The 57,063-nt window shown below is 64.3% G+C and carries 52 protein-coding genes (2 of these 52 running past the window's edge); 21 read left to right on the top strand and 31 right to left on the bottom strand.

Annotation, left to right across the window (positions count from 1 at the left end; genetic code table 11):
• Positions 1–242, top strand: partial view of a superoxide dismutase family protein gene (locus ASE75_RS13620; protein WP_443025351.1) — the 3' portion only. 277 nt of this gene lie to the left of the window's left edge; 242 of the gene's 519 nt are visible here — the last part of the coding sequence; its start codon lies off the left edge, out of view; its stop codon occupies positions 240–242.
• 217 nt (positions 243–459) lie between these two features.
• Here ASE75_RS13620 and ASE75_RS13615 read toward each other — a convergent pair whose 3' ends face one another.
• The gene (locus ASE75_RS13615) at positions 460–2,016 is read right to left on the bottom strand and encodes a spinster family MFS transporter (protein ID WP_055934450.1); all 1,557 of its coding nucleotides are present in this window, start codon (positions 2,014–2,016) and stop codon (positions 460–462) included.
• 68 nt (positions 2,017–2,084) lie between these two features.
• The gene (gene thpR, locus ASE75_RS13610) at positions 2,085–2,642 is read right to left on the bottom strand and encodes an RNA 2',3'-cyclic phosphodiesterase (protein ID WP_055934448.1); all 558 of its coding nucleotides are present in this window, start codon (positions 2,640–2,642) and stop codon (positions 2,085–2,087) included.
• A 121-nt stretch (positions 2,643–2,763) separates the two neighbouring features.
• Between thpR and ASE75_RS13605 the strand changes: the two genes are divergently transcribed.
• The 4 genes from ASE75_RS13605 (at position 2,764) to ASE75_RS13590 (ending at position 5,663) form a co-directional block, all read left to right on the top strand.
• Positions 2,764–3,513, top strand: a complete 750-nt coding sequence (locus tag ASE75_RS13605; RefSeq protein WP_055934585.1) for a Bax inhibitor-1/YccA family protein — start codon at positions 2,764–2,766, stop codon at positions 3,511–3,513.
• A gap of 84 nt (positions 3,514–3,597) precedes the next feature.
• A complete protein-coding gene (locus ASE75_RS13600) occupies positions 3,598–4,422 on the top strand; it encodes a transglutaminase-like domain-containing protein (RefSeq protein ID WP_055934446.1) in 825 nt (274 codons plus the stop codon).
• A gap of 40 nt (positions 4,423–4,462) precedes the next feature.
• Positions 4,463–4,711, top strand: coding sequence for a hypothetical protein (locus ASE75_RS13595; protein ID WP_055934444.1), 249 nt, complete (start codon positions 4,463–4,465; stop codon positions 4,709–4,711).
• Between the two features lie 409 nt (positions 4,712–5,120).
• Positions 5,121–5,663: a hypothetical protein gene (locus ASE75_RS13590; RefSeq protein ID WP_235512757.1), complete on the top strand. Its 543-nt coding sequence runs from the start codon at positions 5,121–5,123 to the stop codon at positions 5,661–5,663.
• Positions 5,664–5,686: 23 nt separating this feature from the next.
• Here the strand turns inward: ASE75_RS13590 and ASE75_RS13585 are convergent, their stop codons facing one another.
• Positions 5,687–6,424 carry an extensin-like domain-containing protein gene (locus ASE75_RS13585; RefSeq protein ID WP_055934439.1) on the bottom strand — a complete coding sequence of 246 codons (738 nt, stop codon included), beginning with the start codon at positions 6,422–6,424 and terminating at the stop codon, positions 5,687–5,689.
• Complete coding sequence (locus ASE75_RS13580; protein ID WP_055934438.1) at positions 6,421–7,194, bottom strand: NUDIX domain-containing protein; 774 nt, start codon at positions 7,192–7,194, stop codon at positions 6,421–6,423. Before ASE75_RS13580 ends, ASE75_RS13585 begins: the two co-directional genes overlap by 4 nt.
• A 149-nt stretch (positions 7,195–7,343) precedes the next feature.
• Here ASE75_RS13580 and ASE75_RS13575 point away from each other — a divergent pair, with 149 nt between their 5' ends.
• Positions 7,344–7,835, top strand: coding sequence for a hypothetical protein (locus ASE75_RS13575; RefSeq protein ID WP_055934582.1), 492 nt, complete (start codon positions 7,344–7,346; stop codon positions 7,833–7,835).
• 7 nt (positions 7,836–7,842) lie between these two features.
• Here ASE75_RS13575 and ASE75_RS13570 read toward each other — a convergent pair whose 3' ends face one another.
• A complete protein-coding gene (locus ASE75_RS13570) occupies positions 7,843–9,201 on the bottom strand; it encodes a methyl-accepting chemotaxis protein (RefSeq protein ID WP_055934436.1) in 1,359 nt (452 codons plus the stop codon).
• Positions 9,202–9,407: 206 nt separating this feature from the next.
• Between ASE75_RS13570 and ASE75_RS13565 the strand changes: the two genes are divergently transcribed.
• A complete protein-coding gene (locus ASE75_RS13565) occupies positions 9,408–9,758 on the top strand; it encodes an L-rhamnose mutarotase (protein WP_055934434.1) in 351 nt (116 codons plus the stop codon).
• Here ASE75_RS13565 and ASE75_RS13560 read toward each other — a convergent pair.
• The 3 genes from ASE75_RS13560 to ASE75_RS13550 all read right to left on the bottom strand — a co-directional run bounded on the left by ASE75_RS13560 (position 9,755) and on the right by ASE75_RS13550 (position 15,540).
• Positions 9,755–10,603 carry an IclR family transcriptional regulator gene (locus ASE75_RS13560; protein WP_055934432.1) on the bottom strand — a complete coding sequence of 283 codons (849 nt, stop codon included), beginning with the start codon at positions 10,601–10,603 and terminating at the stop codon, positions 9,755–9,757. The genes ASE75_RS13565 and ASE75_RS13560 overlap by 4 nt on opposite strands.
• A gap of 70 nt (positions 10,604–10,673) precedes the next feature.
• Entirely contained in the window at positions 10,674–12,620 is a 1,947-nt protein-coding gene (locus ASE75_RS13555) for an alpha-L-fucosidase (protein ID WP_055934430.1), read from the bottom strand.
• Positions 12,621–12,771: 151 nt separating this feature from the next.
• A complete protein-coding gene (locus tag ASE75_RS13550) occupies positions 12,772–15,540 on the bottom strand; it encodes a TonB-dependent receptor (protein ID WP_082463999.1) in 2,769 nt (922 codons plus the stop codon).
• 496 nt (positions 15,541–16,036) lie between these two features.
• Here ASE75_RS13550 and galA point away from each other — a divergent pair, with 496 nt between their 5' ends.
• Entirely contained in the window at positions 16,037–18,958 is a 2,922-nt protein-coding gene (gene galA / locus ASE75_RS13545; RefSeq protein WP_055934428.1) for a beta-galactosidase GalA, read from the top strand.
• 20 nt (positions 18,959–18,978) lie between these two features.
• Here the strand turns inward: galA and ASE75_RS13540 are convergent, their stop codons facing one another.
• Together ASE75_RS13540 and ASE75_RS16120 are read right to left on the bottom strand one after the other, a co-directional pair.
• On the bottom strand, positions 18,979–20,310 hold the full coding sequence (locus tag ASE75_RS13540) for an ABC1 kinase family protein (RefSeq protein ID WP_055934426.1): 1,332 nt from the start codon (positions 20,308–20,310) through the stop codon (positions 18,979–18,981).
• Between the two features lie 63 nt (positions 20,311–20,373).
• A complete protein-coding gene (locus ASE75_RS16120; RefSeq protein ID WP_055934424.1) occupies positions 20,374–21,429 on the bottom strand; it encodes a bifunctional transcriptional activator/DNA repair enzyme AdaA in 1,056 nt (351 codons plus the stop codon).
• Between the two features lie 204 nt (positions 21,430–21,633).
• On the opposite strand from ASE75_RS16120, the gene ASE75_RS13530 reads away from it, so the two are divergent.
• Positions 21,634–22,218 (top strand): CHAP domain-containing protein, encoded by a 585-nt coding sequence (locus ASE75_RS13530; protein ID WP_055934422.1) that lies wholly within the window; start codon positions 21,634–21,636, stop codon positions 22,216–22,218.
• 62 nt (positions 22,219–22,280) lie between these two features.
• Here the strand turns inward: ASE75_RS13530 and msrB are convergent, their stop codons facing one another.
• Complete coding sequence (msrB, locus tag ASE75_RS13525; protein ID WP_055934578.1) at positions 22,281–22,781, bottom strand: peptide-methionine (R)-S-oxide reductase MsrB; 501 nt, start codon at positions 22,779–22,781, stop codon at positions 22,281–22,283.
• Positions 22,782–22,889: 108 nt separating this feature from the next.
• Between msrB and ASE75_RS13520 the strand changes: the two genes are divergently transcribed.
• On the top strand, positions 22,890–23,165 hold the full coding sequence (locus ASE75_RS13520) for a hypothetical protein (RefSeq protein WP_055934420.1): 276 nt from the start codon (positions 22,890–22,892) through the stop codon (positions 23,163–23,165).
• A gap of 1 nt (position 23,166) precedes the next feature.
• On the opposite strand, the gene ASE75_RS13515 is transcribed toward ASE75_RS13520, so the two are convergent.
• The 3 genes from ASE75_RS13515 to ASE75_RS13505 are packed head-to-tail and all read right to left on the bottom strand — an operon-like array spanning position 23,167 to position 26,674.
• Entirely contained in the window at positions 23,167–24,420 is a 1,254-nt protein-coding gene (locus ASE75_RS13515) for a cytochrome P450 (protein WP_055934418.1), read from the bottom strand.
• Positions 24,421–24,473: 53 nt separating this feature from the next.
• Positions 24,474–25,733, bottom strand: a complete 1,260-nt coding sequence (locus ASE75_RS13510) for an ABC transporter permease (RefSeq protein ID WP_055934416.1) — start codon at positions 25,731–25,733, stop codon at positions 24,474–24,476.
• Complete coding sequence (locus tag ASE75_RS13505; protein ID WP_055934414.1) at positions 25,730–26,674, bottom strand: ABC transporter ATP-binding protein; 945 nt, start codon at positions 26,672–26,674, stop codon at positions 25,730–25,732. Before ASE75_RS13505 ends, ASE75_RS13510 begins: the two co-directional genes overlap by 4 nt.
• A gap of 52 nt (positions 26,675–26,726) precedes the next feature.
• Between ASE75_RS13505 and queG the strand changes: the two genes are divergently transcribed.
• Positions 26,727–27,785 (top strand): tRNA epoxyqueuosine(34) reductase QueG, encoded by a 1,059-nt coding sequence (gene queG / locus ASE75_RS13500; RefSeq protein WP_055934577.1) that lies wholly within the window; start codon positions 26,727–26,729, stop codon positions 27,783–27,785.
• Positions 27,786–27,796: 11 nt separating this feature from the next.
• On the opposite strand, the gene acs is transcribed toward queG, so the two are convergent.
• Complete coding sequence (gene acs / locus ASE75_RS13495) at positions 27,797–29,734, bottom strand: acetate--CoA ligase (RefSeq protein ID WP_055934412.1); 1,938 nt, start codon at positions 29,732–29,734, stop codon at positions 27,797–27,799.
• A gap of 214 nt (positions 29,735–29,948) precedes the next feature.
• On the opposite strand from acs, the gene ASE75_RS13490 reads away from it, so the two are divergent.
• Positions 29,949–31,268, top strand: a complete 1,320-nt coding sequence (locus ASE75_RS13490) for a dicarboxylate/amino acid:cation symporter (protein ID WP_055934576.1) — start codon at positions 29,949–29,951, stop codon at positions 31,266–31,268.
• Here ASE75_RS13490 and ASE75_RS13485 read toward each other — a convergent pair.
• Together ASE75_RS13485 and ASE75_RS13480 are read right to left on the bottom strand one after the other, a co-directional pair.
• Positions 31,214–31,960: a Crp/Fnr family transcriptional regulator gene (locus ASE75_RS13485; RefSeq protein WP_162233744.1), complete on the bottom strand. Its 747-nt coding sequence runs from the start codon at positions 31,958–31,960 to the stop codon at positions 31,214–31,216. The genes ASE75_RS13490 and ASE75_RS13485 overlap by 55 nt on opposite strands.
• 153 nt (positions 31,961–32,113) lie before the next feature.
• Positions 32,114–33,589, bottom strand: coding sequence for an NAD-dependent succinate-semialdehyde dehydrogenase (locus ASE75_RS13480; RefSeq protein WP_055934574.1), 1,476 nt, complete (start codon positions 33,587–33,589; stop codon positions 32,114–32,116).
• Positions 33,590–34,013: 424 nt separating this feature from the next.
• On the opposite strand from ASE75_RS13480, the gene ASE75_RS13475 reads away from it, so the two are divergent.
• Entirely contained in the window at positions 34,014–35,483 is a 1,470-nt protein-coding gene (locus ASE75_RS13475) for a NosD domain-containing protein (RefSeq protein WP_055934409.1), read from the top strand.
• Between the two features lie 63 nt (positions 35,484–35,546).
• Here ASE75_RS13475 and ASE75_RS13470 read toward each other — a convergent pair whose 3' ends face one another.
• The 3 genes from ASE75_RS13470 to ASE75_RS13460 are packed head-to-tail and all read right to left on the bottom strand — an operon-like array spanning position 35,547 to position 39,009.
• Positions 35,547–36,797 carry a DUF3526 domain-containing protein gene (locus ASE75_RS13470; RefSeq protein ID WP_055934407.1) on the bottom strand — a complete coding sequence of 417 codons (1,251 nt, stop codon included), beginning with the start codon at positions 36,795–36,797 and terminating at the stop codon, positions 35,547–35,549.
• Entirely contained in the window at positions 36,797–38,257 is a 1,461-nt protein-coding gene (locus ASE75_RS13465; protein WP_055934405.1) for an ABC transporter permease, read from the bottom strand. Before ASE75_RS13465 ends, ASE75_RS13470 begins: the two co-directional genes overlap by 1 nt.
• Positions 38,254–39,009: an ABC transporter ATP-binding protein gene (locus ASE75_RS13460; RefSeq protein ID WP_055934403.1), complete on the bottom strand. Its 756-nt coding sequence runs from the start codon at positions 39,007–39,009 to the stop codon at positions 38,254–38,256. Before ASE75_RS13460 ends, ASE75_RS13465 begins: the two co-directional genes overlap by 4 nt.
• 133 nt (positions 39,010–39,142) lie before the next feature.
• Here ASE75_RS13460 and ASE75_RS13455 point away from each other — a divergent pair, with 133 nt between their 5' ends.
• The 4 genes from ASE75_RS13455 (at position 39,143) to ASE75_RS13440 (ending at position 44,747) form a co-directional block, all read left to right on the top strand.
• Entirely contained in the window at positions 39,143–41,299 is a 2,157-nt protein-coding gene (locus ASE75_RS13455) for a TonB-dependent siderophore receptor (protein ID WP_055934401.1), read from the top strand.
• A 35-nt stretch (positions 41,300–41,334) separates the two neighbouring features.
• Positions 41,335–43,128 (top strand): M14 family metallopeptidase, encoded by a 1,794-nt coding sequence (locus ASE75_RS13450; protein ID WP_055934399.1) that lies wholly within the window; start codon positions 41,335–41,337, stop codon positions 43,126–43,128.
• A 58-nt stretch (positions 43,129–43,186) separates the two neighbouring features.
• Positions 43,187–43,816 (top strand): DUF1826 domain-containing protein, encoded by a 630-nt coding sequence (locus tag ASE75_RS13445; protein ID WP_162233743.1) that lies wholly within the window; start codon positions 43,187–43,189, stop codon positions 43,814–43,816.
• Positions 43,817–44,303: 487 nt separating this feature from the next.
• Positions 44,304–44,747 (top strand): DUF6641 family protein, encoded by a 444-nt coding sequence (locus tag ASE75_RS13440; protein ID WP_082463998.1) that lies wholly within the window; start codon positions 44,304–44,306, stop codon positions 44,745–44,747.
• Between the two features lie 501 nt (positions 44,748–45,248).
• Here ASE75_RS13440 and ASE75_RS15610 read toward each other — a convergent pair.
• Complete coding sequence (locus ASE75_RS15610; RefSeq protein WP_156340489.1) at positions 45,249–45,725, bottom strand: hypothetical protein; 477 nt, start codon at positions 45,723–45,725, stop codon at positions 45,249–45,251.
• Positions 45,722–46,003, bottom strand: coding sequence for a hypothetical protein (locus ASE75_RS13435; protein ID WP_055934394.1), 282 nt, complete (start codon positions 46,001–46,003; stop codon positions 45,722–45,724). Before ASE75_RS13435 ends, ASE75_RS15610 begins: the two co-directional genes overlap by 4 nt.
• A gap of 113 nt (positions 46,004–46,116) precedes the next feature.
• Here ASE75_RS13435 and ASE75_RS13430 point away from each other — a divergent pair, with 113 nt between their 5' ends.
• Entirely contained in the window at positions 46,117–46,356 is a 240-nt protein-coding gene (locus ASE75_RS13430) for a helix-turn-helix domain-containing protein (RefSeq protein ID WP_055934393.1), read from the top strand.
• A 101-nt stretch (positions 46,357–46,457) separates the two neighbouring features.
• On the opposite strand, the gene ASE75_RS13425 is transcribed toward ASE75_RS13430, so the two are convergent.
• From ASE75_RS13425 to ASE75_RS15960, 3 genes are all read right to left on the bottom strand, one after another.
• A complete protein-coding gene (locus ASE75_RS13425; protein ID WP_235512753.1) occupies positions 46,458–47,600 on the bottom strand; it encodes a hypothetical protein in 1,143 nt (380 codons plus the stop codon).
• Positions 47,573–48,247 (bottom strand): recombinase family protein, encoded by a 675-nt coding sequence (locus ASE75_RS13420; protein WP_055934389.1) that lies wholly within the window; start codon positions 48,245–48,247, stop codon positions 47,573–47,575. The genes ASE75_RS13425 and ASE75_RS13420 overlap by 28 nt, the downstream gene beginning before the upstream one ends.
• Positions 48,248–48,321: 74 nt before the next feature.
• Positions 48,322–48,480 (bottom strand): hypothetical protein, encoded by a 159-nt coding sequence (locus ASE75_RS15960; RefSeq protein WP_235512752.1) that lies wholly within the window; start codon positions 48,478–48,480, stop codon positions 48,322–48,324.
• 292 nt (positions 48,481–48,772) lie between these two features.
• On the opposite strand from ASE75_RS15960, the gene ASE75_RS15235 reads away from it, so the two are divergent.
• Positions 48,773–49,192: a very short patch repair endonuclease gene (locus ASE75_RS15235; RefSeq protein ID WP_082463984.1), complete on the top strand. Its 420-nt coding sequence runs from the start codon at positions 48,773–48,775 to the stop codon at positions 49,190–49,192.
• Positions 49,179–50,342, top strand: coding sequence for a DNA cytosine methyltransferase (locus ASE75_RS15230; RefSeq protein ID WP_082463983.1), 1,164 nt, complete (start codon positions 49,179–49,181; stop codon positions 50,340–50,342). Before ASE75_RS15235 ends, ASE75_RS15230 begins: the two co-directional genes overlap by 14 nt.
• Here the strand turns inward: ASE75_RS15230 and ASE75_RS15225 are convergent.
• The 4 genes from ASE75_RS15225 to ASE75_RS13395 all read right to left on the bottom strand — a co-directional run bounded on the left by ASE75_RS15225 (position 50,326) and on the right by ASE75_RS13395 (position 53,651).
• A complete protein-coding gene (locus ASE75_RS15225; RefSeq protein ID WP_082463982.1) occupies positions 50,326–50,973 on the bottom strand; it encodes an Eco29kI family restriction endonuclease in 648 nt (215 codons plus the stop codon). The two genes, ASE75_RS15230 and ASE75_RS15225, sit on opposite strands and share 17 nt — an antisense overlap.
• 632 nt (positions 50,974–51,605) lie before the next feature.
• Positions 51,606–51,872, bottom strand: a complete 267-nt coding sequence (locus ASE75_RS13405; protein WP_055934383.1) for a hypothetical protein — start codon at positions 51,870–51,872, stop codon at positions 51,606–51,608.
• Between the two features lie 192 nt (positions 51,873–52,064).
• Positions 52,065–52,511, bottom strand: coding sequence for a hypothetical protein (locus ASE75_RS15605; protein WP_162233742.1), 447 nt, complete (start codon positions 52,509–52,511; stop codon positions 52,065–52,067).
• A gap of 3 nt (positions 52,512–52,514) precedes the next feature.
• Entirely contained in the window at positions 52,515–53,651 is a 1,137-nt protein-coding gene (locus ASE75_RS13395; RefSeq protein ID WP_055934380.1) for an ImmA/IrrE family metallo-endopeptidase, read from the bottom strand.
• Positions 53,652–53,708: 57 nt separating this feature from the next.
• On the opposite strand from ASE75_RS13395, the gene ASE75_RS13390 reads away from it, so the two are divergent.
• The gene (locus ASE75_RS13390) at positions 53,709–54,167 is read left to right on the top strand and encodes a hypothetical protein (protein WP_156340483.1); all 459 of its coding nucleotides are present in this window, start codon (positions 53,709–53,711) and stop codon (positions 54,165–54,167) included.
• 843 nt (positions 54,168–55,010) lie between these two features.
• On the opposite strand, the gene ASE75_RS15600 is transcribed toward ASE75_RS13390, so the two are convergent.
• Both ASE75_RS15600 and ASE75_RS13380 read right to left on the bottom strand, forming a co-directional pair.
• Positions 55,011–55,511, bottom strand: a complete 501-nt coding sequence (locus tag ASE75_RS15600) for a rolling circle replication-associated protein (RefSeq protein ID WP_156340481.1) — start codon at positions 55,509–55,511, stop codon at positions 55,011–55,013.
• A 47-nt stretch (positions 55,512–55,558) separates the two neighbouring features.
• Positions 55,559–57,063, bottom strand: partial view of a DNA polymerase gene (locus ASE75_RS13380; RefSeq protein ID WP_082463981.1) — the 3' portion only. The gene runs 1,201 nt beyond the window's last position; the window shows 1,505 of its 2,706 coding nt (coding positions 1,202–2,706); its start codon lies beyond the right edge, outside the window — the gene reads right to left on this strand; it ends in the stop codon at positions 55,559–55,561.

Genomic DNA, 57,063 nt, shown 5'->3' with positions numbered 1-57,063 from the left:
CCGCGATGAAGCACGGGTCGATGAACCCGCAGGGGCCGCATGAGGGCGATATGCCGAACCTGATCGTCGGCACCGATGGCCGGGGCACGCTGGGCGTCACCATTCCGGGCGCGACGATGGCCGGATTGATGGATGCGGACGGCAGCGCGATCGTGATCCACGCCGGTCCGGACGATCTGATGACCGATCCGGCGGGCAACAGCGGTGGGCGGATTGCGTGTGGGGTGTTGACGGCGGGTTGAGGATGGGGGTGGCCTGAGGTTCGGGCTTGGGCCTATCTCCATCCGCACTACCCCGGCGAAGGCCGGGGCCCAAATGGGCCAGCCGTCGGAGGGCATTTGCCAACGCTTACCCAATTGGGTCCCGGTCTTCGCCGGAGTGGTTGCTAAATATCGGGGTTCGGTAGGACCTTCGCAAAGCGTGCTGTCGAAGCCGAATTGGGCAGCTGGGACCCTTGCGTCAAACCTCCCCGGCCGCTGCCGCCCGCGCTTCACGCGTCGCTTCGGCGGCCGGAACGAGGCGATAGGCGGCAATGGCGCAGGCGAGCGTCACGGGTACGCTGAGCAACAGCGACACCATGCCGGTCGAGAGGCTGCCGGTCACGGTCGACACCCGTCCGGCCAGATACGGCCCGAGCGCAAGGCCGATCAGGGTCGTGCCGATGAAGAAGGTGGCGGTCGCCGTACCGCGCATCCGGGGCAGGACCAGATCCTGCGTGGTGGCCGCCGCCGCGCCAAGCGCGCAACTGGCGGTCATCTGGGCCATGAAGATGCAGGGGTAGAACAGGCCGGTCGTGGTCGCGGTGAAGGCGAGTGCCAGGAAAGGCACAGGCACGATCGCGCCGAAGATCACGACCCACAGCCGCCCGGCGGGATTGGTCCGGTGCAGCCGGTCGCCGATGATGCCGCCCAGCGTCACACCCAGAAAGCCCGAGAGCGCGCCCGATGCGCCGATGAAGAACCCGGCATCGGCGGGTGACGCGCCCAGCGTCCGCAGCGCATAGGGCGCGGCCCAGAAGCTGGCGGCGTAGCTGAGGAAGGCGTTGAGGCCATAGGCGACGACGGTGAACAGGAAGGCGGGCGTGCCGACGATCAGCGCGAAGGTCGGCGGGTCGCGACGCCGCAGCGCGCTGGCCCAGGAGAAGACCGCATAGACGCCGATGCCGATCGCGATCCATTGCGGCTTCGGTTCGCCGGCCGCGATCAGCGTCAGGACGACGCCGATGGTGACGGCGAGCGCGGCGGCGTTGATCGCCAGCGCGCGGGGGCCACCCTTCGCCGCGCCGATCAGCGTCAGCGGCGGGATGATGGTGACCAGCTCGCCCAGGAACGCGCGGAACGGCGCGGGGTGCGGCGGGGCGGCGCCCAACCCTTCGGAAAGGCCGCGCGGCGGTTCGCGCAGGGTGGCGATCCACAGCGCGAGCAGGATGCCGGGGATGCCGACGGCCATGAACGCCGCCTGCCAGCCGACCAGTCCCAGCGGGCCGCCACCGGGATAGGCGAGGTTCCATTTCTGGACGATCAGTCCGCCGATGAACAGCGAACAGCCGCCGCCGACGAACAGCCCGGCCGAATAGATCGACAGCGCGGTGCCGCGCAGCCGCTTGGGAAACCAGTCCGAGATCAGCGAATAGGCGGCCGGGCTGGCCGTCGCCTCGCCGATGCCGACACCGATCCGCGCGGCGGTTAGTTGCGCGCCCGAGCGGGACAGACCGGACAGCGCGGTCATGCTGGACCAGAGCGCCAGACCGACGGTCATCAGCCGCACCCGGTGCCAGTTGTCCGCCAGCCGCCCGAGCGGAATGCCGAACAGCGCATAGAACACGCCAAACGCGGTGCCGTAGAGGAAGCCCAGATCCTCGTCCTGCAGGTGCAGGTCGCGCTTGATGTCCTCGGCCAGGATCGAGATGATCTGGCGATCGACGAAGTTCAGGATGTAGACCAGGAACAGGATCGACAGAACATACCAGGCATAGGGAGAGGCCCTGTCGCTGTGCACAATTGGCTCGTTAGCCACTGGTCCGTCTCCATACCGTTTCTTCCACGCTATCAGGGATGGCGCGCGAGGGAAGCGGTTTGTTGGGATCAGGCGCGGGGTGGCGGGTCGAGCGGCCAGCGGGCGATCGCGTCATAGGTCGCGCCTTCGCTGCCGAGGTGGCTTTCGTACAGGACCAGATGGGGCAGGGTGAAGGCGGGGCTGGCGAGCGCGGCGTGGTCGAGCAGCCAGCCGGCGATCTCGTGTTCGACCCCGGCCCCGCGCGCCAGCCGGGCGACCGTGATGTGGGGCAGGAAGGCGCGTGGGTCGGCGGGCAGACCGACGCGGCGGACCGCCTGTTCGACCTTGTGATGCAGGTGGGTGAGCGCATCGCGCGGGGCGATCCCGGCCCACAGCGAGTCGGTCCGGCCACGCTTCTCGAACCGGCCAACGCCCGCCAGCGCGACCTTGGGCGCGGGCGCGTGGATGGCGGCCAGCGCGACGGCCAGATCCTCGGCCACGGGGCGCTCGACCGGGCCGACATAGCGCAGGGTCAGGTGCAGATGGGCGTCGTCCTGCCACCGCGCGGTCGGGACGCCGGCCATTGTGGCCGATAGCGACAGACGGATGTCGGGCGGCGGGCGCAGGGCGACGAACAGGCGGTGCATGACTCGCCGGACTACACGGGCGTCTGCGGCGGGATGCAACCGGAATCGCTTGTAAAGCGTATGCATCGGTACGATATTTGAACGAACCGGCACGATGCCGGGCAAAGGAGCGATTTTCGAGATGGCAAACTGGTCTGACCCCCGGCCGAGCGCCGCGCCGTTCGGATCCAGCCGGGCAGGTACCCGCGATGCATCCTATGATGCCGGGCTGCGGTCGTACATGCTGTCGGTCTATAACTACATGACGTCGGGCGTGCTGCTGACCGGCATTGTCGCCCTGTTGTTCGCCTGGGGCGGGGCATCGTCGCCGGCCGCACAGATCATGCTGAACGGCGGCGCGCTGCGCTATGTCATCATGTTCGCGCCGCTGGCCTTCGTGTTCGGCATGAGCTTCGGCCAGAACCGGATGAGCACGGGCACGCTGCAACTGATGTTCTGGGGCTTCGCGGTCGTGATGGGCCTGTCGCTCTCGTCGATCTTCCTGGTGTACAGCGGTACGTCGATCGCCGGAGCGTTCTTTGCAACGGCGGCTGGTTTCGCAGCACTCAGCCTGTACGGCTACACAACGAAGCGCGACCTGTCGGCGTTCGGTACATTCCTGATCGTTGGCGTCGTCGGCCTGCTGGTCGCCAGCATCATCAACATCTTCGTCCAGTCGAGCATGCTGGGCTTCGCGATCAGCGCGATCGGCGTGCTGCTGTTCGCCGGCCTGACCGCCTATGACACGCAGCGGACCAAGGCGTTGTACGATCAGGTGGCGGGTACGGACATGATGGGCCGCGTGGTCATCATGTCGGCGCTGAGCCTGTACCTCGACTTCATCAACATGTTCCTGTTCATCCTGCGCCTGACCGGCGGCAACCGGAACTGAACCGATCGTCCGCACAGGCGGGCATGACGGCCCGGCAGGGAGACCTGCCGGGCCTTTTTTTATTGAAAGGGGCGACAGGGACCGATGCGGCTGAGGATCGACGTGCATCTGGATTACGGGTTCGCCCGGCCCGCCGACGTTCTGCTCCAGATCGAGGCGGCGGCAATGGCGGACCAGCGGATCGAGCATGAGGCGCTGACCGTGTGGTCGGACGATCCGATCCGTGCGGCGGTCGGCGATCACGGTATTGGCCAGCGGTGCTGGGCACGCGCGACCGGGCGGCTGGAGGTGCGGTACGAGGCGATCGTCAAGGTCGATCGGCCGACCGAAGATCTGGCGATGTTGCCGGCCACGCCGGTGCGGATGCTGCCCGGACCGGTCATCGAGTATCTGATGCCGAGCCGTTACTGCGAATCCGATCGGCTTGAGGGGTTCGTGCATCGCCGCTTCGCCGGTCTGCGTGGCGGTCCCCTGGTGGCGGCGCTCGCACGCTGGGTCCAGGAAGCGTTGCAGTATCGCGCCGGGGCCAGTGCGGGCACGACGACGGCGATGATGACCTTCGCCTCGCGCGCGGGCGTGTGCCGCGACTATGCGCACCTGCTGGTGGCGCTGGCGCGGGCGGGGGACATTCCGGCGCGCTGCGTGTCGGCCTATGCCCCCGGCGTCGACCCGCCCGACTTTCATGCGGTGGTGGAGGTGTGGCTGGACGGCGCGTGGCATCTGGTCGATCCCACCGGCATGGCCCGGCCGGGTGATATCGCGCGGGTCTGTGTCGGCCGCGATGCCACCGACATCGCGTTCATGACGGTGTTCGGCGAAGCGGTACTGTACCGTCAGATCGTGACCGTGACCGCCTTGGATAAGACTGCGCTGGATCAGGATATTGGCGCGGAACGGCCCACCGCCTGAAGTGTTGGTAGCGTAACAACCGGGGATGAGGAGATTCACCATGGCCAACGACACCACCATCGACCCACGCGCGCTGGACAGCCTGTCGGTCGCACCGTCCGAAGATGCCGATGCGAAGAACGCTGGCGGACAGGGTCCGGTCAACGAGCATGATGACGCGCTGGACGAGGCGTTGGACGAGACGATGGATGGCAGCGATCCGGTATCGTCGACTCAGCCGTCGCAGCAGGATCCGGCACCATCGTCGGGGTTTGACGAAAAGGCCGAGGCCGACCGTCGCGATCACTGATCCACGACGGTTCAACGCGGCATGAACGGGGCGGGGTGGCATTGGCCGTCCCGCCCCGTTTTTTGCGGATTGCCAGGGGCCAGACGCGCGGGCCTGGTCGTATCGTGGCCTTCATATTTTTCGGTTAGCCCGCGAAGGCGGCGATCCGGCGTCGGACAATACAGCACGGGCAGCCTGTGTCGGGGCACCGGATCCCTGCCCGTGCCGTCTGCTGTATCCGGACCACGCTTTCCGCCAATTCGCGTTCGGCTCGTCGCAAGTGATGTTGCAGCGCAGCGACGTTCGTGATCCCTTGGGGTTACGGAGTCGGACGATGCGGTACACGCGGCATTAACCATTCGCGCGCATCATGTGACCCTGAAGTCTTCCAACGGTTTTCGATCAACGGGGGCGGGTTATGGCATCAAGGATGAAGCCGGCAGAAGGCGCGATGACGCTGGCCGAAATGAAGGAGTTTGCCGGGTTCGAGGCGGCGACGCAGCGGTATATCCGCCGCGCGCTGGACATCGGTCTGGACCGCGACGACGCCATGCTGCGCTGGTCGCGCGATCTGGTCGAGGCGGCGAGCATCCGCGCCCATGCCCGCATCTATGAAAGCCTGCCCGATGTGCGGCTGCTGATCCCCGAGGCGAGCGGCCTGAACGCGGTGGAGCCGTTCCTGGCCCCGCTGGTGACGATCGCCGCGTTCGACCTGGGTCAGGGGCGGCTGACCAGCTTTTCCAGCTTCCGCTTCCTGTACGAGCGGCTGGTCGGGGCCGAGGTCCGGCCATGGCTGCCCTCGGCCTTCTGCGCGGCGGCGGCGTTGCCGCATTTGCATCCCGAACTGCGGCGCAAGCTGCTCCAGTCGATCAGCGAGGCCGCGGCGACGGCATCGGGCTGGTCGAGCCGCCAGCCGTCCTTCTTTCCCTATTGGGTCGAAAAGGTGGATAGCGCCGCGCCCATGGCGCACTGACCACCCGGCCGGCTGCTGATCCGTTAGCGGCAGGCACGCCAGCCGGTCGCGCCGCGACTGGCTTGGTCGAGATGGAAATGGTCGGCGTGGGCGGCGTTGTAGTCGGGGGACAGCGTCGTCGCGAACAGGTCGCACGCGCCGTTGCGGACGGTCCGCAGGAACGTGGCCCTGGGACCGGTGCCTTGCCAGTCGCGCGCCACGGTGATGCGTGTGCCGTCAGCCAGGCGGAAGCCGGCGATGTCGACCGCGTCGGCGGTCGAATGTTCGCTCCAGCTGCCGGCATCGCGGCCATAGATGCGCCGGCAACTGTAGCTGCCGAAATGGTCGATCGCGACGACCGGGCTGGCAAACAGGCGCTGGGCGGCGGGCTGCACCACGTCCCATTCCCATTTCGCGAGCGCGGCGGCGACCGGGCAGGCGACGCCTAGCCCTGCGGGCGCATAGGCGACCGTCCGCGCGCCACCGGGGGCGAACCGTACAGCATCGGCATAGCCGCACTGCCCATCGGTACGGGCCGGCAGCGCGGTATAGCGGACGCCGGCGGCGGCAAGGACCGCGCGACATTGTGGGAAGTCGCCGGTCAGCGCGGTCAGCTTGCGCCCCGTGAACAGGCCGGTCGGCGCGGACAGGTCGAGCGGTGTCCATGGCAGATCCTGCGGCCGACCGCGCAGCAGGGCATAGGCGATCAGCCCGGTAAGCAGCAGCAGGACGAGCAGCAGGGCGCGGACGATCGCGCGGCGTGTCGCGGCGGCGGCGGTCATCCGCGCATCGCGCGCGACAAGGTTTCCGCGCAGACCGGGTAGCCGGCATCATCGGGGATGCAGAGCAGCGTCTCGCCATCGACCACGCGCTCGAACGGGGTGATCGTGCGGGGCGGATATCGCCGGGCATCGGCGACGGCTTCGTCGAAACTGGCGAACTGCGCGAGGCGTTCGAGATTGCGGCGGGTCGGATAGATGATCGACACCCGGCCGGCATCGGCGGCGTCGAGCACCCCTTGCGCGCCTTGCCAGCACAATCGGGCATTTTCGGTCCGGTCGACACTGGCGGGCGGGGCACCGGCGGGCAGGCGCGCGAGATAGAAGCGCGTGTCGAAAATCCGCGCATGGGCGTGGGCCGGCCGCCAGCGCGCGAACGGAATCAACACCTGCGGCGTCAGTGTCAGTCCGGCCTCGGCCAGTGCTTCGCCGAACGGTTGCCCGCCGTGGAGCGCGGAGCGCAGCGCGGCCAGCCGGTCGGCATCGGGCATCGGATCAAGGCCGATCGGCAGTCCGGCCTCCTCGATGGTTTCCCGGATCGCGGCGATCCGTGCGGCGGCCTCGTCGGCGTCGTCTTCCTGTACCGGTCCGGCCAGCGCCGCCAGCGCATGATCGCCGGGATCGACCCGCCCGCCGGGAAAGACGAGCGCGCCGGGGGCGAACGCCATCGCCCTGGCGCGTTCGACCATCAGCAGGTCGGGCGCTGCGCCCGCCACCTCGCGGAAGGTGACCAGCGTGGCGGCCGGAATGGCGGGGGGAAGCAGGTCGATCATTGCCCCATGATGTAGTGCGTCGATGTCGCCGGGCCAGTGGTCTTGTGTCGTCGCCGTCCGGCCCGATCCCCGGCATCGCGACGGTTGTCGCGGCGGGCCGGTGTGGCCTATGGCGCGCGCCTGTTGCGGTGAATGAGGGACGCGGGCGGTTGAGTAACGGTTGGGACAGGCCGGCGGGCCGGGTGGCGGTGTCGGACTTCCCGACCGAACGGTCGCGGCAGCGCGCAGCGGAGCGCGAGCAGCGCGCGATCGTCCGGCAGGCGGAGGCCGCCGCGCGGATCGAGGCCCGGGCGGCGGAACGCGAGCAGGCGACGCAGCAACGCGAACAGGCGCGACTGGCGCGGCGCTCAGAGGAAATGACGCGTGCCGGCACGCGGCAAAGCAGCCGCACGGATCTGGACCCTTCGGCAGAGGATCGGCCCAAACGCCGGCAGTCGGGCGCGCTGCGCCGCACGGGCACGGTGCGCGAGGAGCGCGATACCCGCGGCTATCAGACGACGGTCGATGTCGACCGGCTGGTGATGCTGGCGCAGCGGGGCACATCGGTCGCCGGGCTGGCCGGTGCGTTCGGCATCACGGTGGAGGAGGTGACCGCGCTGTTGGCGACCGCCGCTGACACCGACGCCGACGCCGACGCCTGACACCCGATCAGGCGCGCAGGCGACGGACGTTGGAGGGGCGTTCGGCATCGCCATACGCGGTGTCGGGTGCGTGTACCGGTGACGAAGCCGGGGACTGCGATGCGCCGGCGGCGAGGTGGAAGCGGGCGACCTGCGCCGCGAGCACGCGGGCCTCGTCGGCCAGGTTGCGGGCGGCGGCGGCGGATTGTTCGACCATCGCCGCGTTCTGTTGCGTGACCGAGTCCATTTCGCCCACCGCGATGTTGACCTGTTGCAGGCCGGACGCCTGTTGCTGCGCGGCGCTGGCGATCTGCGCCACCAGGCCGTCGATTTCGGTGATCCGGCCGACGATCCGGAGCAGCGCGCCGCCGGTATCGTTGACCAGCGCCACGCCGGCCTCGACTTGGCGGGCCGACGCGGTGATCTTGGCCTTCACGTCCTTGGCGGCATCGGCCGAGCGTTGCGCCAGCGCGCGCACCTCGGAGGCGACGACCGCGAAACCGCGTCCCGCATCGCCGGCGCGCGCGGCCTCCACCCCGGCATTCAGCGCGAGCAGATTGGTCTGGAAGGCGATGCCGTCGATCACCGCGATGATGTCGCCGATCTCGGCCGAGGCGCGCTCGATCCCGGCCATCGCGTCGACCGCCTCGCGCACGATCCGCCCGCCATTGGCGGCATCGACGCCGGCCTCCGCGACGATGGTGTTGGCGCGCTCGGCGTGGCGCGCGGTTTCGCGGACCGTCGTCGTCACCTCGTGCATCGCGGCGGCGGTTTCCTCAAGGCTGGCGGCCTGCTGTTCGGTGCGATGCGACAGGTCGTCGGAGGCGTGGGCGATCTCGCCCGTACCGGTGCGGATGTTGGCCGCCGCATGGTTCACCGCAGACAGCGTTGTCGCGATCGCGTGAATCGCGGTGTTGAAATGGACGCGCATCGGTTCGTAGTCGCCCGCGAACGGCGTATCCAGCCGCGTGGACATGTCGCCCTCCGCGACCCGGGACAGGGCGGTGCCCATCGCCTGCACGACATGGTCCGTCGTCTCGCTTTCGCGCAGGGCGACGGCGGCATCGCGGAAGGTCTGCATCGCCTTGGTCATGCGGCCGACACAGTCGGCATGGTGGGTGCGCTCGATCTGGCTGGCCAGATCGCCATCGGCCAGCGCCTCCATCCGCACCACGGTCGCGACATAGGGGTCGGCGATGGCGCGGTTGGCGACGACGTTCATCGCCACCATCACCGCCAGTACCAGCGCGGCGACCAGCAACGCGGGACGGCCCGGGGGCATGCCGATGATCGCGGCGGCGGCACCACTGCCCATGGCGAGATTGGCGATCGTCAGAACCCGCAGCTTGGTGCGGATCGGTGCGGATTCCCGAAACCATTTGAGCATGGCCGTTGCTTTGCCTCCTGCGGACGCGTTGCGCGGCCGTAACGACAGGTGTTGCGCGTCGCGCGTAAACGAGCCGTGAAACAACGGAAACGGACACGAAACTATACGATATAACCATGGTGTGCAGAATGTGGGACCTGCGGTCTTGCCAACCATGCGGCTGGTCGATCAGGACAGGCGGCGAAACCGATGAAGGATCAGGATCCATGGCGCATCAGGATGTCCTGCTGCTCGACCTGCGTGACGATGCGGCGGCGATCGCGGCCTATCGCGACTGGCATCGGCCGGGTGGTCCGCCGGCGGCGGTGATCGCGTCGATCCGGCGCGCCGGGATCACCGACATGCAGATCTTTCTGGCCGGCAACCGGCTGGCCATGGTGATGACCGTCGATGACCGGTTCGACGCGGAGGCCAAGGCGGCGGCCGATCGCGCCGATCCGGCGGTCGTCCGCTGGGAAGCGCTGATGGACACGCTGCAACAGGCGTTGCCGTTTGCGCCGGCAGGCGTGAAGTGGGTGGCGGCCGAACGGATCTTTGCGCTGGCCGAGCAGCCCTAATCGGCGCGCGTCCGCCGCTTGCGGGGGGCGGCGGCGGTGGAGAGAGCGGGTGCGGCCGGCGCGGTGTCGCGGCCGTACCAGCCGAGCGCGGTCGACATGCGGGCGGCGACGCGCGACAGGTCGATCAGCGCATCCTCCAGCGAGACGTGCGGCGCGGCGTCGATCGCGGTCAGGAACGGGACGGTCAGCGCCGCGACCACCCCGCCATCGAAACCGAAGACCGGGCAACTGATGTCGGTCACGCCCTGCATCAGCGCGCTGGCGATCCGTTGATGGCCGCTGGCGCGCACCCTATCCAGCGTGGCGGCCAGCGCGGGGTCGATCGTGGCACCGGTCATCGCCAGCGTGCGGGCATCGGCAAAGGCGAGCAGGACGTGGCCCGAGCAACTGGCGGCGAGATCGACGGCGGTGCCGACGCGGACGGCAAATGCCGTCGGCCCCGGATTTTCCTGACGCAGGATGACCAGCCCGCGCGTGTCGTTCAGCACCACCAGATGACAGGACTGGGCGATCCGCAGCGCCAGGTCGTGCATCAGCGGTGCGGCGACCTGCGCCAGTTCCTGCGCGGGCGTGGCGCGGTGCGCGATTTCCAGCAGCTTGTAGGTCACGCGGTAACGGTCGTTGCCCGGATCCTTGAACAGCCAGCCGCGCCGGTCGAGCACGACCACCACGCGGAACAGTTCGCTGATCGACCGGCCGAGCCGGGTCGCGATTTCGCTGATCGTCAGGCCGCCGGGTTCGCCCGTCAGCAGTTCGATGACGTCGATCGCCTTTTCCAGCGCGGGGACGACATAGGTCGGCGGGGTCTTGGCGGCGGGACCGGGCGGGCTGCTGGCGAGGGACATGGCGAACCCTAGCGCGGGTTCGGCCGGGCAATCCAGCCGTCATCGCGCCTGCGGTGAGGGCTGGTCCCGATCATCGCGGGGTGGTGAACGCGCCGATGCCGGCGATGGCGAGCCGTTCGGCGGGGATGGCGGTGGCCGCGAACCGCAGGCGGAGGTAGCGGGCCTCGCGCGGGCCGGCGAATGGGATTCGCTGCGTCGCCAGTGCATAGGCGATATTGGCGAACTCGCCCTCGGCCGCCGGTTGCCAGCGCACGCCGTCGAGGCTGGTTTCCGCGACATAGCCGCGCGGCGGCGCGGTCTTCGCCATGACCGCGCGCGACGGCGTCAGGCTGAAACCGGCGAGGGTGCGCGTCGCGGCGAGGTCCAGCGTGACGCTGGCCGGACTGCCGGCGGCCGGTGCCGGCATGGTCCAGGCGGTGGCGGTATCGTCGTCGAGCAGCGCCTGTGCGCCGGGTGCCGTGGCGGTGACGATGCTCCAGGCGCGGGTGGACAGGATGGTCCGGTCGCCCGACCTGGCCGGCGCGACCGGCACCGGTGCGACCGAGCGGAACAGCGACACCTCGCTGATCGCCGGACAGGCGGGCGCGTCGAGGATGCGCAGGCGGATGCGGCGCGCGGTGACGGGCGTGCCCAAGCGGATGATCCGCTGTGCGCCGATACATTCATGGGTGGCCAGTTCCTGCCAGCGGCCACCCATTTCGGCGTCGACCGCAAAGCGGGTAACGCGGACGCCGAGCGGCAGATATTCGCGCAGGCGGATCAGGTCGAAGCTGCGCCCCGGCGGCAGGTCGAGGGTGAGCGTCGGCGTCGTGACTGTGTCGGGCGTCGACCAGTAGGTGTCGCGATTGCCGTCGAGCACGCGTCCGGGTGCGAAGGCGGGGCCGCGCGTCGCGCTGGCGCTGGCGACCGCGGCCTTCGCCAGATCGTTGGCGAAGCTGGCGCGGATTGCGTTGCCGAACGAGGTCAGCACCGCCATGTCCTGGTCAGGGATCCGGCCGCGCCGGTCGGGCGGCAGGTTCAGGTTCATGTTGGTGCCGCGCGCGACGGATTCGTCATAGAATTGAACGAGACGCTCGGGGCTTTTCACCTTCGAATCCTCGTCGGCATGATAGAACCAGCCAGGACGGATCGAGGTGTTGGTTTCCGCCGGCCACCATAATTCGGCACCGCGCACGCCGGAATTTCCCTCGGACTGGACATAGGGGTGGTTGGGCATGGTCGGCCAGCAGGGATCGCCCGCAACCCCGTCCTCGTTGCCGACCCAGCGAATGTCCGCGCCGAGCGGATCGAAGGTGCAGGCCATTGGCTGATGCTGGTGGACCAGCGCGATGGTGCGCGGCCAGTCGTAATATTTCGGGGCGTCGATCCGGCGCGTTTCGCGCGCGCCGCCATAATAGCCATCGCCGCCGTTCGCGCCGTCGAACCAGAATTCGAACAGCGTGCCGTAACGGGTGCAGAGTTCGACGATCTGCTTGCGGAAATAGTCGACATAGGCCGGACGGCCATAGTCCGCGTGGTTGCGGTCCCAGGGCGACAGGTAGATGGCAAAGGGGATGCCGCCGCGCTTGCAGGCCGCCGACATCTCGCCGACGATGTCGCCCTTGCCGCCCTTGTAGGGGGCGTTGCGGATGCAGTGTTCGGTCAGCATCGTCGGCCACAGGCAGAAGCCGTCATGATGCTTGGCGGTCAGGATGATGCCCTTCAGGCCGCCCGCCTTGGCCGCCGCGACGATCTGGTCCGCGTCGAAATCGGTCGGGTCGAACAGCTTGGGATCTTCGTCGCCATAGCCCCATTCCTTGTCGGTGAAGGTGTTCATGGCGAAATGGACGAAGGCGTATTGTTCGCGCATGTGCCAGGCGAGCTGGCGCGGGGAGGGGGTGGCCCCCCAGGGTTTTGGCGCGGCACCGCCCGCGGCGGCAGGCACGACGCGGCCCAGCGCGGCGCTGCCCATCGTGGAACCGGCCGTGCCGGCAACCAGTCCGGTGGCGATCAGCGATCGGCGGGAAAGATCGGGCATGGTCGGTCTCCAGCAACGGGGGGCAGAAAGGAAAAAAGCCGTCCGCAAGCGCGTGGCCTGCGGACGGTAGCACCGGATACGATGATGGGAAAACCGTGTCCGGGTAACGGAATCGTCCGGCCGGGCGCGCAGGGTGCGCGCCCGCCACGGGTCACATGCGGAAGGTGCCGCTGATCGAGAACACGCGTCCGTTCTTGTAGATCGACGTCGGCGCGTCCGGCGTCGAGCTGTACTGATAATAGGTTTCGTCGAGCAGGTTGCTGGCGCTGGCGGTCAGCGAGATACCGTCGGCGAGGGCGTAGGACACCGAGGCGTCGAGCTGGCGATAGGCATCGGTATAGTCCGACGAGGCCTGACGCCCGAAGCGGTAGAAATACTTCGATCGGCGATTGTAGCTGACGCGCGCCTGGATCGGGCCGTTTTCGTAATAGGGCACGATCGTGACGACGTTGCGCGACAGATAGGGCAGGCCGTTGGCGAACGGGGTCTCGGCATCGGCGAAGGTGTAGCTGCCCTGGATGCCGAAGCCGTAGGCCAGCGCGGTGTTGCCCGAAACCGAGAAGCCGGTAACCGAGGCCTTGCCGCCGTTGATCGGCCGCGAGATGGCGTAGGTCAGGGTGCGGCCGGTCACGGTGTTGGTGAAGGGTACGCCCTGACCATCCGGGCCGTTGTCGACCTCGTTGCCGATGTAGTTCGAGATGTCGCGGTAGAAGATTTCCGCCGACAGGAAGCTGCCCGGTGCGAAATACCATTCGGCCGACGCGCCGAAATTGGTCGCCGCATAGGGCTTCAGGTCGGGGTTGCCGCCGCTGCCCGAGCGGGTCGTGTCGTCCAGCGAGAGCGATCCGGCCAGATCGCCGTAGCGGGCGCGGGCGATGACCTTGGCGGCGGAACCGCGGAGCACCACGTCGTCGCTCACCTGGAAGATCAGATTGGCGGCGGGCAGGAAGCGGTTGTCGTCGTTGGTGACGCGGGTCGGCGCGAACACGCCATTGCTCTGGACGAAGAAGTTCGACTGATCGCGGGTGAAGACATAGCGCCCGCCGATGTTGCCGCGAAACTTGCCCAGTTCGAAATTGGCCTGGACGTAACCGGCGGCGATCTTTTCGTTGACCAGCCAGTAATCGCCCTTGGACAGGCCGCGATCATCGGTGAAATTGCCGTATTTCTGCAAGGCGGCGATGATGCCGTCGCGGTCCAGCGTGGCATAGGGCGTGCCGTTACCCGACGTGCCGAGACCGTTGTAGAGGTTGCCGTCGAGCACATACGGATTCAGGTCGTTCAGCGTGAAGTTCTGGTTCGTGAAGACCGCGTTGCTGAAGGTCGTGTTGCTGTTGTCGTGATCGGCATAGCGCGCGCCGAACAGCAGGGCGGTGACCGGACCCCAGTTCACCTCATGCTTGAAGTTCGCTTCGGCGAAGATTTCCTTGTCGAGCGTGAACCCCGACTGGAGCGGGATGCCGCCGATCTGACGACCGAAGAACTTGCGCCCGTCGGTCGCGGTGATGTTTTCGCCGCCGGCGGCGGTGAAATTGCTCAGCCACTTGGTCGCGTCGCTGGCCGGAAACTGCCAGTTGACCGTGGTGTTGCGGCCGTTGGCACCGGCGGTGAAGCCCTGCTGCGTGCGGAAATCGAGCAGATATTCCGGGCTCTTGCCACCCGATGCCCGGGTTGCGCCGAAGTTGCCGGTGATTTCCCAGCCCTCGGGCTTCCATTCGATCAGCGCGGCGATCGAATCGTTCTTGATGCGGGTGCGACGGAAGTTGGTATCAAGCTGGCCGGTCGCCCCGGTGCCCGAGGTGATGCCGGCGAAGGTGGCCGAGTCGACGACGCCGGGGCTGTTGCCGGTGCCGGGGACGAAGGTCGCCGCGGTCATCCGCGAGCCTTCGAAGCCGTAGGTATATTCGGAGTTCGACAGATTGTCGTAATTGCCGCGAATGACCAGCGCGGTGGCGGTGACCGTCAGATTGTCGGTCGGCCGGGCCTGTACCGCGCCCGAAAAGCCGATGCGCTCGCGCTCCTGACGGAAGAACTCGCGGGCCAGGAACGAGGCGTAGCGGGCGTTGCTGAACGCGTCGATCGTCGCCTTGTTCGGCAGCGTGCCGTTGATCGTCGGGCCGCTCGCCACGGTGCCGTTCGGGCCGTTATAGACGATGTTGCCGGCGGCATCGCGCGGATAGCGTTCGAGCAGCGCGGCACCGGTGCGATACCAGTAGGAGGCGACGCCGGCGCGGCTCAGCTGTTCCTTGTCGTAGTTGAACGCGCCCAGGAAGCCGATCGTCTCGTCGTCGTTGCGCCAGCTGTACAGCGCGGACCCGCGGATGCTGCCGCGCTTGGCCCGGTCGTTATATTCATAGCCGCCGTTCAGCGCGATCGTGTTCGGCTTGGTGTCCAGCGGCTTGCGGGTGACGATGTCGACGGTCGCGCCGATCGCGCCTTCCTGCAACCGGGCCTCGGGCGTCTTGTAGACGATGGCCTGGCTGATGATCGTCGGCGACAGCAGCGAATAGTTGAACGAACGGCTCGACCGGTCGGACGGGTTGCCGCCCCAGTCAGCCGATGCGACCGAATGGCCGTCGATGGTCAGGCGGTTGAGCGCCGGCTCGACACCGGCGATCGACAGCTGTTCGCCCTCGCCAAACTGGCGGTCGACGGTGACGCCGGGCAGGCGGGCGAGCGAGTCGGCGATGTTGCTGTCAGGCAGCTTGCCGACGTCCTCGGCCGAAATGACGTCGACGATCGAATCCGCGCGACGCTTGGTCTCGATCGAATCGGCGATGCCCTTGCGGATGCCGGTGACGACGATCTCGCCGTCATCGGGTTCGGCCTGTGCCTGTGCGGTTGTGCTGTCCTGCGCGAAGGCCGTGCCGGTCATGCCGGTGAGTGCGGTCGTCAGAAGCACGAAATGCCGGAGTTTCATCATCGCTTACCCCCCAATATCGGCCCGGCACGATGCCTGGCCCACGCCCCATCCCTGTGCCGGCGGACGGCTTTGCTGCCGCTTTGTCCGGGGTCCGGTTTGTATAACAGACATAACCAATTTAGATCCGAAGTTGCAATAAAATATTTCAATTCGGTTTCTTCTGTGGAAACGAAGTGGCGATACGCGTAAGGATATGTCGTATGTCCCTGTTATAGCGATCATATGCGTTGCATCGGAAGGACGCGGTGCGCGTGTGCTGCGCTTGAAAATCACTCGCAATCGACGGTTTTCCGGGGTTTGGTATGGTGTTCCATGTGGCGCGCGATCCGAATCGCGGCCGGATCAAGCTGCGTGGGGGCAATCGCGATCGGCGCTTGATTGGGGCCGCCATGGATTGCACACTGCACACCGATGACGACAAGACCAATGTAGTACAAATGCGCCGTGTCCGCCCGCCATCAGGGAGAACGGCGCGACGGGTGAGGGCAAGGCCATGACTTTCGATCGTCGCACGATGCTGCTGGGAAGTGCCGGCATGGGGGCCGCCCTGCTGGTTGAGGGGCCGACCATCGCCGCAGCGCCGTCAGGGTCGGGCGGATCGGGCGGGTCGGCGGGGGGCCTGCCGATGCCCGCTCCCACCGATCGCCTGCCCGATCCGCTGCCGGTGTCCGATCCATCGCGGATGCTGCTGGATCATGGCTGGCTGTTCCATGAGGGCGATATTCCTGTCCCGGAGCCGGTCGGCCACCACGCGACCTATCTGCGGGTCAAGGCGGGCAATGCCGGTGGTGCCGCGGCGATGGACTATGACGACAGCGACTGGCAGCCGGTGACGCTGCCGCATGACTGGGCGTCGGCGCAGCCCTTCGTGAAGACCGCCAATGTCTCGCAGGGGTTTCGTCCGCGCGGGATCGGCTGGTACCGGCGCACGCTGCGGCTTGACCCGGCCGATCGCGGCAAGGCGATCGAGCTGCAATTCGACGCGATCGCCACCAACGCGACGATCTGGGTCAACGGCAGCGTCGTCGCGCACAACTGGAGCGGGTATAGCAGCGTGTATGTCGACCTGACCCCGTTCGCGCGGTTCGGCGACGACCTGAACGTCATCGTTGTGCGCGCGGATGCGACCGCGATGGAGGGGTGGTGGTATGAGGGCGCGGGACTGTACCGCCATGTCTGGCTGGCACGGCGCGCGCCGGTGTCGATCGTGACCGACGGGGTGCATTGCGATCCGCGTCACGACGCGAGCGGCTGGCGGGTGCCGGTGGCGGTAACGTTGGCCAGCGTCGCACCGGGCGATGTGGCGGTGACGGTCGAGCTGCTGCTGATCGATCCGGACGGGCGGGAAGTCGGCGTCGCGAAAGGCGCGGTGACCGTGCCTGCTCTCGACCGCGCGGAGGCAGTGCTGGACCTGCGCGTCGACAACCCGCGTCGCTGGTCGGTCGAGCGGCCGGAGCTGTACACGGTCCATACCCGGATCTTGCGCGACGGTGCGGTGGTGGACGAGCGGCGGACGCCGATCGGCTTTCGCACGATCCGGTTCGATGCGACCCACGGGTTCTTCCTGAACGACGTGTCGGTCAAGCTGAAGGGCGTGTGCATTCATCAGGATCATGCCGGCGTCGGCGTGGCGGTGCCCGACGCGCTGCTCGCGTGGCGGCTGGAGCGGCTGAAGGCGATGGGCTGCAACGCGATCCGCTGTTCGCACAATGCACCCGCTGCCGAGCTGCTCGACCTGTGCGACCGGATGGGGTTTCTGGTCATGGACGAGAACCGCAATTTCAACCCCAGCCCCGATTACATGGCGCAGCTGGAATGGCTGGTCCGGCGCGATCGTAACCACCCGAGCGTCATCCTGTGGTCGGTGTTTAACGAGGAACCGATGCAGGGGACCGAGGCGGGGGTGGAAATGGTCCGGCGGATGCGCGCTACCGTTCGCCGGCTGGACGACAGCCGCCCGGTGACGGCGGCGATGAACGGGTCGTTCTATGACCCGGCCAACGTGTCACAGGTGGTCGATGTGATGGGGTTCAATTACTACCAGGCGGATTACGACAAGTTCCACGCGCTGAACCCGCACATGCCGATCACCAGTTCGGAAGATACCAGCGCGTTCGAGACTCGCGGCGCGTTCGCCACCGATGCCGCGCGCGGCGTATCGACGTCCTACGATACCGAGGCGGCAAGCTGGGGTGACACCCACCGGGCAACATGGAAGGCGGTCGTTGAACGCCCCTTCGTCGCCGGCACCTTCGTATGGACCGGGTTCGACTATCATGGCGAGCCGACGCCGTATGAATGGCCGTCGATCGCCAGCGTGTTCGGCATCATGGACCTGTGCGGTTTTCCCAAGACCGCGTTCGACATCCACCGCGCGCACTGGGTCGATGATGCGGCGGTGGTCAGCATCGCCCCGCACTGGACTTGGCCGGGTAAGGAGGGGCAGCCGATAACCGTCTTCGTCGCCTCGAACGCCGAGCGGGTGGTGTTGCGCCTGAACGGCAAGGTCGTCGGCGAGAAGCCGGTCGACCGGGTGATGGGGATGGAATGGCAGGTGCCCTATGTTCCGGGCCGGATCGAGGCGATCGCCTATCGTGGCACGCGCGACGTGGCGCGGGCGGTGCACGAGACGACCGGCGTGCCGGTCGCGCTGCGGCTTAGCCCTGCGCGCCGGGTGATGGCCGGCGATGGCGAGGATACGCAGCCGGTCACGATCGACGCGGTCGACGCGGCCGGGCGGCATGTGCCGACCGCGAACCTGATGACGCGCTTTACCGTGAGCGGTGCGACGATCATCGGTGTCGGCAATGGCGACCCCACCAGCCATGAACCGGAAAAGGGCAATGCCCGGTCGCTGTTCAACGGGCTGGCGCAGGTGATCGTCCAGGCCGAGGCGGGGGGGCGGGGCAAGGTGACGCTGCGCGCGACCGCCGATGGCTTGCGCCCCGCCACGTTGACGATCAACCGCGCGGCCGTTGCTCCGCGCGCGCAGGTGCCGGTGACGGTCGCCCCGATGGCGATTCCGCAGTGGCGGCGGTCTCCCCCGCTGACCACGCGTCCCGACCCAACGCTGGCCCCGGCGGATGGCGACAACAACAGTTGGGCGTTCGTCCGTAGTGGCGTGGCGACGCCGCCGGAAGGCGCGGCCGGCTGGCGGGTTTATCGCACCATGGTCACGCCGCGCCGCGGCGTTGCGCAGAAGGGCGGGGTGATCCGGTTCGATGGCATCGCCGGCCGCGCGACCCTGTGGGTTGACGGGCGCTGCGTCGGCACGAAGCCGGACCCGGCAACCGCGCCGCTGTCGGCACCGCTGCTACCGGCGAGCGGCCCGCGCACGATCGTGCTGATCGTCGAGGCACCGGCGGGAGCGCCCTCCGGCATCGTTGCGCCGGTATCGGTCCTGCCGATGCCGTGACCGGTCAGGCGCCGGATACATCAGGCGTCGGGCAGGTAGCGTTCGATCAGCCCGCGCACGTCGACGCGCGCCTTCAGCCGGCTGGCCAGCAGGGCGATGCCGCCGATCTTGCGTTGCAGGAACAGCGTGTCGATCGGCGGTAGCTGCCACGTCGCCCGGTCCTGCGCGATCGAGCGGCCTTCGATCCGCAGGGCGGCGGCCATGTCGGTGCGGGCGAAGTCGAACGGGCCTTCGCGGGTCAGCATCGAAACCGCCATGTCGAGAATCCGGGTGAGGGCCGCGTCGTGGGTGCGCGCCGTTTCCTCGCTGAAAAAGCCGATCGCGATTGCCGCCGACCGGGTTGCCGCAATGTCACCGGCCAGCCCGGCGCGCATCAGGCGGGCGTAGTTGTCGGCTACCCCTTGCGGTAGCGTACGGGTCGCGCCGAAATCGAGCAGGACGACGCGGTCGCCGGCGCGGTCGTAGCGATAATTGGCGAAGTTCGGATCGGTCTGCATCAGGCGGAACACGAACAGTTCGCGCAAAGTCAGGTCGATCAGCAATGTCACGACGCGGTCACGCTCGGCCTGCGGCGCGTCGACCAGCGATTCGATCGGCACACCCTCGACATGGTCCATCGCCAGCACGTCGGTGCCGCTGAGGTCGGCGTGGAAGGCAGGCACACGGTAATTCGCGTCGTCAGCCAGGAGCGTGCCGAACCGGGCGAGATACGCGCCTTCCCGCGTGTAATCCGCCTCCTCGTGCAACTGGCGCTTGGCCTCGTCCAGCAATGCCGTGATGTCGATCGTCGGCGGCAACAGGTTGGACAGGCGCAGCAGGGTCGCGACATTGTTCACGTCGCTGTCGATGCTGGTGCGGACGCCGGGATACTGGATCTTGACCGCCAGATCACGACCGTCGCGGGTGCGGGCGCGGTGGACCTGGCCGATCGAGGCGGCGGCAATCGGCCGGGTGGTGAAGGTCTCGAACTGGTTGCGCCATTCGCGGCCCCAATGCGCGGTCAGCACCGCGTTCAGCTGACGATCCGGCATCGGCTGGGCATCGGCGCGCAGGCGGGCGAGGATATCGGTCAGCTCGGGCGGCAGCATTTCGCCCGCGTCCATCGACACCAGTTGCCCCAGCTTCATCGCCGCGCCGCGCAGATGCGCGAGCTGTTCGGTGACGCGCAGCGCGTTGGACGGGGTCAGCAGCAGATTGCCAAGCCGTGGCCGGTTGCCACGCGCCAGTTCACGCGCGCCGCCGGCGATCATGCCGCCGGCGACGCCGGTCGCGATGCTGCCGAACCGGGCGAGGCGCGAGAGACGGCCGCTGGGAACGGCGCGGCCCTTCGGGATATCATCGTTGCTTGGCATGTCGGTCCCTGATCGGTGTCCGGCCGATATGGGGTGGCGGCACTGGCGTGGTAACCCGTGGCGTCAGGCGAAGTGGCGACGTTCGTGTTCGATCAGCCAGCGTTTGCGCCACAGGCCGCCGGCATAGCCGGTCAGTGTACCGTCAGCGCCGATGACCCGGTGGCAGGGGATGACGATCGCCAGCTGGTTCGCGCCGTTCGCCCGCGCGAGCGCCCGCACCGCGCTCGGACGGCCGATCGTGGTCGCCAGCGCGGAATAGGACCGGGTTTCGCCGGGCGGAATGGTTTGCAGCGCGGTCCAGACGCTGGCGGTGAAATCGGCGGCGGCGTGCGCTGCGATCGGGCCAGTGAACCGCGCGTCGGTGCCGTCGAAATAGGTGGACAGTTCGGCCGCGATCCGGTCGATCGGCGGCGTCCGTCCGAACACGATCGCGGCACCCGTGCGCTGGCGCAGGCGGGCCAGCCCCTCGGGCAGGGCCTTGCGGTCGAAAAACTCCAGCAGGTGGAGATGGGTGGCATCGGCGATCGCCAGCATTGCGCCAAGCGGCGTCTCGATCCAGTCGGCGGTCAGCAGCGGCGTGCCCCTCAAGGCAGCGGGGGCGTCGCCGATCAGCCGGATGACGGCGTCGCGAAAGCCGCTGCCCGAATCGTACCCCGCCTCGATCTGCGCGTCGATCACACTGGCCCCGCCGGCGATCCGGTCGACGCCGCGCCCCGCCCGCCGCAGCCGCGCGAGGTCGAGAAAGGTGGTGCCGATATGCCGCCGGAACGCGCGCCGCACGGTCGAGGGATCAAGGTCGAGCGCGATCAGATCCTCCTCCGACCAGACGCGGTCCGGTTCGGCATCGAGCCGCGCCATCAGCATCGCGACGACCGGCTCGCGTGCGCCGACCTGCGCGACCGGGCGACAGCGCAGGCACGGACGGAAACCGGCGGTGTAGCAGGCCGCGACGCTGTCGAAATAGCGGGTGTTTTCGAACAGCGGTTTGCGTGCCGGGCAGGACAGGCGACAGAAGATGCCGGTTGTTGTCACGCCGACAAAGGCATGGCCGTCATAGGCCGGGTCGCGCGCCAGCAGGGCAGCGTACAGGATGTCATCGGCGGGCAGGGTGGTGGTCATGGGACAGGGTCTAGCACCGCGCGGCGCGGCGTGCCGCCGCAAATCGGGCGGCTATTTACCCGGTGACGGGCAACATGAGCGCCGGATGAACCATGTCGTCGCCCCTGCAACACCGTTCGTCGGATAAGGTTCCCGGCGGACTATCCAAATAATTTTGCAGGCCCTAGCCCAAGATCATCAACCGTATCTGACCGGGGGGTCGCAATGACTTTCAAGACTGTTGCAGCGCGTTTTGCGCTGGTGTTGTCCTGCGCCATGATGATGGCCGCCCCGGCCGCCGCCCAGTTCTGGCAGTGCGCCCCCTATGCTCGCGAGATTTCGGGCATCCAGATCCGCGGCAACGCCAACACCTGGTGGGGTCAGGCCGCCGGTCGCTACGATCGCGGTCACGCCCCGAAGGTCGGCGCGGTCCTCGCCTTCGACGCCACCCACCGGATGCGCGTCGGCCATGTCGCGATGGTCAGCCGGATCGTCAGCGACCGTGAAGTCCTGCTGACTCACGCCAACTGGTCGAGGCGCGGCGGCATCGAGCGCAACGTGCGCGCGGTCGACGTGTCGGCGAACGGCGACTGGAGCATGGTCAAGGTCTGGTACGGTCCGCAGGGCGGCCTTGGCACCAGCGCCTATCCGACGCGCGGTTTCATCTATTCGGGTAGCGCGCCCAAGGCCGATACCTTCGACGGCGGCGAAGTTGCCCCGCTGGCCCCGGTTACGCTGGCAAGCACGACGCTGGCGCACGGCCCGACCAACGACAAGGGCATCTTCACGCTGGTCGGCGACATCAACTGATCGACTGAAGCCTTCCCCCGGTTGAAAAAAAGCCGCCCCGGCATGATCCGGGGCGGCTTTTTTCATGCCGGTTTGACCGCCCCCGGGCGGAACGTCATCGCCACGCCGTTCATGCAATATCGCTTGCCGGTCGGCTTGGGACCGTCGTCGAACACATGGCCCTGATGCCCGCCGCAGCGGCGGCAGTGGATCTCGGTCCGGGCCACGCCGAGCGTCCGGTCGGTCCGGCTCGCCACCGCATTCGGCAGCGGCGCCCAGAAGCTGGGCCAGCCGGTGCCGCTGTCGAATTTGGTCCTGGACGAGAACAGCGGCAGCGCGCAGCCGGCGCAGGCGAAGATGCCGGCGCGATGTTCGTCGTTCAGCGGACTGGAGAACGGGCGCTCGGTGTCCTCCTGCCGCAGCACGCGGTACGCGGCAGGTGACAGCCGCTTGCGCCACTCGGCATCGCTGAGCGTGACCGCGAAGCGTTCGGGCGGGGCGGCGGGTGCGTTGCTGCATCCGAAAAGGGCAAAGCCCGCAGCGCCCGTGGCGGCAACGGTCAGAAACTGGCGGCGGTCGTTCATCATCATCTCCATGGGGGCGATATAGGAACGTCCTAACCCAGATGCAGGATGCGGAACCGCACGCGGCACGACGCGCTGTCGTCATGCGCCTCTTGCGAAAGACCCTTCATGAGCCTGCAACAACTGGATCCCCCGCTGCCCGTCCATGTCCTCGACAAGGGGCCGGGCTATGCCTTTGCCGTCATCGACTATGGTCAGGAGCACAACCTGATCTGGGTGACCGCGATCAACGACACCGGCGAGATCTGGTGCGCGCCCAATCCGCGCGTGCGGATGCAGGCGAACTGGACGATGGGCCGGGCCAAACCGCCGGCGATCGCGACCGGCGAGGCGGGATCGTGCGCCAATACCGGCCCGGTGGTCGAGGTCGTCAAGCCCAACTGAGTCAGTAGCGGCTGATCTCGACCGGCAGCGACCGGTAGCCATGGACGAAACAGGCGGCGACCCGCTCCGGCTGGTCGACCACATTGACCCGCAGCCGCCGGGCGGCCATTTCCTCCAGCAATATGCCGATCTGCAATTCGGCCAGCCGCGCGCCGACGCAGCGGTGGATGCCGTGGCCGAACGCCAGGTGTCGCCGCGCATTGGGCCGGTCGACGACGATCCGGTCGGCGTCCTGGCGGAACACGCTCTCGTCACGATTGGCCGACAGATACCAGAGCGCCAGCTTGTCGCCCGCCTTGATCGACTGGCCCGCCAGCTCGTAATCCTGTGTCGCGGTGCGGCGCATATGCGCCAGCGGCGTCTGCCAGCGGATCAGCTCCTGCGTCGTGTTGGCGATCAGCGACGGATCGGCCTCCAGCTTTGCGCGCTCGTCGGGAAACCGGTCGAGGCCATAGGCAAGCGCGGACATGGTGTTGCGCGTGGTGTCGTTGCCGCCGACGATCAGCAGGATCAGATTGCCGAGAAATTCCATTTGATCCATTTCGCGCATCGCATCCGAATGGATCATCATCGAAATCAGGTCGGGCGTCTGGTCCTGGTTGATCTTGGCATCCCACAGGGTTTTGAAATAGCCGCCACATTCGTACATGTGGACAAGGCGTTGCTGGCGCAGCTCGGGCGTTTTCACCAGTTCGATGTCGCCGGCCCAGTCCGACCAGAAGGTCAGTTTGCGCCGGTCCTCCCACGGGAAGTCGAACAGAATGGCCAGCATCTGCGTCGTCAGTTCGATCGCGACGGTATCGACCCAGTCGAAGCGTTCGCCGATCGGCAGCGAGTCCAGCATCTCGGCGGTTCGCCTGCGGATATCGACCGCCATCCGCGTCATTTCCGACGGGGTAAAGGCGGGCGCGACGGTGCGGCGCTGCGCGGTATGCACCGGCCGGTCGCGGGCGATGAACATCGGCATGCGGACCTGGTTCGGTCCTTCGATGAAGTCGGCCAGGGTGATGCCGCCGACCTCGGAGGAAAAGATGTCGGGCAGCGATTCGACTTCGACGATCGGCTTGTACGACGACACCGACCAATAGGGACCGAAGCTGGAATGCGGGGTGTAGCGGACCGGGGCCTCGGCGCGCAGCCGGGCGAACGGAGCCTGCCAGATATCGTCGCGGTAGAACTCGGCCCGGCTGACGTCGAGCGGATCGGGCGCGGCGGCGGAATCCGTCTCGGGCATCGTGTCAGCCAGGGTCGCCATCGCGTCTCTCCATCTGTCGTTGCGACAAGGAGACGCGATCACTGACATTCATGTCAATAGGCTTGCGACGGCTTGTTTTTGCCGCGCTTGCGCCACCGGGTCAGCCATCCCGCCTTGGCGCTGCCCGATTGCAGGACGCCGCGCCGGAACAGCCGCGCGCCGACGGTGATGAAGATCGCGACCCACATCACCTGCCACGCCAGCGCCAGCGCGTGCGGCCAGAGGGCTGCCGAATTGGCCGCGCGGCCCGCCATCGCGAAGGGGGAGGATAGCGGGAACACCTCCGCCACCACCGCGAGCCAGCTGTCGGGGCGGGCAGCGCCGGCCGACGCCAGCCCGAACATCGCGACCTGCAGGATGGTGATCGGCAGCGACAGCATCTGGATCTCGCGCATCGTCGACGCCTGCGCCCCGACGCCAAGGAACACCGATCCCATCAGCAGATAGGCCATGCTGAAATAGACGAGGAACAGCAGCGCGAACGGCCCGGCCCCGACCGCCGGGGTCAGTTCGCTGAGGCCCGCCGCCATCGCCGGCGGCATCAGCGCGCCGACCTGCGTGACGATCGTGCCCCAGAAGCCGACGAACAGCAGGGCGACGCCGAACATGCCGAGCAGCTTGCCGAAGAAGACCGATTCCAGCGGCACGGCGGCGGCCAGCACCTCGATCACCTTGTTGTTGCGCTCCTCCGCCATGGTGCCGACGACCTGCCCGGCGAGGAACAGCGTCAGGAAGAAGATGCCGAACACCGCGAACATCGCGGTCTGGTTCTGCCCGCCCGACGATGCGCTGCGCCGGGTAATTGCGGTCTTGGTCGCGGTGACCGTCGGCGTCGCGGCCCCCAGTTTCCGGTCGGACAGCGTGGCTTGCGCCAGGACGCCCAGGTAATCGGCCGACCGCCGGTCGCCGCCGCTGTACAGGATCGTCGGCCGGTCGAGCGGGCCGTACAGGACCGCGCTGGCATCATAGGCCCTGGTATCGAACGCGGCGCGCGCCTGGGCGGCGGGATCGCCGGCCGGTGCGGTCGTCGTCAGGCCGGGCGGGCCGCCTTCCGGGCGGAACACGCCGCGCAGACGTTTGTCGGCCCGGCTGATCGCCGCATTGTCAGCGGGGTCGATGATGGCGATGATCCGCGCCTTGTCCTTCGCGCCGTCGGCCATGCTGGCCGCGGTGAACCCGCCGATCGCGCTGAACGATCCCATGATGGCGGGCGCGAACAGGAACAGCAGGAAGATGGGGGTGAAGACGGTGGCGATGAAGTCGCGGCGCGCGATCGTCATCGTCTGGCGGATCATCCGGCGGGTCTTGCTCATCGTGCCTGCTCCACCGCGTCGTGCGTGCCCTCAAGCGCCTGTTGCCCGACGATCCGCACGAACGCCTCGTGCAGGCCGGGGCGCTCGATCGACAGGCCGGCGATGCCGTGGCCGGCGTCGATCAGCCGGACCAGCAGGGGTTCGATCCCCTCGCGCGGCAGCTCGAACCGCCAGCCCTCGCCGTCGACCATCGCGTCGTGCGGCAGCAGGCGGGCGATGGCGGGGTCGCCCCGGACGGGCGTATAGTGCACCTGTTGCGGCAGGGTGCCGCGCGCGTCGTCAACCGTCCCCTCGAACCGGCGCTTGCCGCCGGCGATGATCGCCAGCCGGTCGCATAGCCGCTGGGCATGGGCCATGACATGGGTGGAAAACAGGATGGTCGCGCCGCGATCCCGCTCGGCCAGGATCAGCGCCTCCAGCCGTTCCTGATTGACCGGATCGAGGCCGGAGAACGGCTCGTCCAGCACGAGCAGGTCGGGCTGGTGGACGACCGACCCGAGCAGCTGGACGAGCTGGGCCATGCCCTTGGACAGCTTGCGGATCTTCTGGTCGGCGGCGTGGGCGAGGCCGGCGCTGTCCAGCAGCGTGGCGGCCCGCGCGCGGCCGGTCTTCCAGTCCAGCCCGCGCAGCGCGCCCATGAACGCGATCGCCTCGCGCGCCTTCATCGCCGGATACAGGCCGCGCTCCTCGGGCAGATAGCCGACCTGGTCGCTGGCATCGCGCGGGTTGTCGTTGCCCAGCAGGGTGCGGTGACCCTCGTCGGGTTCGATGATGCCAAGCAGCATCCTGAGCGTGGTCGTCTTGCCCGCGCCATTGGGGCCAAGCACGCCGTACACCGCGCCACGCGGCACGATCAGGTCGACCCCGTCGACCACCCGCCGCCCGCCGAACGTCTTGACCAGTCCGCTGGCGGTGATCGCCGCATTTGCCGTCACGCGCATGTTCCCCCCGATTATGCCGCTGTGGTAGCGGCCCTGTGTGGACGATGACAAGCTGGAACACCGCATCAAGGTGAAGGCGCGCGAACTGGGGTTCGCGGATGCGGGAATCGCGCGTGCCGACGCCGCGCCGCGCACCGCCGAACGCCTGCGCCAGTGGCTGGCCGAGGGGCGGCATGGCGACATGATCTGGATGGAGGCGCGCGAGGGGCAGCGCGCCAGCCCGGCGGGTCTGTGGCCCGAGGTGAAAAGCGTGATCGCGCTCGGCATGAGCTATGCCCCCGCGCACGACCCGCTGGCCTTGGCCGATGCGGGCGGGGTGGGGCGCATCTCGGTCTATGCGCAAGGGTCCGATTATCATGACGTGGTGAAGCGGCAGCTGAAGGCGCTGGGACGCTGGCTGGCGCAGGATGCGTGCCGGGGATACCCGGACTTCGACCTGAAGGTCTTTGTCGACACCGCGCCGGTCATGGAAAAGCCGCTGGCCGAGGCCGCCGGGTTGGGATGGCAGGGCAAGCACACCAATCTGGTCAGCCGCACCCATGGCAGCTGGCTGTTCCTCGGCGCGATCTACACGACGCTGGATCTGGCACCGGATGTGGCGGGGCGGGACCGGTGCGGATCGTGCGATGCCTGCCAGCGGGCATGCCCGACCGATGCGTTTCCGGCACCCTACCGGCTGGATGCGCGGCGCTGCATCTCGTATCTGACGATCGAGCATGCCGGGCCGATCCCGGTCGAGTTTCGCGAAGGCATCGGCAACCGCATTTATGGCTGCGACGATTGCCTCGCGGTGTGCCCGTGGAACAAGTTCGCGGTCGCCGCCGCCGCCAACATCGCCTTCCATCCGCGTGCCGAACTGGTCGCGCCCGAACTGGCCGATCTGCTCGCGCTGGACGATGCCGGCTTCCGGCAGGTGTTCGCGGGGTCGCCGATCAAGCGGATCGGTCGCGACCGGATGGTCCGCAACGCCGCGATCGCCGCCGGCAACAGTGGCGATCGCGGGCTTGCCCCGATACTGGCCGGGGCGCTTGAGCCGTTGCTGGGCGACCCGTCGCCGGTGGTGGCGGAGGCGGCCGACTGGGCCTTGCGGCGACTGCGCGCGCTGCCCTGACCAGCGCGCGCCTAGCCGACCCGGTTGGCGACCAGATCGTCGACCACCGCCGGATCGGCCAGCGTCGACGTGTCACCAAGGCTGGACACGTCGCCTTCGGCGATCTTGCGCAGGATGCGACGCATGATCTTGCCCGACCGCGTCTTGGGCAGGCCGGGCGCGAATTGCAGTGCGTCGGGCGTCGCGATCGGCCCGATTTCCTTGCGAACCCAGTCCTTCAGCGCCTTGGCCAGTTCGTCCGACCCGCTTTCGCCGTTGTTCAGCGTGACATAGGCGTAGATGCCCTGACCCTTGACCGCATGCGGCATGCCGACGACCGCCGCCTCGGCGACTTTGGCGTGGAGGACCAGCGCGCTTTCGACCTCGGCGGTGCCCATCCGGTGGCCCGACACGTTGATGACGTCGTCGACGCGGCCGGTGATCCAGTAATAGCCGTCCTCGTCGCGGCGGCATCCGTCGCCGGTGAAATAGGTGCCGGGATAGGTCGTGAAATAGGTCTGGAAGAACCGCGCATGGTCGTTCCACACCGTCCGCATCTGGCCCGGCCAACTTGCCGTGATGCACAGATTGCCCGATACCGCGCCCTCCAGCACCACGCCCTGGTCGTCGACCAGCTGCGGCCGCACGCCTGGCAGCGGCTTTGTCGCGGAGCCGGGTTTCAGCGGCGTCGCGCCGGGAATGGGGGCGATCATCGCCCCGCCGGTCTCGGTCTGCCACCAGGTGTCGATGATCGGGCAACGCTTCTCGCCGACGATGTCGTGATACCAGCGCCATGCCTCGGGGTTGATCGGTTCGCCGACCGTGCCCAGCACGCGCAGGCTCGACCGGTCGGTGGCGCGGACGGGCGCGTCGCCATCCTTCATCAGCGCGCGCAGGGCGGTGGGTGCGGTGAACAGCGTGTGGACCTTGTGCTTGTCGACCACCTGCCAGATGCGGCTGGCGTCGGGCCAATTCGGCACGCCCTCATACATCAGCGTCGTAGCGCCGTTGGCGAGCGGACCGTAGAGGATATAGCTGTGGCCGGTGACCCAGCCGATATCGGCCGCGCACCAGTACACGTCGCCGGGCCGGTAATCGAACACCAGGTTGTGCGTGAACGCCGCCCACAACAGATAGCCGCCGGTCGAATGGAGCACGCCCTTGGGGCTGCCGGTCGAGCCGGAGGTGTAGAGGATGAACAGCGGATCTTCCGCATTCATCGGTTCCGGCGGGCAGTCGGTGCCGACCTTCGCAGCCTCGTCGTGATACCACACGTCGCGCGGGTGCATCGCCACGTCGCCGCCGGTCGCATTGACGACGATCACGCGCTCGACGATCCCGGCGCGGTCGGCGGCGGCATCGACATTGGCCTTCAGCGGCATGGCGCGCCCGCCGCGACAGCCCTCGTCCGCGGTAATGACGATCCGGGAATCGCAATCGGTGATCCGCCCGGCGATGGCGTCGGGCGAAAAGCCACCGAACACGACCGAATGGATCGCGCCGATCCGCGCGCAGGCCAGCACCGCGAACGCGGCTTCCGGGATCATCGGCAGATAGATCGTGACCCGGTCGCCCTTCGCCACGCCGTTCGCCTTCAGCACATTGGCGAAGCGGCAGACCTCGGCATGCAGTTCGGCATAGGTGAACCGGCGCGATTCCGCGTCGGGGCTGTCCGGTTCCCAGATGATCGCGACGTCGTTCGCGCGGGTCGCCAGATGCCGGTCGATGCAGTTGACGCTGGCATTCAACGTGCCGTCGGCGAACCAGCGGATATGGAAATCCGCCTCGTCGAACGCCCAATCACCCGCCACCGTCGGTTCGGCGATCCAGTCGAGCCGCTTCGCCTGGTCGAGCCAGAAGCCTTTCGGATCCTCGACCGAGGCGGCGTACATCGCGTCATAGGCTGCGGCATCGACGCTGGCATGGTCGGCCCATGCGTCGCTGACCGGATATACTGGGGTATCGCTCATACCGCTCCTGGGACATCGTTGATTGTATCGTCGCGCATCAATGCGTCGTGGTGGCGACATTTTGAAGAATAAAGTTAAGAATCCGCAACGAAATCGGTCTGGCTCGCCCCGGACGATGGCCTGGGCTTTGTCGAACCAACAAATACTCTGTCGCGTACCCCCGTGCTTTCCGTTTAGGTGATGGACAATGCCATCCGCGATCCGAGGTTCCATGATGCGTTTCAAGATGTCCTTCGGGATGCAGGTGCTGATCGGCATGCTGGCCGGGCTGGTGCTGGGCTATATCGCCCGAACGACGGGTGGGGTGCCCGGGAGCGATTCCGGACTTGCCCGCGCGCTGACGATCGTCGGTGACATCTTCGTTCAGCTGCTGCGCGCGCTGGTCGTGCCGCTCGTGTTCACCGCGATCGTCGCGTCGATCGCGGCACTGCGCGACCTGGAGAACGCGGCCAAGCTGGTGGTCGGCACGCTCGTCTGGTTCGCGATCACCGCGCTGATCGCGGTGAGCATCGGCATCGTGCTGGGTGTCGTGATCGAGCCGGGCTTGCGCGCCGGCGTCGATGTGACCGCTGCCGTGCGGCCCGGCGTGTCGGGATCGTGGCTCGATTTCCTGCGCGGGCTGGTGCCGGCCAACATCCTTGGCCTGGCTGCGACGACCAAGCTGGTCGACGGGGTCGCCACCACCGCGTTGTCGTTCAACGTGCTTCAGATCATCGTCGTGGCCATCGCGATCGGCGTGGCGGCGGTGCAGGTGGGCGAGGCGGGGTCGCCGTTCCTGGCGTTCAACGCCTCGGCGTTGCAGATCTTCCGCCGGATCCTGCGTTGGGTCATCCGCCTGACGCCGATCGGCACCGCAGCGCTGCTGGGTCATGCGGTCGCCGAATATGGCTGGGCGTCGCTGTCGGCGCTGGGCGCGTTCGCCGGGGCTGTGTATCTTGGCCTCGGCCTTGTCCTGCTGGTCGTCTATCCGGCGTTGATGCTGCTGAACGGCATTTCGCCGCGCCGGTTCTTCGCCGCGGCGTGGCCGGCGATCCAGCTGGGCTTCGTGTCCCGCTCGTCGATCGCGACGCTGCCGGTGACCGAACAGGTGGTCGAACACGGGCTGGGCGTTCAGCGTCGCTATGCCGCCTTTGCGGTGCCGTTTGCGGCGACGACCAAGATGGACGGCTGCGCGGCGATCTATCCGGCCGTCTCCGCGCTGTTCGTGGCGCAATATTACGGCGTGTCGCTGGGCGTGACCGACTATCTGCTGATCGTCGCGGTGTCGGTGCTGGGGTCGGCCGCCACCGCCGGGCTGACCGGCGCGGTGGTCATGCTGACGCTGACGCTGACCACGCTCGGCTTGCCGCTGGAGGGGGCGGGGTTGCTGCTGGCGATCGACCCGATCCTCGACATGGGGCGCACCGCCGTCAACGTCGCGGGACAGGCGCTGGTGCCGCTGATCGTCGCCAAGCGGAACGGGCTGGTCGGCGAACCCGGTCAGGCGGCGATCGGCTCCGGTGCCGGCAGCCAGTCGGTCGCCACCGTTTCGTAACGGTCGACGAACCCGACCATCGCGGTCAGCGCCGCTTCGTTGGGCAGGCGCACCCGCCGGCCTTCTCGCACGATCATGCCGCGCGTCTCCATCGTGCGGAACGTGCGATTGACGTGGATACTGGTCAGCCCCAGCGCGTCGCCGATCTCGCTTTGCGTCAGCGGCAGGTCGATCGTGTCGACCGCGCCGTCGCGCGACAGCCGCAACCGGGCGAGCATGTCGAGCAGCAGCGTCGCCAGCCGCTCGACCGCGTTGGTGCGCCCAAGCGAGGTCAGCCGGTCGCTCATCGCCACATCCTCCGCCGCCGCCACCGCATAGAGCAGCGCGGCCAGCCGTGGCTGCGCCTTGAACAGCCGCCCCAGCGCAACCTTGGGCACCGGCGTCACCTCCACAGGCGACAAGGCGGTCAGCGTGGTCGAGGCGCGTGCCCAGGCGATGCTCGACGTGCCGACCAGATCGCCGGGATAGTGCAGGCGCAGGATCTGTCGCGCGCCCGACACCAGATCGCGCGAGGCATGAAGCCAGCCATCCTCGACGATGTAGAGATACTGGTTCGGCGCATTCTCGTCGATCAGGCGGTCACCGGTCGCGAACCGTTGATGACCGTCCCCGGCCTCAAGGATGGCGGCGCGTTCGCCGGTAGTCAGGTCGGTATAACGTTCCAGTCTGGCGATAAGGGCATTACGGGGCATGGACGTCCTTTGGGCTTTCGCCGCATCGGCGTACGCCTTGCGCGGGTGTCCGTCCATCGCCGCGATGACGGGATAGCGCGTCGGTTCGGTACAGCGTGCTTGCTAAGCATCGGGCTTTGACACGCGGACCGCCCGTCCGGGTCGCTTCCCGCGCTATCCGCCGAACCCCTTCAGTCCGGCCCAGTGGAACGCCTTGGTTTCCAGATATTCCTCGATCCCCTCGCGCCCGCCTTCGCGGCCAAGGCCCGACGCCTTGACGCCGCCGAACGGGGCCATCTCCATCGCGATGGATCCGGTATTCAGCCCGACCATGCCGAACTCCAGCGCCTCGCCGATCCGCCACGCACGGTGCAGGTCGTCGGTGTAGAAATAGCTGGCGAGGCCAAATGGCGTCGCATTGGCGAGGGCCAGCGCCTCCTCCTCGGTGCCGAAGCGAAAGACGGGCGCGACCGGTCCGAACGTCTCCTCGCGCGCCAGCCGCATGTCGGGGGTCGCGCCGGTCAGCAGCACGGGGCGGGCAAACCGCGCATCGCCGGCAACGCCGGGCGGGGCGGCGGCGATGCGGGCACCATGCGCCAGCGCGTCCGCGACATGGCCTGCGACCTTCTCGGTGGCGGCGGCGTTGATGAGCGGGCCGATCGTGGTAGCCGCATCGCGGCCGTCGCCGACCTTCAGCGCGGCGACTGCTTCGCCCAGCACCGCCACGAAGCGGTCGTGGATGCCGTCCTGTACCAGCAGGCGATTGGCGCAGACGCAGGTCTGGCCGGCATTGCGGAACTTGCTGGCCATCGCGCCGGCTACCGCCAGGTCGATGTCGGCATCGTCGAACACGATGAACGGCGCGTTGCCGCCAAGCTCCAGACTCAGCCGCTTCAGCGTGTCGGCCGATTGCCGCATCAGCAGCGACCCGACCCGCGTCGATCCGGTGAAGGACAGTTTGCGCACCACCGGGCTGGCGGTCAGCGCCGCGCCGATCCCCTCTGGCATACCGGTCACGATATTCAGCACGCCCGCCGGGAAGCCCGCGCGCATCGCCAGTTCGCCAAGCGCCAGCGCGGTGAACGGCGTCAGTTCGGACGGCTTGACGACGACGGTGCAGCCCGCCGCCAGTGCCGGCGCGACCTTGCGGGTAATCATCGCCGCCGGGAAGTTCCACGGCGTGATCGCCGCGCACACGCCAACCGGTTCCTTGCCGACCAGAATCCGGCGATCGGGCGTCGGGGCGGGGACGCTGTATCCCGATACCCGTCGCCCTTCGGCCGCGAACCATTTCACGAACGACGCGGCATAGCGGATCTCGCCCTCCGCCTCGGCCAGCGGCTTGCCCTGCTCGGTGGTCATGATCCGCGCCAGGTCGGCGGCGTTGGCGAGGATCAGGTCGTGCCAGCGTTCCAGCAGACCGGCGCGGTCGTCGGCGGTGCGCCGTCGCCAGTCCGGCAGCGCGTCGGCCGCCGCCGCGATCGCCGCTTCGGTCTCGCGCTCGCCACAGGCGGGAATCGTGCCGACGACCACGCCGGTCGCGGGATCGCTGACGTCGATTTCGCCGCCATCGGTGGCGGCGATCCAGTCGCCGCCGATCAGCGCGCGTTCGACGAACAGGCTGGCGTCCTTCAGGTCGGGGATGCCCATCAGCCGCGCACCGGGCCGGCGTGTGCGACAGATCGATCGTTGGGGACCGGTCGGGTTTCTGCGGTCGTCGCCATGACGGGTCATCCTTCCATTGCCGTTGCCGGGGCCATTGCTCAGGGCTTTATCGGCGATCAACGTCGCAGGGCACGAAATCGACCAGCCTGCGCCATTGTTCCCGACGGGCGGCGAAGGCGCGTCCGGTTTCGGCCCGAGCATCGGTATTTCGGACACGGCGGTCGCATTTTCGACGGCGAGCGGGCGCGTGGTCGGCCCCTCGATGCCCGCCACGACGAAGGCCTGGTCAGCGCCGCCCCCCGGATCCTGCCGAACGTTGGACTGAAGACTTTGTCGGGGGGCGGTACATATCGCAACCGGCAGAACCCTCCCTCACCTCGGCACCATCCGGCGTAACGTCTGAGGCTACTTGGCGTTCGCGGGCAGCGACGCGCGGTTGCCCCGTAAAACCCGCGACATCATGGATTTGGTGGCGGGCAACGACTATCTGCAGTCATGCCGCACGGTGCGCGGCGTGCGACGGGTTTTCTCCATGCGAATCTACATCACTGACCTGTCCGGCCTGGTCGAAGGTCCGGTCAATCTTGCCCAAGCGCAGATCAATGCCGCTATCATCAACACCGCGATCAGGGATGGCGTTGTGCTGTACATGCGCTCAGGAAGCTATGTCTCCGTGGGTGGGCAATTGCGGTGGTTGCAGAAATCTCGAACAGGGATTGTCTGGGACGGCGCGGGATCCCGGCCCTACCTGCACATGCATCCGGCCTGGTTTAATTCTGTACGCCCGGCATCGACATATGGTTCGATCACGAACAACGCGCGTGCCGCGCTTTTGCGGATTGACGGGACGGCTGCGGTCGACAGTCAGGACGTCAGATTTGAGGGCATCGGGATCGTGTCGGATCCGGTTGGTGGTCGCTATCTTGCCGGGATCAGCGCGGTCGGTGTCCGTGATTTCCGTATGCTTGGTTGTGAGGTGACCGGCATACCCAATGGGTTCGGCATCACGGCGGGATCGTTGGTTGGCGATTCACAGATATGCGAGAATCATATTCATAATTTCTACGACAATTCGCTCAAGACGATTGATGGTGCCGAGTGGCGCGGGCGTGTCCAGTCAACCGGTATCGAACTGGATAACAACCGGTATCCGGGGGTCAACAGCGCCAATGTGCTGATAAAATCAAACAAGATCGAGAAGATCATGAAAGGGCGTGATTTTGCGTCTCTGGCGATCAACGGCCCCGCTACTCCTGGCAAGCCAACCGCCATGCAAACCGATGGAATCAACATCGGCAACGACCAGACATTTGGTACCCGTGTTATTGGAAACATTATCGACACGGTCAGCGAAGGGATCGACAATTTCGGGTCGAAGGGCGTCATATCGGACAATATCATTCGTAATGCGTGGGATCATGGAATAAAACTTGTTCATGGAGCGCAGGGTAATGTTCTGCGCAACAATATTGTTGATAATGCAGGATTGACCGGCATTACCATGGGCGATGGCGGTGTTCGGTCGGTGCGCGACAATGTCGTTACCGGAGGTACGGTTTCCGGTGTCGGCTACAATGGAGTGTGGATGAATCTTGGTGCAATGGCGGCGATAAGATTCGGCGCATCGGCACCTGCCCCCAACCGGTTCCAGGCGGTGCACAACACCATCAATGGGACCAAGATCATTCTGACCCGAAAAACCAAATTCGGTTGGTTTGGTGACAAGGATGGTGATCTTGATGCGCGCAACATGGGCAACGATATCGTTATGGTGGGCGAACCTTTTGAAAAAAAAGTGAGAATAGATAGGTCGGAAAACGGTTTCTATAATGGGGCCGTAAAGCTTGCCGGTTCCGATCGGTACGTTACGGATACATAATTTATTAAATTGTCGAATAAATGCATTTATTGGCAAATCGAAAAACTTTTGATTATCTGAAGATTATTTTGCGAACCGCGGCGCGCGGTTGAAGTCGGGGATGCCGAACGGGCGGTCTTCGAAGACATACCCGTAATAGAACGCGCGCAGCCGGCGGTGGAACGCGCGGATGCGGTCCTGATAGGCGAGTTGCGCGATCAGATCAGTGTGGCCCAGCCGGGTAAGCAGCGCCTGCACGCCGACCGACGGCAGCACCCAACCAAGCGCGCGGGCCGCGGCGTCGCGCGTCTCCAGCCCCGTGCGATAGGCACGGACCGCGCCCGCGACACTTTCATCGCCGTTCTGGTGGAAGGCGAGGTACCATTTGTAATGGAAGGCGGTCCCAAGCGGCGCCGATCCCGCCCATTCGGGATGATTGGCATAGAAGCGCCGCATGGTGCGATCGCGTGGAATATCCCAGGCCCCGTTGACCGCCTCGCGCTGCGCCATCGCGATTTCCGCCCCTTGGTTGAGCGGAATCGCGGCGTTGATCGCGACATTGGCCAGCGTGGGCACGATCAGGACGAGGATAAGGCACGCCCCGGCCAGCGTCGCGGCATTGGCGACCGACGTCCAGCGCAGGCGGGTGACGGCGGCGGCCAGCGCGATCCAGAACAGCAGATAGGCGGCAATGACGATCGCCACGATCAGGCCCTGTACCACCGCGACGCCCGACACCGTCGCCGCGATCAGGAACGGCACGCCGAGCGCCGCCCACAGCAACGCCCATCGCAGCAGCGTCCGGCGACGCCACAGCCTTTGTCCCCCATCGGGCAGGGCATCGAGCATCCGCAGCCGCCCCGCCTCGCGCTCGCCCGAGCGCAAATCGTGGAACAGCGCGATCACGAACAACGGGCCGAGAAACACCAGGACGAAGGCGAAATCGAACCGCCCGGGCAAGGCCAGTTCGGGATTGAAGGTGTCGCCGTCATAGATCTGCGCCTCCAGTCCCAGCGCCCGGACCCGCAGGATGTAGGGCGACACGTCGCGCATGCCGAGCGCCGCGAAGGCGAGCGGGGCGGGGGCGTCCCATGTCGGGTGGAAACTGTAATAGGCGGCGCTGCCGGCGTCCTTCGTCCGGTCGACATAGGCCGCGACGGCGGCGATATCCTCGGCCTGTGCCGCCGGAATCGCGGCGATGGCGGCGCGCTGTCGCGAGATTTCGGCCATGCCGGCGACCAGCGCCGCCACCGAGAGCAGCGCCAGCAGGGCCAGCGCGCCGACCGTCAGCCGCTGGCGCAGCAGGAGCCGGAGTTCATGGCGGACCAGGTTCATCACCGCGCTCCCAGCCGCTGCGACGCGAACGCCAGCGCAGCGGCCGCCGCCGCCAGCCAGCCGAGAATGACGACAAGACCGGGCAAGGCACCGGCGGCAAGATCGCGACCGGCGGGCGGGTCGAACCGGAATGTCGGCATCGCCTGCCAGTGCTGCGCCGTAACCCGCTTGCGCCGGTCGGCCCCGGCATCGGTGGCGCTGTCGTCGTCGTAGCGGACATGTTCCATCTGCATCCGGTTCAGCCGCTGGACCAGCGCATAGCGATACGCCTCCGCCTGTTCGAGGAAGCGGCGATGCCCGGCGAAGTCGGTGCCCGCCGCGGCCATCGACAGCGATCGCAGCGCGATGGTCGGGCTGAGCAGTCCGACCCTGTCGACCAGCGCGGTCTGCCGCGCCTGCGCCGCATAGCTGGCGGTCGCATGGCGGCCATACAGTGCCGCTGTCAGCCGTTCCCCCTCGATCCCGAGCGCGCCCTTGTAGTTGATCGGCAGATCCTCGACCCGGGCGACGCCGTAGCGCGCGAGCAGCGCCTGCTTGAACTGCGCGAAATGCGGGTCGTCGGGGTTGTGGGTGTCGCCCAGGGTGCGCAGGTCGCGGGCGACCGCCACTTCGGTCTGCAACCGGTTGGTCAGCGGGATCGCGGCGCTGGCGATGTCGGGGGCGACACGCGGCAGCAGGACGACCGCGACGGCCCAGATCGCCACGAGCGCGAGCAGCGCATCACGGCTGCGCCGGACGATGGCCGACACGAGCAGGATCACGATCGCCCACAGCGCGAGATAGGCGGCATAGCCAAGCGCGATCGTCAGGATGGACAGCGTCATCGCGCCGGGCTGGCCGGCAATGGCGACCAGGCCGATCATCGCGGGCAACCCGGCAAGCAACGCCGCCACGCCGAGCGCCATCAGCTTGCCGCCGACGATCTGCCGGCGGGTCGCGCCCTGCAACATCAGTACGCGCAACGTGCCACGTTCGGTTTCGCGGGCAAGCGCGCCATAGCCCAGGAACACCAGCAGCAACGGCACCACCACCTGTACGACGAACGCCGGGGTCAGCTGGCCGAACCGGACCAGCAGCGAGCTTTGCCGCACATCGCCGAAATTGGCGCTGTTCTGGCGATGTCCCTCCAGGAACATGCTGTTGCCGGTGAACGCATCCACGCCGGGATCGAACGCGGCAAGCGGCCCCAGCGGTCGGAAGATGAACGTGCCATAATGCACGACGCGGTGGGGATGGCGGTCGGGCTGGCCTTTGAACGCGGCCTCCGCCGCCGCGGCATGGCGCGCGCGCAGATCTGCGATCCCGCGCTGGTGCGCCCATGCACTCACCACCGCGGCCAGCGTCAGCAGCACGACCAGCACGAAGGCGATCACGGCGACGCGGTTGCGCGCCATCAGCCGCAATTCGTCGCGGGCGATCAACAACTGGGGCAACAGGTGGGGCAACCGGGCGGGACTCATGCCGCGGATCCGCCATCGCCGTGCTGGAACCGGGCATGGAGCGCGCGCACGTCGAACCGGTCGGGTCCATCGGCGGCAACTTCGTGCGCGACCCGGCCCGCCTCCAGAAAGGCGATGCGATCGGCGACATCGGCGGCGGACAGCAGGTCGTGCGTCACCATCAAGACCGCCGTGCCGCGCGCGCGCACCTGCACCAGCAACCGGTTGAAATCGGCGGTTGCGCGCGGATCCAGACCCGACGTCGGTTCATCGAGCAGCAGCACGGGAACCTGGCGCAGCAGCGCGACCGCGATCGCGACCTTTTGCCGCATACCCTTTGAAAAACCGCCAAGCCGACGATCCCATGCCGGATCCTGCAGACCGGCGGCCGCCAGCGCCCCGGTAATGGCATCCCGGCGCTTTCGTTCGCCCGACAGGGCCAGCAGGTAATCGGCATTCTCGACCGCCGTCAGATGCTCGTAGAGTGCCACATTCTCCGGCAGATAGGCGATGTGGCGGCGCGCGCCGTCGGGGTTCGTCGCCGGATCGGTCCCGCACACCGCGATCCTGCCCGACCGTGCCCGGGTGAAGCCGAGCAGCGCCGAGAGGGTCGTCGACTTGCCCGCCCCGTTCCCGCCCAGCAGCGCGGTGATGCTGCCCGCCGGCACCCGCAACGACAGCCCGTTCAGGACGGCGGTCGGGCCATAGGACAGGGTCAGGTCCGCGATCAGGATCGGATCGGTCGGCGGTATCGGCTGGTCGTTGGTCGTCATGGGCGAACCCAATGGCGTCATTCGATCAATGTAACAAGATATCATTGACGATGTTACATCATAACCTTCATAGGCGGCGCAGCGGGAGGCGACCTGTTGCCCCCGGATCCAGTCCACCAAAGGGGTTCCTGTCTTGCGTCTTTCTACGCGCGCCGTCTTGCTGACTGCGACCGTCCCGTTCGCCGTGACCCTGTCGTGTGCCCCGGCCATCGGCCAGACCAAAGAGAACACGCAGCCCGAGGGCGCGCGCGCGGAGATCACCGTGACCGGCGTCCGCCAGTCCTATCGCGGCAATTTCGCCGTGCGCGAGATCCCGCAGGCGATCGCGACGATCGACGACACGGTGATCGAGGAAAATGCCATCACCCGACTGACCGACGCGCTCGATCTCAACGCATCGGTCGTGCGGCAGAATACGCTGGGCGGCCTGTGGGACAGTTTCGCGGTGCGCGGGTTCACCGGGGACGAGAACCTGCCGAGCGGCTATCTGGTCAACGGGTTCAACGCCGGGCGGGGTTTCAGTGGACAGCGCGATGTCGCCGGGATCGAACGGGTCGAGGTGCTGAAAGGCCCCGCCGCCGCCGTGCTCGGGCGCGGCGAACCGGGCGGGTCGATCAACCTGGTGACCAAGCAGGCCGAGATCGGCCGCAGCTTCGGCACCGCGTCGCTGCAATATCGCAGCTTCGATATCGTCCGGGCGGAGGGCGATGCCAACCTGTCGCTGACCGGCACGCTGTCGGCGCGACTGATCGGCTACGCCGAGAGCGGCGACAGTTTCCGCGATACGACCGAACAGAAGCGCTGGGGTTTCCTGCCCTCGATCGGGCTGAAGATCGGCGACGCCACCCGCCTGACCTATGACTTCGAATGGACCCGCGTCGAGGTGCCGTTCGATCGCGGTATTGTCGTGCTGAACGGTAATTTCGACACGGTCCCGCGCTCGCGCTTTCTGGGCGAACCGAGCGATGGCGACACGGTCGCGCGCGCCACCGGGCATCAGCTGCGCGTGCAGCGCGACTTCAGCCCGTCGTGGAGCCTGTCGGTCGGGGCCAGCCACCGCGACACGCGGCTGACCGGGGCTTCGTCGGACGCGGAAACGGTACGATCGCGCCAGAAGCTGTACGTCGATGGCCGGTCGTTGTCGCGCCAGCGTCGCACGCGGCGCTATACGTCCGAACACAGCGTCCTGCGCGCCGAACTGGCCGGCGACTTCACCACCGGCGCGCTGCGCCACCGCGTCCTGATCGGTGGCGATTTCGACTATTTCGATACCGACCAGCTGTTCACGCGGTTTCGGGGACCGGTGGTGACGCCCACCACGACCGATCGGGCGGGCTATGTCCTGGATATCCAGAATCCCGTCTATGGTCGCTTTCCGGTACCGGTCACCGCGCCGATCACCAACCGGCTGGACGTGCAGCGCACGATGGGTGCCTATGTTCAGGACCAGATCAGCCTGACCGACCGGTTGCAGGTCCGTATCGGCGGGCGGTACGACGACTTCCTGCTGCGGGTCGACAACCGGCTGACCAACGTACTGGGCCGGCGCAAGCGCAGCCGTTTCAGCCCGCAGGCCGGTGTCGTCTATGAACTCGGCGCGCCGCTGTCGCTCTATGCGGCGTATGGCGAGGGCTATCGCGCCAACATCGGGGCGGATGCGACCGGCAACGTGTTCGAGCCGGAGACGAGCAAGTCGATCGAGGCGGGCGTCAAGCTGACCGCGATGGGCGGGCGGCTGACCGGAACACTCGCGGCCTACAGCCTCGACAAGTCCAACGTGCTGGCCACCGACACGCTCAATCCCGGCTTCGCGGTCGCGATCGGCAAGGCGCGCAGCCGCGGGATCGAGGCGGATCTGAACGGCCGGCTGCCCGGTGGTTTCGAAATCCTGTTGAGCTATGCCTATACCGATGCCGAGGCGCGGTCGCAGGTGCTAGACCCCAATTTTTCGTTCCAGATCAGGCCGGGCGACCCGCTCATCAACATTCCGAAGCACAATGTGAACATGCAGGTTGCGAAACGCTTCATGCTGGGCGCGCGTGACGCGATGGTCGGCGCGGGCGTCCAGCATCTGGGTGCGCGCAGTGGGGAGACGGGAACCAACTTCACCCTGCCGTCGCACACCCTGTTCCGCGTATTCGGCCAGGCCGATCTGATCGAGGGCGTGCAGCTGTTCGGCTCGGTCGCCAATCTGTTCGATGCGGACTGGTACGCCAACAGCTATTCGCCGGTCTGGGTGCAGCCGGGCGCCCCGCGCACCGCCACGATCGGCCTGCGCGCCAGTTTCTGAAGCCAGTTTCCAAAGCCAATTTCAAGAGAGCCTCCATGCGTCCTGCCCTGTTGGCGGCCATCGCCATCCTGATCCCGTCCGCCGCCATCGGCCAGTCCGGTGCGCCGCTGCCCGGATTGCCGGCGGCAATCCTGCCGCCCGTGCTGCCCTGGTCGGGTGCGAGCGAGCGACTGATCGTGCGGGCGACCGATCCATGGATCACTCCGGCGGAACGCAGCGGGTTCGCGACGACGCCGCCCTATGCCGAAACCCGCGCATGGCTGGAACGGCTCGCCGCCGCATCGCCGCTGATCCGGATCGAGACGTTCGGCCGCACCGCGCAAGGGCGCGATATGCTGATGGTCCGCGCCAGCAAGGGCAGGGCGGGAAAACCCGTCGTGCTGATCCAGGCCGGCATTCATGCGGGCGAGATCGACGGCAAGGATGCCGGGCTGATGCTGCTGCGCGACATCGCGCTCAGGGGCAAGGACGCGCTGCTCGATACGGTCGATCTGGTGTTCGTCCCCGTCTACAACATCGACGGGCACGAGATGGCGAGCCGCTGGAACTTCCCGGCGCTGCGCGGACCGCTGGAGAAGGGCTATGTCGCCAACGCGCGCGGCATCAACCTGAACCGCGATTATGCCAAGGCCGATGCGCCGGAAACGCGCGCGATGATCGCGCTGCTGCGGCGGCTCGATCCGATCCTGTATGTCGATTGCCATGTCAGCGACGGGTTCGACATGCAGTACGACATCACCTTCACCTATGCCGGCTGGGGCCGCTATGCCTATCACCGCGCCACCGCCGACTGGCTGACCGATCGGTTCGGGCCGGGCGTGACGACCACGCTGGAACGCGCCGGGCATATCCCGACGATCTACCCCAGCCCGATCGACCCCCGCGCGCCCGAGAAGGGCATCCGCCAGGCCCCCGAAGGCCCGCGCTATTCGACCGGCTATGGCGACTTCATCGGTGTCCCGACCGTGCTGGTCGAGAATCATATGCTCAAACCCTATCGCCAGCGGGTGCTGGGCACCTATGTCCTGCTGGAGGCCGCGCTGGCGCTCGCGGGCACCGACACCGCGCGGATCGTCGCGGCAAAGGCTGCCGACCGCGCCAGCCGCCCCGCCACCATGCTGACGCGCTGGAAGCCCGCGGCGGAACCGGTCGGCTGGATCGAGCGGTTCCGGGGCGTCGCGTTCGACACCTATCGCTCGCCGGCGAGCGGGCGGACGGAGCAACGCTGGACCGGGCAGCCCATCACCTTGCGCATGCCGATCATCGGACAGGAGCCGGTCGAGACGGTCAGGCTGCCGACCGCGTGGTGGATACCGGCGGAACAGGCCGGGGTGATCGACCGGCTGCGTCTGCACGGCATCCGCTTCGATACGACCGCCGCCCCGCGCACGCTGGCGCTCGACCGCATCCGCGTGACCGACCCGGTGGTGCAGCGTGCACAGGACGGGCGACTGCCGGTCAAGGCGACCTTCACGCACGAACGCGTCACCGAAACGCTGCCCGCCGGCACGGTCCGCGTACCGTCCGACCAACCGCTCGGCCTGCTCGCCGCCGCCTTGCTGGAGCCGGAAGCGCCGGACTCGTTCCTCGCATGGGGATTCTTTCCCGAACTGCTCGCATCGCCGCCGGGGACAGAGGCCTTTGTCGCCGCCCCGCTGGCCGAGGCGCTGCTGGCGCAGGACGCCGCGGTGCGGGCGGAGTTCACCGAAAAGCTGGCATTTGATCCTGCCTTCGCGGCCGACCCGGACGCCCGCCTGCGCTGGCTGGCGGACCGTCTGCCCGGTCGCCCGCTGCCACACCGAACCTACCCGATCCGGCGGGAACACTAGGCCGGATTGGCCCGCCGCATCTTCGACGGAGAGCATCATGCCGGATTCCGGATCAGCCTTGCCCACGCTTGCCCTGCCGGAACATGTCCGCATCGGGGAGGGGCGGGCGATCCTGTCCGCCGTGCGCCGGGCGGACGTCAATCTGGCGGTCTGGTCCCGGGGGGCGGGCCGTGTGCCGGTCGGGTCGCTCGCCTTGTCGGCGGTGGACGATGTGGCCCTGGCATCCCCGGTCGCGGTGTTGGCCGACGCGGTCGAACGGGCGCTGACGGACGCGGGTTATGCCGGGGCCGTCATGTCCATGCTCGCCACCGACATCACGATGCTCGGTGACCTGCTTGCGCAGATGCTCGATTGCGATAGGCTGGCGATCCGGCTGGAGGTCGTTGACACCGATGCCTGTCGCCGGTTTCAAGCCGATTATGTGACGGCCCGACTGATCTGCACCTATGCCGGACCCGCGACCCAGTGGCTGGCCAATGTCGACGCCGCCGCGTTGCTGGGCGGAGCGGTCACCGATGACCTGCCGATCCGTCAGCTCGCCACGGGCGACGTCGCGATCTTCAAGGGGCGGGAATGGTCACCCGACCAGGCCATCGTCCATCGGTCTCCGCCAGTCGCCGGCACCGGCCGGCAGCGCCTCGTGCTGGTGATCGACACGGCCCCCGGCACACCGATCCCGCACGCCTGACTGGCCCGCTGTCTGCGGGGAAAGGGCCACCAATCCCGGGGTCGGCAGCCTCGATTGCCAGCCAGACACCCACGGGCGGCCACCGCTCTGCGCGGATACTCGCCAAAACCAAGAACGGCCGGGGGGGCGCATGGCCCGTCCGGCTTCTTTGCAACGCCGATGACTGCGAACGTCGCGAATGAAAGAAGACCGTCTCCCGCAAGGCCCGGTTTTGACCGGAAGTGGTGCCGCTTACAGGACTCGAACCTGTGACCCCCGCATTACGAAGACTCGGATCAACGACTAACCCACCGAAATACCGTCGTTCTTCATCCCAGTTTGACCCCGTATGACACTCACAATGCTCACAATCTGTCTCGTGGAGTTCCGACGAAACGACGGAATGACAACCCGCTGAGCGGGCTTCACAATCGGCGTACAGACAACCTCGTTGTCTCATGCTCCCGTCGAACGGACGATCATCATATCAACCAAGGGAGATATGATGATGACGGTACTTTCCTCACTGACAATGGTGGCATCGGATCGAGCAGCAATGAGGGTCAAGGGAATTGGATCGATGCGGCAGAAGCTGATCGATCGAATTGGCGACCAGATCGAATTGGCAAAGGCTGCCGAGACCGGTCAGTCATTCCAGCGGGTCAAATATCGCCGTAGCCGTGACATCGAGAGCGAACAGGTTTCAGAGACGGTCGTGAAAACTCGTGTTCGTCCGTGGTGGACCGAGGATCAGGACGGTTCGATCCTGCTGTGGGTCAAGTACGGCAACACCAACCTTGAGCTGGCAAAGGGCAAACCGGCTATTCGGATCGCCAGTCGGGAGCAGCTCGTCCCGGCGCTCGAAACCGTCCGGGAGGCAGTGCGGGCAGGGGAGTTGGACAAGCAGATTGAAGGCGCTGTTGCCGCGTTCAAAACGCGGTTCCGGAAGTGAGGTGAGAGGGAGGGAGCAGGAAAACACCGTTCCACATTTTCCAAGTTAGCGCGTCACCCACTTCAGCGTGGCCTGTTTGGCTAATATGAGTGGAGCGCTCCCCCCTTTCCATATGGCTATGTCTTTCAGCGCCGCTCTCAGCAGTCGCCGACCTCGCTGCTTTGTGCATAAAAATGTCATTGGTCACTACTGCCGGACGTAAGCCAAATGATAACGCCGGCCAGAAGCGCGACGCCCGCAACGCAGGCTACGGTTAGCTCTAAGGGTGTCGCGCCGTTTGTCGCATTGTCCGATGAGCGCAATCCACCCCAGCTTATTGCAGCGAACGCGACCGCAGCGAAACTGGCCAGGACGACGAACATTGCATTCTCCTTAACGGTATTTGTACCCGGCGGTGGCCATTTGTAAAACGTGTTCGAAGGGCTAAACGGCAAAAAGACCTCTTGGTGCGCGAATTACCTTATCAAATGGCCTATCGTCGCTAACTCACTACACCCGCTATCATTTCAGATAACGGGCTGGATCATACAACTGATCCGCAGCTACCACGTCATCCTCCGAACTCTGACCGTCGCATGGCTCCTGATCGGCAGTCCCTATTACATGAGGAATCCAGCAGGCCTTTTGGATCAACGGAAGAGCGTTATATTTAGCCTCCTGCTGCGCTGTTGGCCTGACGCTCTCTTGTATATCCAAATCGGCAATGTTTGCCGAATTTGGGGATTTTTCCGTTTCTGATTGATCTGCACGCGAATTGTCAACGCTTGTGTTCGACATCCTCTCGAGCTCATCAGCCTGCGCATCTAGACGATCAGCCTCTGCCTCCATTGCCTTCGCTTTTGCTTCGCTTACTGATTGAACCGCTGCTGCAGCTTCCCGTTGTCGATTGTGGTTGGTCACGGCGCTCAACGCCGTTCCAATTAGTACGCACGCAACGACAAAGCCGAAACCGGCTTGCATTTGAGATTTCGGACTCATTCCACGGTTTCCGGCACGTAGAATTCCTCACGCCACATACGAATCTCGTCGACCAGTTCAACGTGGCGATCATGGATTGAGATGAAGGTTGCGGTGATACCGAGTCCGATAATCGATCCAATTGCGATGGTGAGCGCACCGATGACGTAGAACGCCATGTAGGGAGATTGCGGTCCTATTAGTTCGTTGATTTCGAGTCCGGCAAAAACGCATCCGATGATCAGAAATGCGAGAATGGCGAACACGATGTACCGATAAAGATCGACGATAAATCGCATCGAGGTCCCTATTCTATTAGCTACCGGACGATCCCGGCCAAACCACGCTACCCCGTTTTGGGGTAATCGCAACCAGTCGCCATCCCTCGATCTTCCGAGATTTAGGGTGGCGATTGGCGAAGGGTATTCACGACAAGCGATACCTACGTGTCGTCGAGGCGCTGAAGGCGGAGCGTGAGCAGCTAGGACTCAGCCAGATCGCTTTGGGAATACGGCTCGGCCATCGCCAGCAGTTCGTGTCGAAATATGAGGCTGGCGAGCGTCGGCTGGATTTCATCGAACTCGTTGATGTAGCGGTAGCGCTCGACCTGAATTGGAAAACGTTGGTCGAGGGTAGTTTATCCGAAGCCTGAGACTGCTCTAAAGTGTCGCGGGTTCGGAATTATTCGAGAAAAAACATTTGCTTACAGGTCAAATACCGACCTGCGAAGATATGACCGAATCGGCCTTATTGTTATCGCATGCTTTGCAGAACATCGACATTCATCTCGGCGGTCAGGTGCTTAGCATAGAAGCGATCGATCATTTCGACGCTAGTGCGTGCGTTCCTGGCAAGGGTGAGCAGGCACATGTCCTTCCCCTTGATCAGACGGAACATGATCGCTGAATGACGCAGGGAATATAGCGTTCGGGTGTCGCCTGACGTCGACTCATACAGACCGGCAGAGCGTAAGACGGTACGGAGCTGACGACCGAGATTCCGTATGACGAACGTACGGTTCTTGTACTTCGGCATAAACACGAAATCGTCCGGATTGCCGAACCCTGCGGCCTTGCCGGCTTTCAGCAGCGTTTCATAAATTGGGACAGCGTTCGGCATCGAGACAACCGGCGTGTTCACGGTCTTGCTAAAATCCGTCGTTATACGGAGGTACTGGGTTTCCTTCGTTCGAACGATCTCGACGTGACGATGGCGTAGCTGCTTCGCATCCGACGGGCGCAGGAACGTGTTGACCGAAAACGTGCAGAACCGACGCAGCTCGTCGGTTATTTGGTATCCGTACACCTTCGTCCCGGCATCCTCGTGTCGTTTGCACTCCTTCAGCAGCGCCTGATATTCCTTGAGCGAAAACCAGCCACGAACCTTCTGCTTCAGGCTGACTTTCGGCATCAACGGAACGTGATCGATCGCACCGGCACGGGCGGCGGCTTGCAGCGTCTTGCTGACGAGGACGAGGATCATCTTGATCGTTGCCGATGATAGGTCCTTATCCCGGAGCTCCTCGACGAACTCGTCAAGTGCGACGGTCTTGATCCGACGAACGTCGAGGTCGCCGAGAGGCTCGTCGCAGTGACACCGTAGAATGCGACGTTGATCGAGCGCGAGGCGAGGGTTCTTGTCCCCACGAGCAACTCGGCGTTCGTCGGCGGCAATCACGTCCTCAGCAAAACGACGAAACGAGTTATCGCCTCGTACAGCCTTCATGGTGGGCGTCAGTTTGTCCGATATTGCCTGCGCGTCGATGCGGGCTTTGCCAATATCGTCGGTTTTCAGCGACCGGGCGACCTGGCGTCCATCGTGACGATAGCGGGCATAATAATATGGTGATCCGACGGTCTGCGTCAGCGTTACATTTCCAATCCTTTCCGTGAGCATAAGGGTGTTTCTCCAAATGGTAAGCGCCGAACGACGTTCTTGACCGTCTCGGCATAAAACCGGCCTCCCTTCGTCGTGGGGATACCGAGCGTGTTGAGGTGGCGAGCAATCGCCGAATAGGACCGTCCCTCGTCCACCAGCGGCTGGACAACGGACGCAAGCGAATGGGCGTGGTCGATAGCTTGCTGGCGATGCTTGGTCGCAAGGACCGATGCGTTGGCACCGAGACGGACGCCGCGTTTCTTCGCTTCAGCAAGCGCAAGGCGGGTGCGTTCGGAGATCATTCGGCGCTCCTCCTGGGCGAGCGCAGCGAAGATATGGAGTTGGAAGTCCGACGCATGCGGCATGTCGGCGACGACCAACCCGACACCCTGCTCCATGATACCGGCGATAAAGCTGACTTTGCGGGAAAACCGATCGAGCTTGGCGATCAGCACTTTCGCACCGAGACGTTTGGCGGCGGCAATCGCTTGCCAGAGCACGTCCCGCGTGTCCGACTTGCCGGACTGTACCTCTACATAGTCCCCTAGAACCTGATCATTGTCACCGATGAATGCATCGACCAGCGACTTTTGTGCGGCCAGACCTAACCCGGATCGTCCCTGCGCGGCGGTCGATACGCGATAATAGGCGATGTAGCGGGTCATTCGGAGGCTCCGTCAAAGGCAAACCTTGGTTTGTCGTGGACGGGATCTTTTCAATATTCGATTTTATCCACAGCTCATTCGGGAGCGACCACAAAAGCTGCAAGTCGATCGGGAAGAGGCGCTGAGCGCTCTGCGTAGGTGACAACCTCGCAATCCGCCTCGTCGTCGATCATTTTATCTAACTCGATATGCGCGCCCCATTTGATGAACGTGCCGCACTTCATGCATTCCACGCGGTAAGCGTGGATTGATTGGGGGGATTCTTCGAGCCAGCGGCTACCCGTACTGCATGTGCATCTAGGCTTCATAGCGCTTGCATCGAGCGTACGTAGGGGCACGTCAATATCGAATCAGTGCAAGACAGCTTCCCCGGTTGTCGGAACAAAGCCAGCGAGCTATCGAAATTTCCACCGGCCGGAAGCCGAAATGACAAAATGCGAAATGTTGGGTTTGGACGCCGGTAGCGCGCAAACGTCGACATGGAACGCTCTTGACGCTCGTATTGAGAAGCTTTTCTAGCGCATCATGGACACTCTCTCCCCCTCTGAACGAAGCGCGAGAATGAGTCGCGTTCGGTCGCGAGATACCAAGCCAGAAATGCTCGTGAGGCGAGCTACCCATAAAATGGGATATCGATACCGGCTCCATGCAAAAAATCTGCCGGGAAAACCGGATCTGGTATTTGCAGGCAGGCGAAAAGTGATCTTCGTTCATGGGTGTTTCTGGCATCGACATCCCGACCCCGAGTGTAAGCTAGCTCGTCTACCCAAATCGAGGCATGATTTTTGGATACCAAAATTGGAGCGTAACTGCGCTCGCGATAAGGAGACCGTTCAGTCCCTGACGGATAGCGGTTGGAAGGTATTGGAATTGTGGGAGTGCCAGTGCAGTAAGGGCGAACATATCCAGAACACGGTTAGGAAATTTCTTGATGAAATCGGTTGAGCTGTTCGTAGGAGCCGGAGGCCTCGGTATCGGCGTCAGTCAAGCCGGCTTTAATCCGATCGCGGTGGTCGATTGGGATCGTTGGGCTTGCGACACGATCAGGCAGAACAAAGACCGTGGCTTAGCGGCTATGAAGGACTGGCCTCTCACAGAGGGGGACGTCAGCCTATTCGATTTTAAGGGACTTAGCGGACCGGTGGACCTCGTAACGGGGGGGCCGCCTTGCCAACCGTTTTCGCTTGGCGGGCAGCACCAAGCGTTCCTCGACAAGCGAGATATGTTTCCTCAAGCCATCCGGTCTGTACGCGAGCTAAAACCGCGATCGTTCATATTCGAAAACGTTAAAGGGCTAACACGATCAGCGTTTTCGAACTATTTGGAGTATATTCGACTTCAGTTGCGGCACCCTGACATGGTTGCGCGAAAAGAAGAACCGTGGCTGGATCATTTGGCGCGGCTTGAAGACTATGAGACTAAGGGCCGTCACGATGGTCTTCTCTATAACGTCGTTATGCGCGTTTTGAACGCGGCGAATTATGGTGTCCCACAAAAGCGCGAAAGGGTTTTCATTGTCGGCTTCCGTGCTGATACGGGAGTCGAATGGCATTTCCCTGCGGCAACTCATTCACAAGACGCTCTTTTATGGTCAAAATATCGAGACGGTTTCTACTGGGACAAACATCGTATTGCCAAAAAGGACCGGTCTACTTCCTGTCGAAGCGCTGCGCGAGCAGGTAGGTTTCAGGAAATGCCGACCGGTGAGCCTTGGCAAACGGTACGCGACGCAATCACCGACTTACCCGATCCTGAACTTTGTCCTGGTGTAGCAAGTCGTTACCATGATCATAAGCTTCAACCAGGAGCACGGTCTTATCAAGGGCATACGGGCAGCCCACTTGATGAGCCGGCAAAAACGTTAAAGGCCGGGGTACATGGCGTACCGGGCGGCGAAAATATGCTGCGCAGAGCAGACGGTTCGGTTCGCTATTTTTCGGTTCGGGAAAGCGCTCGACTACAGACGTTTCCCGACAAAATGGTCTTTCACGGATCGTGGACAGAAGCCATGCGCCAGCTCGGGAATGCAGTTCCGTGCCAACTGGGCGCGGCAGTAGCGATCCAAGTTCGGAGCTGCCTTATACAAAACGCATGATACGTTCGTGCATAGCGCGAATGATAGGGTCAGATGAGGGTTCGTAAAGTTCTGCGACCCGTTGAGCAATCAAGTCAGCAGCGAGCTTGGCAGTCTCATCTGATCCGACCGGGCGTCCTTTACGTCCGGGGTGTAGCGAGTCCCATAGCGACCCCTTTCCAGCCATTCTGGGACCACCTGTAACATTGCTTCCCAAGCCCATTCCATTCCAGGGAGGCCGGAACGCCATAATTAATACCGATTCAGCGAGATTTATGTAAGCGGGCTTAAGAACCAAATAACGAACTTTGAAGTCTATTGCCTGTATGTTCGTTGTCTGACTTACTGAATCATAATGTTTCCTAATACGCTTATATAATTCCTCCCCCTTACTTGGAAGCGGGCTAAATCCCTGATTTTTACTTTCTCGGGCGGCACGACCGACGTAGACTGGATATGCGCAGCGCCCATTATCAAGGGCTACCAACGGGGCATAGGCAGGGTTCGAACCTGTGTAATAAAGAGCATACACCCCAGGTCCGTTGAACCGAGATGGCGGCGGAAACTCCGTGGTGGGTTGCTCAAGCAGTTGGACAGCCAACGTAACGCCCACGTTCTCGACGGCTAATGGATCAAACTCAGAATCGCTCATTCAGAGTTTATGGCATAAAAACCAGGCCGACGTCATGCGGATCTGGAGCTAGTGCAGAACCACCTGAATCATAGGCTTGAACGAATGCGGCGACGGAATTTCGCCTAACGAAGCACAATAACCGTCGCACCAATCCGCTTCATTTCACCGGGGGAAGGGATATTCGAAATTTGATGAAGCTCAAATATCTCGAACGAACGGATCGACGCAGATTGCAACGCGCGTATCAGTTCGGCCTTCGTCTTAGGCGCAACGGTCTTCGACAGCATGCTCACGATGCGACCTGATCGAACGACGAGAACGGTTTGACCCGACCTCCCGCACCGACCGACCACGTACGAGGTGAATCCGCAGGTGGCACCGACGAACGGCCCTCGACCGCTACCTTCAACCGTTCATCGATTGATCGCTGCGTTTCCAGCTTTGCGGGCAGCTTGGAACCGACATGCAGGACGCGCTGACGCATCATTTCGGAGAGAACCTGCGTTCGTGTTTTACCCGATAGCAGGCAAACGCGATCGAACGATTCCAAAAGCGGCTTTGATGCTCGGAAATTGACAAGGGTATGTAAAGACTGGGTATTCATCGGTTCGACCTCGGCTGGTAAGTACCGGGTACTTATGCCCGTTCGCTCAGGGCTTCGTGTCGTAGTGCGCTGCAAACAGCGGCAATAATTCACGGTAGACGGCAACATACCTATCGTCGTCACCGTGACGCGATGCTCGTGCGACGAAAAACAGCTCGTTCCGGATCAGCGTCAGGCTCGATCGGTCTCCCGAACCGGCGGCAGTCGCTGACGCTTCGAACGATCCGAAATGCTCATACCCGTTGAACGTCATCGCAAATTCGAAATTCGCGGAGCGATCGTTCGGATCGGGCAGGTAGGTGGTGTCCATCATGACACTTGGGTCACCGATAGCTGACATTGTGACAACGATCGGTTTCACGGGCAGCACGACGGTTCAATCGTCATCTACGCCGCAGCGTTCGAGGTGTGTGGAAAGCAAAAATCGACGTTTCAGAATATCAGTTGGCAGTAACGGACGCTCGTTCACGCGGCACGACCGGGGGGTCAGCGAAGGTCATCGTGGTCAGACTCCGTTGATGTCGGTAACATCCGAGCCAGGGATTCCACAGCCCTTCGCAATCTGCTTGCAATTCTTCAATCCCTTACCCGCCGACACCAGCTTGCAACCCTTCGACCGTGCCACCGACACCGCCTCGAAATGCGCGAACAGCGGCAAACCGCCGAAAACGCCGGAACCATGCAACTCCTGCAATGCTGTCGCGGATTTATGGTTCGCAACGGTCGTCGGGACATACTTTTTGGGTGATATTGTCGAGAATGCTGGCCACAGGTGCGGGTATAGATCCTTTAACTCTCCTGAAACCGATCGCATAATTAGCATTTCGCCATTACGGATTGCGTCAAGCACTCGTGTCTTTGCCGAGTTCGAAGTTGTCGTAAGCGCGTCTTTTATCCCATGCAGGTCGATAACCCACTTCGGCGTTACGGCGCTAGCTGAAGCTGCCGGCATCCGCTAGGCAATCCCGAAAAGCTGATCTTGGTAGACAGGTTTCAAGCCGCTAAGGCGGAATATATCGATCTCATCCAGCTGTTCTGTGGCACGAGCGCGCTTAAGGAGACCGAGCAAACGAGTTCCATATTGCGTGCGCTTGTCACGTAACGGGTCAGGAGTTCCTCCTGTGCTCTTTTCCCCTTGATCGCCTGATGGGACATAGTTTCGGTTGCCGAACTTGGCTTTCCATGCCTTGTATTCTTCCCGGCGAAGGTAGTCTGTCTGAACAAGACGAACATAGGTGGCTTCTTGGCTGATCCCGAGCTTCTTGGCGAATAAGCGAATGAAATCTTCGTCTGGGATTGGCGTGAAGCGGAAGCGCGTGAGCGCCGCCTTGATGAGGCGCTTTGGCGCGAGAAGACACGCCGCGAACCGGTTACAGAAGCGCTCAACCCTGTTCCGAATGATCGACGGATTGGAGGCACCTTCCTTCCGTAGGAGAACGTGGCCGAACTCATGAGCCAGCGTGAAAAGCTTACGTGCTTTGCTGCTGTTCGTCGTATTGATGACGATGGTATGTGGGCCGTCATCAATGTGGACGTATAAGCCAGCAGCTTCATCGTTCTTGAACTGCCGATGCAGCACAAGAACGCCAAGGCTTTCTATGAAGCCCCGCAAGCTGACATAAATCTTGTTTGCGTCCTGCCAATCCAGCTGCTGATCATCGGTGATGCCCCACCGGGCGCGCCACTTTTCCGCAAGCTCGATAGCTTCTTGGTTCGAGTAAGTGGTTGGTTTAATTTGCTCGATGCTATCATCCAGGCCAACATCGAGATCTAACGCAGACAAGGTACTCGACAGTCGTTCAACATAGCTGATGGCTTGGAGCGTGCCTTTCTCGAACTGGCTGATTTTTGGACTAGCGGTACGAAAATCAACAGAAGAGAACAGAGGCAGTTGCTGCTGGGTAAAAAGAGCCTGAAGCGGGACGGCTAGTTCATCCGCAATGGAGATAATATCATTGTCGTCCAGATCACCACCGGCGTCGACGATTTTTTCCAGTTCGGATTGTGCGACGCCGCTACGGGACGCGAGGGTAGCCAAGTTGAGGCCACGCGCTGTAAGGACGTTGGAGAGGGCACCAGCAGGAATTTTCACGTGTGTTTCGACTTATGGCCTTGGCAGACAACGACAAGCGGACTGACATTCGCCCAGTTGGCCAACGTCCAAACGGTGGGAGTAGGACTGTATCTCGCGTTAGCAGTAATTCAAGCCGTATCCGTCACTGGCGTTTCAGGCCTGTCGCGGCGCGTGAATACCCTGCTTGGCGCAGTGACAGCCAAGGACATGCGGATTGAGATAGCCAATGTCCGCAGCCTGAGCGGCGAGGTAAGCGGCCTTGAGATTGGCTTCCACGACTTCAACCGCCGCCTTTTGCCGATTTTATTCGCGCTTTTCGCGGTTAGTATCGCCTACTTCGGCTACTGTACGGTCTGGCAGAATCTACCGGCACGGCAAGATGGCATGTGGTTCATTTTCGGCTTCTATCTCGTTTTACCCACGGCTATTTTCGCGGCCTGCTCGGCAATCATATGGTGGCAGTGCAGGAAGGTGGCAAAGCGGGTGAAGGACGCAGAAACCCGTATCAGGCGGACACTCGTTGGCTTGCCGTAACAAATGCGAATAGGCTTTGCCAGAATACCGGAGCGATGTTCAGTTCACACGCGCAAAATAGAAACCATCGCCGCGCAGTTTGACGCAGACGATATGTCTCGCGCGCGGGCAATGTGCATACGCGCACTGAAAAGCTGCCTGTCCACATTCTATCAAAGTTCGCTATCTCGGCACTCGTGAGAGAGCGCTTATGGAGCTGTTTGCTCGGCTGGATGGATATTTGAAATTAGGGAAGGCGGAAGGCGCTGCTTTCCAGCCCTCAGCAGTCATTGCGATCGATCCACAATCCGACGGAACCCGATTGAACCGGCAATCCCAGAAATACCGCGTTTTAAACCGCCGTCAGCGACCGATCCGATGCCAAAACGTTAGATCCTACCAATAACGATCAATCGACGTTCTAATCCCGTTTTTAACGGTCGTTCGATAATCAAAAAACGATCAACAAGAACGTAAAACGTATCAATAATAGCCTCCAATCAAACTTAGATGGTTTCATATAAAAAACGATATAACATGACACTATCAAACTATCATGACGTCTAAAATTGTCCTATAGAACCAGCTTATACCTGACAGATAGAACCTGATATAACTGACATACCAAAACCGACTTCGTCGGATGACTAAGTCATATTTTTATAACGGGGTATATAAGAGGTTTGTTATAAGAAATTATAGAATCGTCTTTCAGATATGTTTTAGAACCGTCTTTTAGATAGTCTTTAGAATGACTTGCTAGAAATGTTTTAGACATAGCTATTAATCAAGGTCCGAAAGGCATTTTCGAACCAAGAGGGGCAGGTCGGCGAAGGCAAGAGTCTCGAAAGGGGTTTATACCCGTCAATCTGGATTGTGATAATTGGTCCAATCTACGGCGTCGGCGTAGTTGGGCTTGTCACGTAACTTGCTGAAATATAGTTTGAAACCGTCGTCGGCATCCGATTGGATATCGTTCTGACGGTGTCCCCACTGGGTACGAACCCAGGTATCTTGAATAAGAGCGGGAAAGGCGTCTTGCAGGTCGGCGCGAGGGCAGTCGATCAGCGCATGATAATGAAGACGACCTTCCTTGCTCCGCTCCTGCACAGCGATCATCCTAACGCGCGTACCGAACCGGGATGCAGGTTTACCGAGTACCTGTCGGCTGAGCAGGCTATGGAAATGGCTCATGTTCTGGGATGCTTTGTCGGCATCGAGAAACGCCATCGTTGAACGGTATCCGTTAGCGACAGGCACACCCTGCTTCATTGTCAGCGTCACGGCATGCGGAGCGACCCAATGGTCGATCTTCGCAAAATCGCGAAAGGCTGCTTGGATACGAAGAGTGTGGCTGTGGTTCACGGTCCTTTCCGGGTAAAGTATGTAGATATATTAGATACTTATCAGTGTTAAGCGTCTTCCGTAGAGACGAACGCTCCATTTTCTGAATTAATCCCGAATGGGTTGGGACGGTCCATCGCAGCGATGATGTCGATACCGTCGCGAGACGTGACCAGCGTATCGATTTCCAACGACGGGAAGACCGTCAACAGCTTGGTCAAGGCGATGATAACAGCAGGCGTCTTCGGGCAGTTTTTCGGCTTGAATGCGGATCGAGCGTTTTCAATGTCCGACCGCTTGCACGGTATTCCAGCGTCGGTCAGCGTGTCGGCAAAGTGCTGCGCAGTTTTACAATCGACCCCCTTTGCCAGACCCGCTTTCGAGTTTCTCCAAGCAGCACATAGCGACTGACGGAGGCGGTTGAGGTCGGGATCGGTCCTCTTCAGATATTTTGATCCACCATCCTTCAAGGACGACTGCGACATGACGGAAATTGCGAAAGCTCGGTAATCCGCGACCGTCTTCAGGCACCGAGGCGTTTCGATCGCAAATGATTCCCAATACCGGCGCATTTCGATGAACTGGTCGATCGTATCCCAAGGCTCGGTAGCGAACGACAGGTGATCCGGACCAACGGCATCCCAGACGGCGACCGGTCGACGCTTCCAATCAAACTCCATGTTCAACCGCTTGGACGTTTCCTTTTCAACGAGATCGGCGTCGAAATTGACCATGTCTCGGATGCCGGTTTTGGTCGCCATCTCGATACGGTCGGAGGGAGTACGGTTCAAAAACAGGTTGGTGATAAACGAGTTTTGAAGGCGGGTGCTGTCGACCTCCTGCGGCGTGTAGATTCCTCCCTTGGCGAGCACGATATTCACACCGTCCCCTTCATCGGCCTGACCCTCGATCAACGTAGCTTGTCCCCGCGTCCTCCAACCAAGCGGCTGACGGACACGGTGCTTCACTTCCAAGATTGTCGGGTTGCTCGTCAGCATATCCCGGCTCTCGCTATAAAGCTGGCAGATCGGACCGGACGACGCCCCTGCAATCTGAGCAGCGGTCGCGTTCGTGAGAAACCCATCGGTCGTGCAGCTGAAAACGCACACATTTTGGGGAAGTCCGTTCATCACCTCGCCAAGCGCAGCGCGAACGAATGACGTGATGAACGCAGCGTAGAATGGATTGGTTATCTTGCTCGGAGGCAGGTCCTTCATTTCCTGATCCCGCAGATCGAAAACGCGCTTCGAATGGAGGCCCTGCGCGGTTTTCCCGTAACTCGAATTGCTCAGCTCTTTCCAGAAAAGGGCGTCCAGAGAACCCTTTTTGAATGATAGGCGCTTCGCGACGCATTCCCGGATGAAATCACGAAAGACCGGCTTGCTGGCATCGGTAGGGACGACGACGCCATGCATGATCGTCACCTTCGCACCCAGCGACCGGGCGAGCGCAATCTCCGGCGCTGAACAATTACTGACCCCCGCACGCGGGAATATCAGACCATTTTCGGAACGCACCGGCATCGTCGGAAACCGAACGGACTTTGGAAATTCAAATCGCACGTTCGCAATTC

Source organism: Sphingomonas sp. Leaf17, from assembly GCF_001421505.1.
GTDB lineage: Bacteria > Pseudomonadota > Alphaproteobacteria > Sphingomonadales > Sphingomonadaceae > Sphingomonas.
The sequence above is the reverse complement of the archived record's forward strand: the minus strand, read 5'-3'. Positions and strand labels throughout refer to the sequence as shown.

Excerpts from the sequence above, each read along its gene's own strand:
- thpR (WP_055934448.1), bottom strand. The coding sequence starts at position 2,642 with ATGCACCGCCTGTTCGTCGCCCTGCGCCCGCCGCCCGACATCCGTCTG.
- ASE75_RS13605 (WP_055934585.1), top strand. The coding sequence starts at position 2,764 with ATGGCAAACTGGTCTGACCCCCGGCCGAGCGCCGCGCCGTTCGGATCC.
- ASE75_RS13600 (WP_055934446.1), top strand. The coding sequence starts at position 3,598 with ATGCGGCTGAGGATCGACGTGCATCTGGATTACGGGTTCGCCCGGCCC.
- ASE75_RS13595 (WP_055934444.1), top strand. The coding sequence starts at position 4,463 with ATGGCCAACGACACCACCATCGACCCACGCGCGCTGGACAGCCTGTCG.
- ASE75_RS13590 (WP_235512757.1), top strand. The coding sequence starts at position 5,121 with ATGAAGCCGGCAGAAGGCGCGATGACGCTGGCCGAAATGAAGGAGTTT.
- ASE75_RS13585 (WP_055934439.1), bottom strand. The coding sequence starts at position 6,424 with ATGACCGCCGCCGCCGCGACACGCCGCGCGATCGTCCGCGCCCTGCTG.
- ASE75_RS13580 (WP_055934438.1), bottom strand. The coding sequence starts at position 7,194 with ATGATCGACCTGCTTCCCCCCGCCATTCCGGCCGCCACGCTGGTCACC.
- ASE75_RS13570 (WP_055934436.1), bottom strand. The coding sequence starts at position 9,201 with ATGCTCAAATGGTTTCGGGAATCCGCACCGATCCGCACCAAGCTGCGG.
- ASE75_RS13565 (WP_055934434.1), top strand. The coding sequence starts at position 9,408 with ATGGCGCATCAGGATGTCCTGCTGCTCGACCTGCGTGACGATGCGGCG.
- ASE75_RS13560 (WP_055934432.1), bottom strand. The coding sequence starts at position 10,603 with ATGTCCCTCGCCAGCAGCCCGCCCGGTCCCGCCGCCAAGACCCCGCCG.
- ASE75_RS13555 (WP_055934430.1), bottom strand. The coding sequence starts at position 12,620 with ATGCCCGATCTTTCCCGCCGATCGCTGATCGCCACCGGACTGGTTGCC.
- ASE75_RS13550 (WP_082463999.1), bottom strand. The coding sequence starts at position 15,540 with ATGAAACTCCGGCATTTCGTGCTTCTGACGACCGCACTCACCGGCATG.
- galA (WP_055934428.1), top strand. The coding sequence starts at position 16,037 with ATGACTTTCGATCGTCGCACGATGCTGCTGGGAAGTGCCGGCATGGGG.
- ASE75_RS13540 (WP_055934426.1), bottom strand. The coding sequence starts at position 20,310 with ATGCCAAGCAACGATGATATCCCGAAGGGCCGCGCCGTTCCCAGCGGC.
- ASE75_RS16120 (WP_055934424.1), bottom strand. The coding sequence starts at position 21,429 with ATGACCACCACCCTGCCCGCCGATGACATCCTGTACGCTGCCCTGCTG.
- ASE75_RS13530 (WP_055934422.1), top strand. The coding sequence starts at position 21,634 with ATGACTTTCAAGACTGTTGCAGCGCGTTTTGCGCTGGTGTTGTCCTGC.
- msrB (WP_055934578.1), bottom strand. The coding sequence starts at position 22,781 with ATGAACGACCGCCGCCAGTTTCTGACCGTTGCCGCCACGGGCGCTGCG.
- ASE75_RS13520 (WP_055934420.1), top strand. The coding sequence starts at position 22,890 with ATGAGCCTGCAACAACTGGATCCCCCGCTGCCCGTCCATGTCCTCGAC.
- ASE75_RS13515 (WP_055934418.1), bottom strand. The coding sequence starts at position 24,420 with ATGGCGACCCTGGCTGACACGATGCCCGAGACGGATTCCGCCGCCGCG.
- ASE75_RS13510 (WP_055934416.1), bottom strand. The coding sequence starts at position 25,733 with ATGAGCAAGACCCGCCGGATGATCCGCCAGACGATGACGATCGCGCGC.
- ASE75_RS13505 (WP_055934414.1), bottom strand. The coding sequence starts at position 26,674 with ATGCGCGTGACGGCAAATGCGGCGATCACCGCCAGCGGACTGGTCAAG.
- acs (WP_055934412.1), bottom strand. The coding sequence starts at position 29,734 with ATGAGCGATACCCCAGTATATCCGGTCAGCGACGCATGGGCCGACCAT.
- ASE75_RS13490 (WP_055934576.1), top strand. The coding sequence starts at position 29,949 with ATGCGTTTCAAGATGTCCTTCGGGATGCAGGTGCTGATCGGCATGCTG.
- ASE75_RS13485 (WP_162233744.1), bottom strand. The coding sequence starts at position 31,960 with ATGCCCCGTAATGCCCTTATCGCCAGACTGGAACGTTATACCGACCTG.
- ASE75_RS13480 (WP_055934574.1), bottom strand. The coding sequence starts at position 33,589 with ATGGGCATCCCCGACCTGAAGGACGCCAGCCTGTTCGTCGAACGCGCG.
- ASE75_RS13470 (WP_055934407.1), bottom strand. The coding sequence starts at position 36,797 with ATGAACCTGGTCCGCCATGAACTCCGGCTCCTGCTGCGCCAGCGGCTG.
- ASE75_RS13465 (WP_055934405.1), bottom strand. The coding sequence starts at position 38,257 with ATGAGTCCCGCCCGGTTGCCCCACCTGTTGCCCCAGTTGTTGATCGCC.
- ASE75_RS13460 (WP_055934403.1), bottom strand. The coding sequence starts at position 39,009 with ATGACGACCAACGACCAGCCGATACCGCCGACCGATCCGATCCTGATC.
- ASE75_RS13450 (WP_055934399.1), top strand. The coding sequence starts at position 41,335 with ATGCGTCCTGCCCTGTTGGCGGCCATCGCCATCCTGATCCCGTCCGCC.
- ASE75_RS13440 (WP_082463998.1), top strand. The coding sequence starts at position 44,304 with ATGACGGTACTTTCCTCACTGACAATGGTGGCATCGGATCGAGCAGCA.
- ASE75_RS15610 (WP_156340489.1), bottom strand. The coding sequence starts at position 45,725 with ATGAGTCCGAAATCTCAAATGCAAGCCGGTTTCGGCTTTGTCGTTGCG.
- ASE75_RS13435 (WP_055934394.1), bottom strand. The coding sequence starts at position 46,003 with ATGCGATTTATCGTCGATCTTTATCGGTACATCGTGTTCGCCATTCTC.
- ASE75_RS13425 (WP_235512753.1), bottom strand. The coding sequence starts at position 47,600 with ATGCTCACGGAAAGGATTGGAAATGTAACGCTGACGCAGACCGTCGGA.
- ASE75_RS13420 (WP_055934389.1), bottom strand. The coding sequence starts at position 48,247 with ATGACCCGCTACATCGCCTATTATCGCGTATCGACCGCCGCGCAGGGA.
- ASE75_RS15235 (WP_082463984.1), top strand. The coding sequence starts at position 48,773 with ATGGACACTCTCTCCCCCTCTGAACGAAGCGCGAGAATGAGTCGCGTT.
- ASE75_RS15230 (WP_082463983.1), top strand. The coding sequence starts at position 49,179 with ATGAAATCGGTTGAGCTGTTCGTAGGAGCCGGAGGCCTCGGTATCGGC.
- ASE75_RS15225 (WP_082463982.1), bottom strand. The coding sequence starts at position 50,973 with ATGAGCGATTCTGAGTTTGATCCATTAGCCGTCGAGAACGTGGGCGTT.
- ASE75_RS13405 (WP_055934383.1), bottom strand. The coding sequence starts at position 51,872 with ATGATGGACACCACCTACCTGCCCGATCCGAACGATCGCTCCGCGAAT.
- ASE75_RS15605 (WP_162233742.1), bottom strand. The coding sequence starts at position 52,511 with ATGCCGGCAGCTTCAGCTAGCGCCGTAACGCCGAAGTGGGTTATCGAC.